The sequence below is a fragment of the Vibrio sp. VP6 genome (genome assembly GCF_028823755.1).
Classification (GTDB): Bacteria; Pseudomonadota; Gammaproteobacteria; order Enterobacterales; family Vibrionaceae; genus Vibrio; species Vibrio parahaemolyticus.
The window spans coordinates 1-57,671 of record NZ_JAPEID010000028.1 but is presented as its reverse complement, the minus strand read 5'-3'; the positions used below and the strand labels follow the sequence as shown (position 1 = coordinate 57,671).

46 protein-coding genes, 1 tRNA gene and 1 pseudogene (1 of these 48 running past the window's edge) are annotated in these 57,671 nt (G+C 45.8%); 26 read left to right on the top strand and 22 right to left on the bottom strand.

From position 1 onward, the window contains the following. Positions 1 to 311, top strand: partial view of an energy transducer TonB gene (locus OU793_RS17035; RefSeq protein WP_005484262.1) — the 3' portion only. Its footprint begins 310 nt before the window's first position; 311 of the gene's 621 nt are visible here — the last part of the coding sequence; its start codon lies beyond the left edge, outside the window; the stop codon is at positions 309 to 311. Further along, positions 308 to 1,476: pseudogene (locus OU793_RS17030) on the top strand (hypothetical protein). The gene OU793_RS17035 and the pseudogene OU793_RS17030 overlap by 4 nt, the downstream one beginning before the upstream one ends. 73 nt (positions 1,477 to 1,549) lie before the next feature. Here OU793_RS17030 and OU793_RS17025 read toward each other — a convergent pair. Continuing rightward, entirely contained in the window at positions 1,550 to 2,041 is a 492-nt protein-coding gene (locus tag OU793_RS17025) for a hypothetical protein (RefSeq protein WP_025442458.1), read from the bottom strand. 309 nt (positions 2,042 to 2,350) lie between these two features. On the opposite strand from OU793_RS17025, the gene OU793_RS17020 reads away from it, so the two are divergent. The 10 genes from OU793_RS17020 to OU793_RS16975 all read left to right on the top strand — a co-directional run bounded on the left by OU793_RS17020 (position 2,351) and on the right by OU793_RS16975 (position 10,031). Beyond that, the gene (locus tag OU793_RS17020) at positions 2,351 to 2,980 is read left to right on the top strand and encodes a PepSY-associated TM helix domain-containing protein (RefSeq protein ID WP_025504827.1); all 630 of its coding nucleotides are present in this window, start codon (positions 2,351 to 2,353) and stop codon (positions 2,978 to 2,980) included. A 23-nt stretch (positions 2,981 to 3,003) separates the two neighbouring features. Continuing rightward, the gene (locus tag OU793_RS17015) at positions 3,004 to 3,543 is read left to right on the top strand and encodes a DUF2271 domain-containing protein (protein WP_159404264.1); all 540 of its coding nucleotides are present in this window, start codon (positions 3,004 to 3,006) and stop codon (positions 3,541 to 3,543) included. A 15-nt stretch (positions 3,544 to 3,558) separates the two neighbouring features. After that, complete coding sequence (locus tag OU793_RS17010; RefSeq protein WP_140103182.1) at positions 3,559 to 4,389, top strand: DUF4198 domain-containing protein; 831 nt, start codon at positions 3,559 to 3,561, stop codon at positions 4,387 to 4,389. A 42-nt stretch (positions 4,390 to 4,431) separates the two neighbouring features. Then, complete coding sequence (locus OU793_RS17005) at positions 4,432 to 4,752, top strand: hypothetical protein (protein WP_005459329.1); 321 nt, start codon at positions 4,432 to 4,434, stop codon at positions 4,750 to 4,752. After that, on the top strand, positions 4,749 to 5,303 hold the full coding sequence (locus tag OU793_RS17000; RefSeq protein WP_159404265.1) for a hypothetical protein: 555 nt from the start codon (positions 4,749 to 4,751) through the stop codon (positions 5,301 to 5,303). Before OU793_RS17005 ends, OU793_RS17000 begins: the two co-directional genes overlap by 4 nt. A 22-nt stretch (positions 5,304 to 5,325) precedes the next feature. Further along, on the top strand, positions 5,326 to 6,252 hold the full coding sequence (locus OU793_RS16995) for a metal ABC transporter substrate-binding protein (protein ID WP_140103180.1): 927 nt from the start codon (positions 5,326 to 5,328) through the stop codon (positions 6,250 to 6,252). Continuing rightward, positions 6,252 to 6,986 (top strand): metal ABC transporter ATP-binding protein, encoded by a 735-nt coding sequence (locus OU793_RS16990; protein WP_005459358.1) that lies wholly within the window; start codon positions 6,252 to 6,254, stop codon positions 6,984 to 6,986. The genes OU793_RS16995 and OU793_RS16990 overlap by 1 nt, the downstream gene beginning before the upstream one ends. After that, complete coding sequence (locus OU793_RS16985) at positions 6,986 to 7,861, top strand: metal ABC transporter permease (protein WP_005479618.1); 876 nt, start codon at positions 6,986 to 6,988, stop codon at positions 7,859 to 7,861. Before OU793_RS16990 ends, OU793_RS16985 begins: the two co-directional genes overlap by 1 nt. A gap of 35 nt (positions 7,862 to 7,896) precedes the next feature. Next, positions 7,897 to 8,766: an ABC transporter substrate-binding protein gene (locus OU793_RS16980; RefSeq protein ID WP_031381866.1), complete on the top strand. Its 870-nt coding sequence runs from the start codon at positions 7,897 to 7,899 to the stop codon at positions 8,764 to 8,766. Between the two features lie 215 nt (positions 8,767 to 8,981). After that, entirely contained in the window at positions 8,982 to 10,031 is a 1,050-nt protein-coding gene (locus OU793_RS16975; RefSeq protein WP_005459338.1) for a porin, read from the top strand. Positions 10,032 to 10,239: 208 nt separating this feature from the next. Here the strand turns inward: OU793_RS16975 and OU793_RS16970 are convergent, their stop codons facing one another. From OU793_RS16970 to speA, 4 genes are all read right to left on the bottom strand, one after another. Further along, positions 10,240 to 12,405 carry a S9 family peptidase gene (locus OU793_RS16970; RefSeq protein ID WP_140103178.1) on the bottom strand — a complete coding sequence of 722 codons (2,166 nt, stop codon included), beginning with the start codon at positions 12,403 to 12,405 and terminating at the stop codon, positions 10,240 to 10,242. Positions 12,406 to 12,731: 326 nt separating this feature from the next. Further along, entirely contained in the window at positions 12,732 to 13,937 is a 1,206-nt protein-coding gene (gene emrD / locus OU793_RS16965) for a multidrug efflux MFS transporter EmrD (protein ID WP_069501696.1), read from the bottom strand. Positions 13,938 to 14,348: 411 nt separating this feature from the next. Continuing rightward, on the bottom strand, positions 14,349 to 15,269 hold the full coding sequence (gene speB / locus OU793_RS16960) for an agmatinase (protein WP_005393578.1): 921 nt from the start codon (positions 15,267 to 15,269) through the stop codon (positions 14,349 to 14,351). A gap of 1 nt (position 15,270) precedes the next feature. Continuing rightward, positions 15,271 to 17,193: an arginine decarboxylase gene (speA, locus tag OU793_RS16955; protein ID WP_005459323.1), complete on the bottom strand. Its 1,923-nt coding sequence runs from the start codon at positions 17,191 to 17,193 to the stop codon at positions 15,271 to 15,273. 311 nt (positions 17,194 to 17,504) lie between these two features. Here speA and OU793_RS16950 point away from each other — a divergent pair, with 311 nt between their 5' ends. Beyond that, the gene (locus OU793_RS16950) at positions 17,505 to 18,230 is read left to right on the top strand and encodes an MBL fold metallo-hydrolase (protein ID WP_180793857.1); all 726 of its coding nucleotides are present in this window, start codon (positions 17,505 to 17,507) and stop codon (positions 18,228 to 18,230) included. Positions 18,231 to 18,296: 66 nt separating this feature from the next. On the opposite strand, the gene OU793_RS16945 is transcribed toward OU793_RS16950, so the two are convergent. From OU793_RS16945 to OU793_RS16930, 4 genes are all read right to left on the bottom strand, one after another. Continuing rightward, a complete protein-coding gene (locus OU793_RS16945) occupies positions 18,297 to 18,725 on the bottom strand; it encodes a RimK/LysX family protein (protein ID WP_005459284.1) in 429 nt (142 codons plus the stop codon). A gap of 65 nt (positions 18,726 to 18,790) precedes the next feature. Continuing rightward, on the bottom strand, positions 18,791 to 19,696 hold the full coding sequence (gene rimK / locus OU793_RS16940) for a 30S ribosomal protein S6--L-glutamate ligase (RefSeq protein WP_005459235.1): 906 nt from the start codon (positions 19,694 to 19,696) through the stop codon (positions 18,791 to 18,793). A 458-nt stretch (positions 19,697 to 20,154) separates the two neighbouring features. Continuing rightward, positions 20,155 to 21,045, bottom strand: a complete 891-nt coding sequence (locus OU793_RS16935; protein WP_140103176.1) for a LysR family transcriptional regulator — start codon at positions 21,043 to 21,045, stop codon at positions 20,155 to 20,157. 535 nt (positions 21,046 to 21,580) lie between these two features. Beyond that, the gene (locus OU793_RS16930; RefSeq protein WP_025507391.1) at positions 21,581 to 21,826 is read right to left on the bottom strand and encodes a hypothetical protein; all 246 of its coding nucleotides are present in this window, start codon (positions 21,824 to 21,826) and stop codon (positions 21,581 to 21,583) included. Positions 21,827 to 21,994: 168 nt separating this feature from the next. On the opposite strand from OU793_RS16930, the gene OU793_RS16925 reads away from it, so the two are divergent. Then, on the top strand, positions 21,995 to 22,861 hold the full coding sequence (locus OU793_RS16925) for a helix-turn-helix domain-containing protein (protein WP_021484466.1): 867 nt from the start codon (positions 21,995 to 21,997) through the stop codon (positions 22,859 to 22,861). A 615-nt stretch (positions 22,862 to 23,476) separates the two neighbouring features. Here the strand turns inward: OU793_RS16925 and OU793_RS16920 are convergent. After that, a complete protein-coding gene (locus OU793_RS16920; RefSeq protein WP_005459294.1) occupies positions 23,477 to 23,815 on the bottom strand; it encodes a YggL family protein in 339 nt (112 codons plus the stop codon). 357 nt (positions 23,816 to 24,172) lie between these two features. Here OU793_RS16920 and OU793_RS16915 point away from each other — a divergent pair, with 357 nt between their 5' ends. Beyond that, a complete protein-coding gene (locus OU793_RS16915) occupies positions 24,173 to 26,209 on the top strand; it encodes a PhoX family phosphatase (RefSeq protein ID WP_140103175.1) in 2,037 nt (678 codons plus the stop codon). A gap of 92 nt (positions 26,210 to 26,301) precedes the next feature. Here the strand turns inward: OU793_RS16915 and OU793_RS16910 are convergent, their stop codons facing one another. Further along, on the bottom strand, positions 26,302 to 27,693 hold the full coding sequence (locus tag OU793_RS16910; RefSeq protein ID WP_025507394.1) for a glycoside hydrolase family 1 protein: 1,392 nt from the start codon (positions 27,691 to 27,693) through the stop codon (positions 26,302 to 26,304). Positions 27,694 to 27,926: 233 nt separating this feature from the next. Continuing rightward, entirely contained in the window at positions 27,927 to 29,999 is a 2,073-nt protein-coding gene (locus tag OU793_RS16905) for a sensor histidine kinase (RefSeq protein ID WP_159404266.1), read from the bottom strand. A 268-nt stretch (positions 30,000 to 30,267) separates the two neighbouring features. Between OU793_RS16905 and OU793_RS16900 the strand changes: the two genes are divergently transcribed. After that, positions 30,268 to 31,623 carry a sigma-54 dependent transcriptional regulator gene (locus OU793_RS16900; protein WP_140287895.1) on the top strand — a complete coding sequence of 452 codons (1,356 nt, stop codon included), beginning with the start codon at positions 30,268 to 30,270 and terminating at the stop codon, positions 31,621 to 31,623. A 36-nt stretch (positions 31,624 to 31,659) separates the two neighbouring features. Here OU793_RS16900 and OU793_RS16895 read toward each other — a convergent pair whose 3' ends face one another. Together OU793_RS16895 and brnQ are read right to left on the bottom strand one after the other, a co-directional pair. Then, positions 31,660 to 32,868 (bottom strand): GGDEF domain-containing protein, encoded by a 1,209-nt coding sequence (locus tag OU793_RS16895; RefSeq protein ID WP_180793856.1) that lies wholly within the window; start codon positions 32,866 to 32,868, stop codon positions 31,660 to 31,662. Between the two features lie 103 nt (positions 32,869 to 32,971). Then, the gene (brnQ, locus tag OU793_RS16890; protein ID WP_140103171.1) at positions 32,972 to 34,282 is read right to left on the bottom strand and encodes a branched-chain amino acid transport system II carrier protein; all 1,311 of its coding nucleotides are present in this window, start codon (positions 34,280 to 34,282) and stop codon (positions 32,972 to 32,974) included. Positions 34,283 to 35,165: 883 nt separating this feature from the next. Here brnQ and OU793_RS16885 point away from each other — a divergent pair. The 3 genes from OU793_RS16885 to lhgO all read left to right on the top strand — a co-directional run bounded on the left by OU793_RS16885 (position 35,166) and on the right by lhgO (position 39,616). Then, positions 35,166 to 36,176: a TAXI family TRAP transporter solute-binding subunit gene (locus OU793_RS16885; RefSeq protein ID WP_005484315.1), complete on the top strand. Its 1,011-nt coding sequence runs from the start codon at positions 35,166 to 35,168 to the stop codon at positions 36,174 to 36,176. 81 nt (positions 36,177 to 36,257) lie between these two features. Further along, positions 36,258 to 38,381 (top strand): TRAP transporter permease, encoded by a 2,124-nt coding sequence (locus OU793_RS16880; RefSeq protein WP_029835878.1) that lies wholly within the window; start codon positions 36,258 to 36,260, stop codon positions 38,379 to 38,381. Positions 38,382 to 38,389: 8 nt separating this feature from the next. Further along, positions 38,390 to 39,616 (top strand): L-2-hydroxyglutarate oxidase, encoded by a 1,227-nt coding sequence (gene lhgO, locus OU793_RS16875; RefSeq protein WP_159404267.1) that lies wholly within the window; start codon positions 38,390 to 38,392, stop codon positions 39,614 to 39,616. A gap of 66 nt (positions 39,617 to 39,682) precedes the next feature. Here lhgO and OU793_RS16870 read toward each other — a convergent pair whose 3' ends face one another. Next, on the bottom strand, positions 39,683 to 40,078 hold the full coding sequence (locus OU793_RS16870) for a cystatin domain-containing protein (protein WP_005459310.1): 396 nt from the start codon (positions 40,076 to 40,078) through the stop codon (positions 39,683 to 39,685). A 414-nt stretch (positions 40,079 to 40,492) separates the two neighbouring features. Here OU793_RS16870 and OU793_RS16865 point away from each other — a divergent pair, with 414 nt between their 5' ends. Further along, entirely contained in the window at positions 40,493 to 41,893 is a 1,401-nt protein-coding gene (locus OU793_RS16865) for a tryptophanase (RefSeq protein WP_005497894.1), read from the top strand. 118 nt (positions 41,894 to 42,011) lie between these two features. Here OU793_RS16865 and OU793_RS16860 read toward each other — a convergent pair whose 3' ends face one another. Both OU793_RS16860 and OU793_RS16855 read right to left on the bottom strand, forming a co-directional pair. Next, positions 42,012 to 42,623, bottom strand: coding sequence for a DUF2913 family protein (locus tag OU793_RS16860; protein ID WP_029853506.1), 612 nt, complete (start codon positions 42,621 to 42,623; stop codon positions 42,012 to 42,014). Between the two features lie 32 nt (positions 42,624 to 42,655). Next, positions 42,656 to 42,739: transfer RNA gene (locus OU793_RS16855), tRNA-Leu, on the bottom strand. Positions 42,740 to 43,302: 563 nt separating this feature from the next. Here OU793_RS16855 and OU793_RS16850 point away from each other — a divergent pair. Next, positions 43,303 to 44,511: a NupC/NupG family nucleoside CNT transporter gene (locus OU793_RS16850; protein ID WP_109884570.1), complete on the top strand. Its 1,209-nt coding sequence runs from the start codon at positions 43,303 to 43,305 to the stop codon at positions 44,509 to 44,511. Between the two features lie 109 nt (positions 44,512 to 44,620). Here the strand turns inward: OU793_RS16850 and OU793_RS16845 are convergent, their stop codons facing one another. After that, a complete protein-coding gene (locus OU793_RS16845; RefSeq protein WP_025605920.1) occupies positions 44,621 to 45,715 on the bottom strand; it encodes a DUF3541 domain-containing protein in 1,095 nt (364 codons plus the stop codon). Between the two features lie 69 nt (positions 45,716 to 45,784). Beyond that, a complete protein-coding gene (locus OU793_RS16840; RefSeq protein ID WP_159404268.1) occupies positions 45,785 to 46,390 on the bottom strand; it encodes an alpha-ketoglutarate-dependent dioxygenase AlkB in 606 nt (201 codons plus the stop codon). 137 nt (positions 46,391 to 46,527) lie between these two features. Here OU793_RS16840 and OU793_RS16835 point away from each other — a divergent pair, with 137 nt between their 5' ends. Beyond that, complete coding sequence (locus OU793_RS16835; RefSeq protein WP_140084980.1) at positions 46,528 to 47,883, top strand: diguanylate cyclase; 1,356 nt, start codon at positions 46,528 to 46,530, stop codon at positions 47,881 to 47,883. Between the two features lie 90 nt (positions 47,884 to 47,973). Here OU793_RS16835 and OU793_RS16830 read toward each other — a convergent pair whose 3' ends face one another. Beyond that, positions 47,974 to 49,971: a methyl-accepting chemotaxis protein gene (locus OU793_RS16830; RefSeq protein ID WP_025624672.1), complete on the bottom strand. Its 1,998-nt coding sequence runs from the start codon at positions 49,969 to 49,971 to the stop codon at positions 47,974 to 47,976. 397 nt (positions 49,972 to 50,368) lie between these two features. Next, complete coding sequence (locus OU793_RS16825) at positions 50,369 to 51,925, bottom strand: DUF3612 domain-containing protein (RefSeq protein WP_005479975.1); 1,557 nt, start codon at positions 51,923 to 51,925, stop codon at positions 50,369 to 50,371. Between the two features lie 174 nt (positions 51,926 to 52,099). Here OU793_RS16825 and OU793_RS16820 point away from each other — a divergent pair, with 174 nt between their 5' ends. Then, positions 52,100 to 52,678: a malate synthase gene (locus tag OU793_RS16820; RefSeq protein WP_005484284.1), complete on the top strand. Its 579-nt coding sequence runs from the start codon at positions 52,100 to 52,102 to the stop codon at positions 52,676 to 52,678. 125 nt (positions 52,679 to 52,803) lie between these two features. On the opposite strand, the gene OU793_RS16815 is transcribed toward OU793_RS16820, so the two are convergent. Further along, positions 52,804 to 53,817 (bottom strand): GGDEF domain-containing protein, encoded by a 1,014-nt coding sequence (locus tag OU793_RS16815; RefSeq protein ID WP_015312837.1) that lies wholly within the window; start codon positions 53,815 to 53,817, stop codon positions 52,804 to 52,806. A gap of 320 nt (positions 53,818 to 54,137) precedes the next feature. Between OU793_RS16815 and OU793_RS16810 the strand changes: the two genes are divergently transcribed. From OU793_RS16810 to OU793_RS16800, 3 genes are all read left to right on the top strand, one after another. Then, positions 54,138 to 55,457 (top strand): DASH family cryptochrome, encoded by a 1,320-nt coding sequence (locus tag OU793_RS16810; protein ID WP_140103167.1) that lies wholly within the window; start codon positions 54,138 to 54,140, stop codon positions 55,455 to 55,457. An 18-nt stretch (positions 55,458 to 55,475) separates the two neighbouring features. Further along, entirely contained in the window at positions 55,476 to 57,020 is a 1,545-nt protein-coding gene (locus OU793_RS16805; RefSeq protein ID WP_140103166.1) for a cryptochrome/photolyase family protein, read from the top strand. Continuing rightward, on the top strand, positions 57,020 to 57,671 hold a 652-nt coding region (locus OU793_RS16800), incomplete at its 3' end, for an SDR family oxidoreductase (protein WP_274647808.1). The genes OU793_RS16805 and OU793_RS16800, both read left to right, overlap by 1 nt.

Sequence of the window (57,671 nt, the reverse complement as noted above, 5' to 3'; positions counted from 1 at the left end):
CGATTAATGCGCCAAACCTAAAGGGAACCATGGGCAATCAACAAGCGTTACCGCTGTATAAAGTTGAACCTCGTTACCCAAGTAAAGCATTAAAACGCAAGGTTGAAGGCTATGTGATCATGCGCTTTACGATTGACACGACAGGTCGTCCAAAAGACATTGAAGTGATCGATGCAGAGCCAAAGCGTATGTTTGAAAAAGAAGCCATTAGCGCGTTGAAGAAGTGGAAATACCAACCCAAAGTTGAAAATGGTGTGTCGATTGAGCAGTTCGGACAAACCGCAAAAGTGGAGTTCAAATTAGGCAAATGATGAAGAAATTCTTAATCACAACGCTGCTTAGTTTGACCGCAGCCAGTGCGATAGCTCAAGAGCTTAGCCAGTACACCGCATCTAGAGTGCAGCGTGCGCACAGCCTAGCTCAAGAAGAGAAGCTTAAAGAAGCGATCTCAACTCTCGAATCGTTAGACCTATCGCGTGGTTACGATCAAGCGTTTGTTGCTCGTATGCTTGGTATTTTTTATTGGCAGAATGAGCAAGTTAAGCCAGCTATCAAGCAACTGGATTTCGCGGTAAGCAGTGGTTTATTGCAAGACGAGCAAGCGTGGCAAACACGTAAAATGCTAGCGGATATTTTGTTGAACGAACAACAGTTTGCTAAAGCCTTGCCTCACTATTACGAATTGAGTAAAGCCGTACCTAAAAACCAGAAAGCTCATGAAGTTTGGTTGCGCATCGCACAATCGCATTACCAGTTGAGCCAATGGAATAAAGTGTTATCAGCGATGGGTCGCTACGAGAAGTTTGGTCAGCCAGATGAACTCGGCCCATTGTCGATTAAGCTTTCGTCTGAACTGGAACTCAAAAAGTGGCAGCCTGCTATTGTCACCATCAAACGTTTGATTGCAATTGAGCCTGAACGAGTTGAGTGGTGGCGTCAGCTCGCTTGCATTTACGTGTCGATGACAGCAAACGCGCACTAGATGTAATGGCTTTAGCCAAGCTACAAGGTGTCGCGCTCAGTCAAGATGATCTTAAACTGCTGGCACAGCTTTATGCGAAACGTGGAATCCCAGAGCGTGCTGCTTTAATTATGGAGCAGTTGGAAGACCTTAACGTCGATAGCCAGTTAAAAGCTCAGCAGGCGACCTATTGGCAGATGGCAAAAGAGTGGGATAAATCCATCGATAGTTGGCGAATTGCCGCGAAGTTGGATTCTAAATACTACTGGAACTACTCTCAGCTACTTGTTCAACAAGGCTATTACCAACAAGCATTGGCTGCTTTGGATAAGGTAAAAGGTCGTAATGCTGACGTCGCGCTCATCAAAACCAGAGCCTACTACAAGTTGAATCGATTGGATGACGCATTGGCGAATGCGAAACGTGCGAATGAAATCAAACCATCGAATCAAGCCAAGAGTTGGGTGAAATACTTAACCCAACGGCGTAAAGCGGAAGCAACACAAAGCTCTTAGCGCAGAACAAATGAAAAGACCCGAAGTCATTCTCGGGTCTTTTACTATATGTAGAATCTGATTTTAAACAGAATTACCCATCAACTAGTTGTTCGTAAAAACGCAAAGCATTAAATGGTTTTGAAAAGAATGGGTTGTTTAAAATGTACTCTTGATCTTGTCTGCGTAGGGCTTCAAATTTTTCTATTGAGTTAGGTATGATAGAAAACGTTAACTTTTCTGTGACTTGGACTAGCTTTAGCGTCGATGCTCTCGTCGAATTATGCTTTGCAACCAATAGCTTATAGGCGAGCTGTTGTTTTTCTTGTAGGACGCAATCTTCGAAAGAACGTTGGCTCAGAAACGGTAAAATAGGGCGTAACAAATCATGATTGGTTTTAGCGAACGCCAGCGTTTCTGCATCAGGCTTGTTGTCTTTAGCTATCTGCTCGCATTGTTCTATTTTCTCTCCGTATGCACTTATCGATTGGTTAAGGCTGATAAATACTTGGTTTTCAAAGCTATCGCTTGCACAAGTACTTGACGAAACAATCAATAGAGTGAGAGCAGAATTTTTTAACTTCATAGTTAATCTCATCGCCTATACTATTTTGACTAAGTAAAACTCATTAGAACTTTGCCATCATTGCTTATAGCGAATGAAAAGTCGGTAATTTATGGTGAAATTGGGATGAGACTGGAAATTTAACCTTTCCAATTTGACTAGTTTGCCATCTAACCTATTTGTTTCCATTTCTTTTGGAGTAGATCTAAGTCGCTCGACTAGACCTCAACTACCCAGCAGTTTTTAAACGTAAACAATGTAAATTAAATGCCAATAAGAATGATTATCACCTAAATTATGCTCCACATTTATTGGTGATGATTGTTTTCTATGTTGCTTAAAAGCAAAGGTGTTCAAACGTGGGCGCGCCGTCTACATATCTATATTTCGATGGCTCTTTTATTGGTGACGCTGTTTTTTGCGCTCACTGGCATCACGCTAAATCGTCCTGAGCTGTTTGAGCGAAAAGAACCCATCATTCAACAGCACACCATCATCATCCCGCCGCAGACCTTGTTTTTGAACGGCGAAAGCTTCCAGCCAAACCGCGTTGCACTCATTGACTTTTTGACCCAAGAAGTGGCTTTACGTGGCACTCCATCTGCTTTGGACGTTTACACCGAAGTGGATCAAGGTGAATTGGTGCTTGGCGAGCTCTCTCTGGATTTCAAAGGGCCCGGTTATAACGCCACGGTTTTCGTTGATATGACCACTGGCGACGCCGATATTGAAACCACCAATTATGGTGCGATCGCACTGCTGAATGATCTGCATAAAGGTCGTAACAGTGGTGATGTTTGGAAGTGGTTTATCGACATCACTGCACTACTGATGGTGTTTTTCGTCCTGACCGGTGTATGCCTGTTATTGCCGAAGAAAAAGACGTTCAGAACATCACTACAGTGGATGAGCTTTGGCTCGTTGCTGTCGCTCGTCATTTATTTTGTTGCTGTGCCTTAACAGCCAGTTGTAGAGAAAAGCTTATGTTGAACACAGGCAAGTTACTTCGCCAAAACCTAGTTTGCAAAGCGGCGTTGGTAGCGGCTTTAGCACCATGGCCAGTTTTGGCTGCGCCTTTACCTGATGCTGCCAAAATCGACTTTGAATTTGAATTGCCGAAGATCGATACCTCAATGTACGCCCGTCCTTACGTCGCAGTGTGGGTTGAAAATGAACAACGTCAATCCGTTAAAACCATTCAGCTTTGGGTCGGTAAGGATGAGTGGCTCAAAGACATGCGCAGCTGGTGGCGAAAAGTGGGTCGTTATGATCGCGATCTGATTGACGCTGTGACGTCTGCGACTCGCCCTGCTGGGCATTATCGATTTGTTTGGGATGGTACTAACGACGCAGGCGAACGCCTTGAGCAAGGTGATTATACCTTACATGTTGAGGTCGTTCGTGAACACGGTGGTCGCAACTACTTGCGCCAAAAAATGACATTAGCGGACAGTGAGGTGCGCTACCAACTCAAACCAACTCAAGAGACGGGGGTCATCACCGTCAATTACCAAGTTAAGTGATAGAAGGACACAACAATGAAAACCAAAATGAAAGCAGTGGCGTTAGCAAGCGTAATGGCAATGGGATTAGCTGCAGCGACAACGGCACAAGCGCATCCTCGTTGGGTTTTGCCTTCACACTTTACCGTTTCTAAAGAAGGTGGTGATTGGCTCACGTTCGATGTGACTGCTTCTCATGGCACATTTGTATTCGATAAGCCAGCAGGTAGCGAACAAGCTTTTGTCATCATGCCGGATGGCCGCTCTGAGCGTCCGAACTTTGTAATACGCGGTAAGCGTCGTTCGATGTTCGATTTCTTCTTTGTTGAAGAGGGCACGCATAAGGTTGCGATCAACAATGAGCCGGGCTACTACACCCAGTACAAAGCAGGTCGCCGCGATACTGTGAAGTGGGTTAGAGCCAATAAAGCTGAGCGCGCTGATGTGCTACCAGAAAAAACGCGTGATGTGGTCACTCAGCTAAGCTACACCCGCGCAGAAAGCTACATCACGGTCGGTAAACCAACAGAAAAAGCGTTAGAAATTGAAGGCAAATTGCTAGAGCTAAAACCGCTGACTCACCCATCTGACATCATTGAAGGGGAAGCGGTGACGTTCCAGTTCTTCTTCAATGGCAAACCTCAACAAGGTGTGACGGCAGAGATCACGCGTGAAGGAACGTTGTATCGCAACCATCAAGAGCAAATTGACGTGGTGAGTGATAAAGACGGAAAAATTACTTTTACGCCAGACGTGGCAGGGCGCTACCTAATGAAAGCGAACTACAAAGGGGTGCTGAACAATCATCCGCTAGCTGACAAAACCAGCGCGAATGTACATCTAACGTTTGAAACTCTACTCAACTAATCGAATTAGGCTCAGCAAGCTCTGAGCCATTTTGGAATCAACATGAACAACACTTCTATTCTTAAAGCTGCTCTGCTACTGGCTGGATTTTCTTCCTTTCACGCTTCTGCTCACTTTCCTCTAATGAGTTGTCATTTATCTCAAGATAAAGTGATTTGTGAAACTGGCTACTCTGATGGCTCAACCGCGATCGATTACGATGTCGAAATGTACGACTACGAAGATAACCTCATCGCCAAAGTCAGAACAGACAAGCGTTCTATTGCCGAGTTTTCTCATCCAAAGACTGATTTCTACTTGGTTTTCGATGCCGGTCATGAAAGCCCAGTTGAAGTGGATGTGGTTGAGCTGAAAGAGAAATGATCACACAAAAAGTTCGTCCCGATAACGGTAGCCGAGAAGGAAAATGGGTGGCACTTACCATCGCTGGTATTCTTGCTTGCGCCAGTGTTTTGATGCCTCTGCACCAAGTTGATTCTCCCTATTCTGAAGTGCTTTCTCATCAAATTCGAATCACGGACTTGCACCAAGAAGAGCTCGGTTTGATTGCCGAGCTAAAACTGGCGCATGAAGAACTGCGCGATTTACACGCAGAGTCCGGTACTTGGCCAGATACGGAAGAGATGGCGTCACTGTGGATTGCCCCCTTTGTTCAAGATCAAAACTGGAAGCGTAAAGGTTCGCATCAATGGCAGAGCATTGGTGACGGGATCTATCTGGGCATCAGACAGAGTGAGCAAGGGGCGGCTTCAATGATTCTAGATAGTCGTCAAAGCCACGCCGACATTTGGCTAATCGATGCCCATGGTTTTGCGCCAACCCCAACATTGAGCGAAGAAAGCCATCGCCATCAACAGGGGTGGCAACAGCTAATTCTCTCTTCTCCATCTTCTGCTCACCTTTCGCACACTTAACTCAATTCAAAGAATACATATTATGATCACACGTTCGCTTTTACGTTCCATGTTTGCATCTTGCGCTTTATTGGTCGCTAGCACGTCCAGTTTCGCGAGTGACAAAATGAAAATTGGTATCACGCTTCAGCCTTATTTCAGCTATGTGCACGCTGTTGTTGGTGACAAAGCGGAAATCTTGCCGCTGGTGGATGCTGGCTTTAATCCTCATAACTACTTACCGCAACCGAATGATCTAAAACGTCTTAATGAAATGGATGTCATTGTGGTGAATGGTATTGGCCATGATGATTTTGCATTGAAGGTGATCAACGCGTCGCAACGCGATGATCTCGTTGTCATTGAAGCCAACAAAGAAGTTCCGCTATTGCCAGCAATGGGACAATCAGTTGGGCAAGGCGCGGTGAATCCACATACGTTCGTTGGGCTCTCAACAACGATTCAAAAGGTTTATACCATCGCGAGCGAGTTGAGCAAACTCGACCCTGACAATGCCGATTTCTACCGTAAAAACGCGCGTCAATACGCCAAAACTTTTCGCATGATGAAACGTGATGCCATGTTGTCGTTGGGCGAGTTGGACACGACGGGTATGAAGGTTGCGACAACGCACAACGCATACGGCTACATTCTGCAAGAGTTTGGTGTGGATGTTGCCGCAGTGATTGAGCCAGCTCATGGCGTGGAGCCGAGCGCGAGCCAACTGCAAGAGACGATCGAGAAGATCAAACGATCTGGCATTGATGTGTTGTTTTACGAGCTGAATATGCCAAATCGCTTTGTTGATACCATCGAAGAAGCGACAGGAGTTAAGCTCTACCGTTTTTCTCACATGACGCATGGGGAATACGAAGCGAACAAAGTGGAAGTTGAGATGCGCGAAAATGTTGAGACCTTGATTGAAGCGATGAAGTTCGTGGCAAGCAAACACGCACAGGAGAAAGCGTAATGCTTGGTCCTTCTATCTCGATAGATAATTTAAGTCTCCAATACGGTGACAACGTGATATTGCAAAATGTCACGACAACCTTCGAGCCGGGCAAGTGCCATGTGATCATGGGTCCAAATGGTGGAGGAAAAACCTCGTTGTTGCGCTCCGTACTTGGACTTACGCCTTTTACTGGCGACATTTCCGTTCACTGGCCGAATAAGACTCACAATAAGCTTGGCGGAAACGTTGGTTATGTTCCTCAAAAAGCGATGTTTGAAGCCAGCTTACCGCTAACGGTGATGGATTTTGTGTTGCTGAACCAAACACGAATCCCACTATTCTGGCGCCGTAAAACCAAACAAACACAACGTGCGTTGGTGCAATTAGATCGCGTCGGCATGGCCGCTCGCTCAGATCGTCGTATGGGGCAACTTTCTGGTGGTGAGCAACAGCGTGTGTTGTTCGCTCAGGCTTTGTTAGATGACCCAAGCTTATTGGTGTTGGATGAGCCTACAACAGGGATGGACGAGCAAGGTGTGCGTTACCTTGAAGGGTTGATTCATGAAGTTGTCGCGCAGGGCAAAACGGTGTTAGCGGTTCATCATGATGTCACTGCGGTGCGTCGCTTAGATGCAGAAGTGCACGTTGTTAACCGTCAGATTGTGGCGTCCGGACACCACTCGGATGTTCTGAGCCCAGATCGTATTGAAACACTATTTAAGCACTACACAACCAAAGTGGAGGCGGCGTAATGGAGTGGTTACGAGCACTGGCGGTGAGTGGTGTAGACGCTGGATGGTTGAGCGACAGCTTTGCGTACGCTTTTATGGTGAACGCGATGGTCGCTGCGCTGATTTTGGGGCCGCTACTCGGCGGGCTGGGTACATTAGTGATTGCTAAGCGTTTGGCGTTTTTCTCCGAAGCAGTAGGCCACGCAGCACTGACGGGTATCGCTATTGGTGTTTTACTTGGTGAACCGCCAGAAAACCCAATCATAGGGTTGTTTAGCTTCTGCATGATCTTTGCGTTGCTGCTGCACTTCGTGAGAAATCGCACCAATGTACCTTATGACACGTTGGTCGGTGTATTTCTGGCGTTAGCTCTGGCGGTCGGGGCGGCGTTGCTGATGTACGTCGCACGTAAGATCAACATACACATGCTAGAAAACGTACTGTTCGGTTCGATTTTGACGGTGACTGATAGAGACATCACGTTGCTTGCAGTGAGCTGCTTGATCATCCTGCTGCTGCTGATTCCGACATTTAATCGCATTTTGCTCACGTGTATCAGCCCAGATATTGCTCGCGTGCGTGGCTTCAATACCAGCTTTTACGATTACCTATTCGTCATGATGATCACTTTAGTGACGATCGCCGCAGTGAAGATCATTGGTGCCGTGTTAGTAGGTGCTCTGCTGTTGATCCCTGGTGCGACAGCTAGGTTGCTCACCAAGCGAATGGGAAGCTTTGTATTGCTTTCTTCTCTGCTTGCGACGGTTGCTTGCTTGGTTGGCACCATATTGCCAATGGAGCTCGACTTACCGGTGCCATCGGGCGCGTCGATCATCATTGTTTCCGCTGCTTTCTTCTTAACTGCAACGGTATATCGAATTATTCGTAAGGCGTGACCACGCTTTTACATACCCAACTTAAGTATCTCGACATGAAAATGAAAACTCTTACTTTAGGTTTAGGATTGATGGCGGTGAGTACATTGTCATCATTGGCGATCGCCAAAGATATTTTAACCAGCATCCCTGTGACTTACATGCTGTCGGAGCAACTGATGAAAGGAACGGGCGTGGAAACCACATATCTGCCTCCCAAACGCTATGGCATTGAACGCGTGGCGAATTGGTTTGCCACTAAAGGTGCAAACCAAGTTTCAGAGGCAGGAAAGAGCGCAACCGTGGCCATCACCATGAGAGCCATTTGGGACCAGGACCCGACGTATGTCTACGCACGACAAGGCAACATTCGTTTGATCGAAATTGATGCGTCACAAGCGATTTCCCCTAGAGCTCAAGGCGTTGCGGCCTTAAAGCTGGAAGATGGAGCCACATCTAAATACGTTTGGTTGAACCCAAGTAATTTAATTCGTATGACAGCGATTGTCGGTGACGATCTGCAAAAGTTGTATCCGCAGTTCCAAGAGCAAATCCAAAGTAATCAACAAGCATTAATGCTTAGCGTGCGTGAGTTGATTAACCAACAACAAGCAGTGATATTTGAAAAAGAGATCGATTCAATCGTGTTGATGAGTGAATCACTAGAAGATTTTGCTTCAGGAAACCAACTTTTTGTCGTCAAACGTCAGTTCAAACCAGAGTTAGAATGGAGTGAAAAAGACAAACTATCTTTAAAAGCTCAGTTTGAACAAGATAAAACACTATGGTTGGTGACGGATAAAAAACCATCAAAAATCTTAACTTCTTTGGTATCACCGGATCGCATACTGCAAATTGATAATATTGACCGCTGGGGCAGTAAGGGTATCAAAACTGAGAAGCCACTCGCACGGTGGAAGATGTAACACGTAAAATGCCACAGAAGTAATGATAGGGAATGAAAAGTTCCCTATTTTTTTGTGGCGTAGTTCAAGAATTGAGTACAAATAATACCAGTTGCATAAGAAAGTGTTTGTTTCATTTATATTTCATTACTACTTTGTTATCTGTTCGTTGCGAACGATTCAGTTTTATTCTGTTTTGAAACGAACCGGTACAAACAACTATACGGATGTTAACAATGAAAATGAAAACTCTAGCCGTTGCAGTGGCGGCACTAGCATGTGGTTCACAGGCCTTCGCAGCAGAAGTTTATAACAGCGATGGTACATCTTTATCGATTGGCGGTCACGTTTCTGTTGGCGTGGGTGAGTATTTCGAAGATGAAGTGAAAGTTCACCAAGTGTCTCCGCGTATCAACGTGGCGGGTAAAAAGGACATTGGCAACGGTGTTACTGTAGATGCGAAAGGTGAGTGGGCTCTTAACTACCTTAAAGGCGGAGAGCAATCTTTCTCTACTCGTTTGGGTTACATTGGTGCAACCCATGAGCAGCTTGGTCGTGTTGTTGCTGGTACTCAGTGGGCACCTTATTACGATGTTGCGGGCGTAGCGGATTTGCCAATCGCGTTTGCTAACGATTTCTTATACGACAATCATAATAATCTGGGTACTGGTCGTGCTGAGAAAATGATCAGCTATCGTAAAAGTTTCCAATTCGGTGAAGGTTTTGCTTTCAACCTTGGCCTAGGTTGGCAGGGTGAAAACGATGACACAGGGTTGTCACTTGTACAAAACCCGAGCACTGGCCTTCCTGAGTATGTTTCTAAGGGAAACAAGTATGACCAACGTGGTCAAATCGCACTAAGTGGCTCTGTTGCGGGCTTCGGCATTGGTTACGTATACAGCGGCGGTGATGTTGAGATCTCTTCTTTAGGTACTAAGTCAGCTGAATCACACCTATTCTCTGTAAATTACGGTGAGTACGGTTCTGGTCTATACGCAGCTGTTGTTTACGGCATGAACGATTACTTCTACGAGATGCGTGAAGAGACATCTCAGCTTGAAGGTCTATTGGCGTACGGCGTAAATAACTGGACGTTCAGCGTTAACTACGAAGGCGTAGAAGACGACAAAGACAACAAGACAGTTAAGAGCGAAACAGCACTACAAGCTGAGTACTCAGTGACTCCTTCGTTCGTTACTTTCGTTGGTTACCAATTCGACCTAGGTAATGACTACAACAACGAAGAGAACGATTACTGGACTCTAGGCGCTCGTTACTACTTCTAATAAATAGGACAGTTTCTACTGCCTAAACACATTTATTGTGTTAACGCCTACTCGTTGTGAGTAGGCGTTTTTCTTTCCGCTTTGGTGGTGATTTCCCCCTAAGCAGGTGGAATGAGGTTTAGGCTTAAATTGCTTCTCTGCTTCGAGAATATGTCCAAACAAAAATGCCCGCAGTGTGCGGGCATTTTTATGAGTGGCGTGTATACGCTTATTTTTTATCGAGCAAGTCGAGGAAGAACGCGTATTCCAGTGCATCTTCTTTCAAACGTTTGAATCGGCCAGATGCGCCGCCGTGTCCTGCTTCCATATCGGTTTTGAACAACAAGACGTTATCGTCGGTTTTCATTTCACGAAGCTTGGCTACCCACTTCATCGGTTCAAAGTACTGCACTTGAGAGTCGTGTAAGCCTGTTGTCACCAACATGTTCGGGTAGTTTTGCGCTTTGACATTGTCGTAAGGCGAATAACTCAACATGTAGTCATAGTATGTTTTGTTGTTCGGGTTACCCCATTCATCATACTCATTCGTGGTGAGTGGAATCGATTCATCAAGCATCGTTGTAACAACATCGACAAATGGAACATGTGCGCCAATACCGCGATACAACTCAGGGGCTTGATTAATAATGGCACCCATCAATAAACCGCCAGCAGACCCACCAACGGCGAAGACTTTGTCTTTCGCGCCGTAGCCTTGCTCAACCAAACCTTTAGTCACATCAATAAAGTCGTTGAAGGTATTCTGTTTGGTGAGTTTTTTACCATCTTCATACCAAGGTCGGCCTAGCATTTCAGAACCGCGAATGTGAGCGATTGCAAATACAAACCCACGGTCTAGCAGACTTAGTCGTGTAGAGCCGAACGTCGGTTCGATGGTCGCACCGTAAGAGCCGTAACCGTATTGGTAAAGCGGATTTGTACCATCTTTCTTAAACAAGTCCTTACGATACACCAGTGACACAGGGACCTCTTTTCCATCACGTGCTTTGATCATGATGCGCTCTGATTGGTAGTTATCCGCATCAAAGTCACCCAATACAGGTGTCTGCTTCATGATTTCAGATTCGCCCGTTTTCAGATCGAAGTCGTAGTAGGTTCCTGGAGTAGTCAAGCTACTGTAGTAAATGCGAACTTTTTTGTTATCCAGTTCGAAGTTGCCTGTTAAGTATGCCGCGAACGCATCGTCATTAAATGTGAGCGGGAATTCTTTTCCTGTTGAAAGCTGACGCACAGTGACGCTCGCTAGACCGTTAGAGCGCTGCTCATAGACGAGGTGGTCATCGAATAGCTCGAAGTCGACAAGTTGAGTATTGTCGTCTGCGGCAATCACGTCTTGCCATTTAGAACGATCGTGTATCTCCTCTTGCTTAACTTTCATCAAACGGAAGTTGACGGCTTGATAGTTGGTATAAATGTAATACCAATTGTCTAGCTTGGAAATGCTGTATTCAATGCCATCTTCACGAGGGTAGAACGGTTCCGCCTTCGCTTTAGGATTGTTCGCATCGATGATGGAGACGCCGCTGGTCTCTGTACTCGAATGCCAAATGTAAACGTCGTCACCATCTTTGCTTTTGCTTAGTGAGGTGTAATAGGCGCTGTCGGTTTCTTCAAAAATCAGCTCATCACTGCTTTGTGGTGTGCCTAATACGTGACGATAAACTTGATAGCCTAGCAAGGTTTGTGGATCTTTTTTGATGTAATAGAAAGCGTTGTTGTCGTTCTGCCATGCGACAGCGCTTGACGCCCCTTCAATTTCATCTTGTAAGTAATTACCTGTGGTCAGATCTTTAATCTTAATGGTGTAAACACGGCGGCTTAATGTGTCTTCGCCATACGCCAATAAGTTTTCATTCGGGCTGACGTACAGGCCACCAATACTAAAAAATTCATGCTCTTTCGCAAGTTCATTGACATCTAAGATGACTTGTTTGTCTTTACCAGCAAAATCTTTCGCTCGAAGATGAACTTCGTACTCGTTATCTCCGGTAACTTCACTTGAGTAGAAGTAGTTTCCTTTACGCACAGGAACGGAATTGTCGTCTTTTGCTATGCGACCTTTAATTTCTTCAAATAGCTCATTTTGAAGAGCTTCAGTGTACTTGAGAACGGTTTCCGCATACTGATTTTCTTGCTCTAGGTGCTGCAAAATTTCTGGATCTTTACGCTCGTCGTCACGCATCCAGTAGTAGTTATCAACGCGAGTATCACCATGAATGGTCATCGCGTGAGGGATTTTTTTTGCAACCGGGGCTTGAGTTTGCTGAGCAACGATCTGTGATTGGGAATATTGAGTCATGGTTGGAGTTCCTTGATTGCTGCATCCGGCGATAAGCGCGACCGATACGGCCAACGTAGTTAAAGTGAAACGCATCTGTTTATCCTTATATTTTATACCTAAGTTGCCTCATCCTGAGGGTATGGACTTTGGTTTCATTGAGAGTTTTCAGGCTGGTCACGCTTTTGTTTTAGAGAGCAGAAATGTGGTTCGAGAAGTGAATACTCTCACCATTTCTGAACGGCTCATTGTTGTGACCTGTTGGCTTGAAAACGCATTGTGTAAGCAACTGTTATTTTTAACAAATATCACTTCTAAAGTTAAATCATTCTCATCAATAAATAGAGGGAGTGTGATATGAAAAAAGGGACACACTATTTCGTGTGTCCCTTTTCAATGTTTTGGTCAGATTGAAATGGCGGTTAAATGACTTGTGGCATTTCGTTTGAGTGATCGTGCGCTCTGTGTACCCACAATAGGCCAAGCATCGCGACAATTGACATTGCCATCATCAAAACTCCAAGCGGCATTTGGTTATGCGCTGGGAATAGCGATGCAAGCAAGGTTGCAATACCGGCGCCCAAGTTCTGCATGCCACCCAGAGTCGCACCAGCTGTCCCCGCGTGGTAAGGGAACGGAGCAATTGCGCCTGTTGTTGCTGCAGGGAACAGGATGCCCGCACCTAGGAAATAAATAGTTGCACCACCAATTAACGTCAGTGCAGTTGTTACGCCAAACAAGCCTGGGATTAATACGATGGCTGAACCGATAAAGATCGACACCAAGCCAATATTTAACGCACGACGCTCAGAGCGACGCTGCGCGATATAGCTAGACAAACCTGCCCCCACTAAGTAGCCCGGGATCGGCAAGATAAACAGCAAACTTACGGTAGTGGCTGGTAATGCCAATACACCACCTAGTAATACCCCAGCAGCTGCTTCGAACACACCTACGCCAGCAAACGTCGCAACTAGGCAGATTAAAAAGCCTTGGAAGCGGCGGTCAGACAAAACGTGCTTGTAGCTTTTTGCCACTGGTTCGAACTTGCGTTTCTCTTTTGGCAGAGTCTCCATCATGCTGGTCATCATGGTAATCACCACCGCGATGCCGAACAGGGCTAGAAATAGGTAGCTAGAGCGCCAACCAAATGCTTCTGTTAGGTAGCCGCCAAGTACTGGTGCCATTAGTGGTGAGAAAATCACGCACATGCTGATCAAGCTGTTTGCACGATGCAGCTCAGCACCTTCAAAGCAGTCGCGAGTTAGAGTTCGTGACATCGCGCCGCCACAACCGATCCCCAAACCTTGAATGAAGCTACCAGCCAAGAACCACTCAAATTGGTGTGCAAATAGCGCCACCAAAGTACCTAGGATGTAGATAAGTAGACCGACGATGATGATCGGTTTACGACCTAAGCGGTCTGATAGCGTGCCGTACGCAAATTGAGACAAGCCATATGGGATCAGGTAACAAGCCATCACTGCTTGAAGTGATGACGCAGATACCAAAAACTCACCCGCCATATGACCGATTGAAGGCACGTACATTGTCTGGGTCATTTGACCCACGGCAGTCAATATTGCGATTAAAAAGGTAAGTTTCGCTAATGGAAACGAGGCAGACATTTGCGTATCTCTCCAAAAAATTTAAGACGTAAAAACCCTTAGCTCTCCAAGTCGAAGTGCCAATTTATTGCTGGTGTTACGGGGTTATTTGCGCGAGATATTAGTGCTTGCCTATACAATTAGCAATCTAAAAGTGTGAACTTGAGCAAGATAAAAATCTATGATTTGGATTAGAAAAACTAATCATTATTTTGTGGGAGTAAACGCATGATGCTATTTTCTCAATTCAGGGGAGGTTTCTATGTCGATTCGACATATGGTTATTGCTAGATCATTGGTTCTACTGATAAAAACAGTAGATGAGAAAGTACCAATCTTTAGTGTGGGAAAAAGCGATTTTAGGTGAGGAAAAGGCTTAACAAGCCGCGATAAAGAAAAAGGGAGCCGAAGCTCCCTTAGAAATGATTATGTCTATTCGCGGCCAGATGCGTATGCGTAAAGCATTTCTAGTGCGATGGTTGCTCCCGCTAGTGCGGTAACATCGCTGTGGTCGTATGGAGGCGATACTTCTACAACATCCATACCCACGATATTCATGCCGGCTAAGCCACGAATAATTTTCAGCGCTTTGTCTGAGTTCAAGCCACCACAAACTGGTGTACCTGTTCCTGGTGCAAAGGCTGGATCCAAGCAGTCGATGTCAAAAGTAACATACACAGGCTTGTCTGCGACGGTGCGACGAATCTCTTCTAAGATCTCGTTCACCGACATGTCATTCGCTTGCATCGCATTAATCACATTGAAGCCGTGATCTTGCTGTTTGTACTCAGTACGAATACCGATTTGTACTGAGTTCTTCGCTGAGATCAAACCTTCTTTCGGCGCATGGTAGAACATCGTACCGTGGTCGTATGAACTGCCATTTGCGTAGGTATCCGTATGAGCGTCAAAGTGTATCAAAGCCATTTGACCATGATGCTTTGCGTAAGCACGTAGGATAGGCAGTGTGATGAAGTGGTCACCGCCCAATCCCAACATGGTTTTGCCGCTTTTTAGAATTTCACTGGTTGCCGCCTCTAGACGGTAAGTGAAATCTTCCGCATCACCGCAATCGAACACAAGGTCGCCCGCGTCGATCACTTTCAGTTTATCCAATACGTTGAAGTCCCAAGGGAACTTCTTACCTTCCCATGCCAAGTTGACTGAGGCACGGCGAATTGCATCTGGACCCATGCGTGCGCCTGGACGACCAGATGTAGCCATGTCCAGAGGAACCCCTAGCACCACAACGTCTGCGTCTGCCGATACCGGATTACGAATGTACGGTAGACGTAAAAACGACATAGAGTTGGAGTAAAGCGAATAATCGGTTTTAGTAAACAAATCATTCATATCAGAAGTCCTCTAAATAGGTGTATCCCGCTAGACCTTGTTCTAGTTCTGCTAGGATTTGTGCTTGTTCATTGGCTTCAACTCGTTGGGAAACCAATTGTTTGTAATTGTCACGAATCGCATCCACGTCGATATGAACGTAGCGCATCATGTCTTCTACACTATCACCTTCATTGATGTAACTGATCTCAAATTGACCGTGTTCATCAACATTGACTACTGCACTGTGGGTATCACCAAATAGGTTGTGCATATCACCAAGGATTTCTTGGTATGCGCCTACTAGGAAAAAGCCCATTAGGTACGGTTTGTCTTTGCTCCAAGCTGGTACAGGTAGCGTGCTCTCGATGCCTTGACCATCAACGTAGTGATCGATCGCGCCATCAGAGTCACATGTGATGTCCAACATCACCGCACGACGCTCTTCCGCATCGCCAAGACCAGAAAGTGGCAGAACAGGGAACACCTGATCAATACCCCAAGCATCTGGTAGAGATTGGAAGAGAGAAAAGTTCACGAAGAACTTATCTGCAAGACGTTCGCTCAGCTCGTCCAGAATCGGACGGTGGAAGCGATTCTTAGTGCTCATCTTGCGGCTTAGTTCGAAGTAAATACGCAGTGACAGTTGTTCTGCCCACGCACGTTGCTCCAAGTTAAGCACGCCAGTTGCGAATTGAGAGTGTACCTCTGCCAAATCACTTTGGGTATCGTTGTAGATCTCAATTAACGCACGAGCGTCTGTACCATCTTGTAAGTTTTCCCAGTTTCGCCACATGTTTTGCAGCAAAAGTGGAGCATCTACGCCCAGTTCATGCACTTCTTCCGGTTGGTATGTTTCGGTACCAATTACATTCGAAATCAATACAGCGTGGTGTGCTGTCAGTGAACGCCCGGATTCAGAAATGATCACTGGCATTGGTTGTTCGTATTGCTGACACACATCGCCCACTGTGTTGACGATATTACGCGCGTACTCTGCAAGGCCGTAGTTCATCGAGTTCGATGATTGGCTGCGTGTACCGTCGTAGTCGACAGCCAAACCGCCGCCCACATCGAAGTATTCGATGTTTGCACCCAGTGCGCGTAGTTCGCAGTAGAAACGAGCAGATTCGTTCACACCATTACGTACGTCACGGATGTTTGCCATCTGTGAGCCAAGGTGGAAGTGAACCAATTGCATCGCATCTAGGCTGCCTTCGCGTTTCAGACGTTCAATAACGCTGAGCACTTGCGATGCAGACAAACCAAACTTCGATTTTTCACCGCCACTTGCTTGCCATTTCCCTGCACCTTGAGATGCGAGGCGAATGCGCAAACCAAGGCGCGGTTTTACGCCCAAGCTTTTCGCTTCTTCTAGCACCAGATCCAGCTCAGATAGCTTCTCTAGTACGATGAATACTTTGTGGCCTAGCTTTTCACCGATCAGTGCAAGACGCACATACTCACGGTCTTTGTAGCCGTTACACACGATCACGGAGCTGCCTTGTTGAGCCAATGCAAGTACTGCCAACAATTCTGGCTTGCTACCCGCTTCAAGACCAAGCTGTTTGGTTTCTAGTTGAGCTTGGCTCGCTAGAATTTCATCCACCACTTCACGTTGTTGGTTTACTTTAATTGGGTACACCAACAGGTATTTGTTTGGATATTGGTATTCTTCAATTGCTTGGTTGAAAGCGTGGCAAATTCCATGCACACGTTGGTGCACGATTTGCGGGAAGCGCACTAATACAGGCAGATTTAACTGCTGCGCTTCTAGCTCATTTACAATGGCACTGAAAGGGATTTGATGTGCACGATCACTACGAGGTGATACGTAAACCTCGCCTTGGTCATCAATACCGTAGAAACCTTGGCTCCAGTAGTGAACGTTGTAGTCCGCGCGGATGCGGTCTAATTTAGTTGCTTTTTCCAACTCGATTCTCACAAAAATGTACTTAAGTCCTTAATTAATTAGAAGGAAAAGTACAAAAAAGCAAATCATGAGGTATTAACCTCATACCCTGACACGAACTCCGTGTGCGCGCATTAACGGATAAAAGTGCCTCTGAGTCTAATGATTAAAATCTATCATCTCGATTATGATTTGTTGTCGTAGTTGGGTGTGAACATTTGTTTACCGGAGCGTCGATTCTGCTGTTATAGTTGGTCTGACCAGCAAGGAAGCGGTCATGAAAAATCTCACTCAAATAAGGACATATTTTGCAGCTGCACAGAATTCAGGGATACATTCAGACCATGTATCTCGCCGAATATCCCGATAAATTAATGTTGCTTGATGGTGCAAGTCGAGCAGACATTCCTCACCTTAAAGATTTTATTGAACATCAACTCCATCGCCCTTTTTCTGACCTAAAGTTGGTCGTTGTGACTCATATGCATCCAGACCACGCTGGTGGCGCGCACAAGCTGCGTGATTTGACCGGATGCAAAGTGTTAGCCGCAAAGCGAGAAAGCCAGTGGTATGACGGTGTAGATGGTTGGTTAATGCATTTAATCGATTTGATGTTGGCGCGCTGGATGGCGAACCGGATGCGCAAACCAAAGCGAAACCTGTGGTATTCACGCAAGTTAAAGCCCGATATCGAACTCATCGATGGTGAGTGTATTCCGGGGTTTGATGATTGGCAGGTACTAGAAACGCAAGGACATACCGATAGAGATCTGTCGGTTTATCATTCTGAACAAGATGTATTGTATGTGGCGGATTTGATGGTGCAGGTTAAGAAGCATCTTATTGCGCCGTTTCCCATATTTCATCCAAACCAATATCGCCAATCATTAAAGCGCGTGTTTGAAATGAATCCGCAATGTTTGCTTTTGGCACATGGGGGAGAGGTGACTTTTGATGAGAAAGCGTATCAGCACATTCTACATACTGCGCCGACTAAGCCGATGACCCATTGGCGAGTGACAAAAGTTAAAGCTAGGGGATTGTTGTTTGCGATATTTCGTAGGAAGTAGACGAAGGTAAAGCCAGACGAGTGATGCTCAACAAAAACGTTCGATCACTCATCTGAAGCTACGGGGTTAAGACGCCAATAAGTGAGATTGGCTAGGGTCTACCAGCACTTTGTCTGCCATACCCTGACGACCTAACAACATCATGTAAGTCATTTTTTCACGGTTAGTCAGCGTAATGTCGATTGGCCATTCTTGGTCGCCCAAGCGCAGCATTGTGGTGATGACGCAGCGGTGCTCAAAAGTACCGTTCGAAGACTTAACCTTGCGGTTTGCCTTTAGCTTCGCTGTGCAGCGAACCACTTGTTCTAAGTGATAAACATCCGGGTGTAGATCGAATGCAACGTAAGACTGACCATCTTTTTCAAAGCAATCAATGTTATCTACATGCAATGAAGATGTTTGTGCGCCCGTATCAATACGCGCTTCAAGGTGAGTAATCCCTAACTCTGGCAAGCAAATAGCTTCGGCATTCCCAATGATCATTTTCTGATTCATAGTGTCATCCTAGCGACGAGTAACAAGAGAGCCGGATTTTGGCTCTCTTGTGCGTTAAACAAAAATCAACCTTTACCGCGAGTACGGTTTGAATTTGGCTTAGCGTTTTTCTCGATAAAATCGAAGATCATACCAGCAACGTCTTTACCTGTTGCTAGTTCGATGCCTTCTAGGCCAGGTGAAGAGTTCACTTCCATCACCACTGGACCATTTTTAGATTGAAGGATATCCACACCACAAAGGTTCAAGCCCATCACTTTCGCTGCATTTACAGCGGTTGCGCGTTCTTCTTTGCTTAAGCGTACGAGTTGCGCAGAACCACCACGGTGAAGGTTCGAACGGAATTCGCCTTCTTTTGCTTGGCGCTTCATTGCAGCAATAACTTTGTTACCGACAACAAAACAGCGGATGTCCGCGCCTTTTGCTTCTTCGATAAACTCTTGCACCATGATGTTTGCTTTCAAACCCATGAATGCTTCGATCACACTTTCTGCCGCTTTATTTGTTTCAGCAAGTACAACACCGATGCCTTGAGTACCTTCTAGCAATTTAATGACTAGAGGTGCGCCACCAACGTTTTTGATCACGTCCTGAATGTTGTCAGGGTGGTGAGCAAAGCCCGTGCGCGGCAAACCGATGCCTTTACGTGATAGCAATTGCAATGAACGCAATTTGTCACGAGAGCGGCTGATCGCTACAGATTCGTTGACACAAAATGTGCCCATCATTTCAAACTGACGCACAACAGCAGTGCCGTAGAAAGTAATGGATGCACCGATACGTGGAATAACAGCATCGTATTGCGGCAATTCTTCACCCTTATAGCGGATCATAGGGTTGTTGCTCGTAATGTCCATATAACAGTGTAGAGTGTCGATAACATCGATTTGATGCCCACGCTCTTCACCCGCCTGTTTTAGGCGCATGGTTGAATATAAATTCTCATTACGAGAGAGAATAGCAATACGCATGGCAATTCCTTAGTAAGTCAGTACCAAATTAAAATATAAGTATAGAGTATAGAATGTAGTAGGCAGGTGATCATGGTATGACATAACCTACTTACTTCAACGATTTAGAAGTGTGGTTGAACAACCACGTCGTCAGAGGTGCGCACCTTAGGTTTTTTTGTTACAAGTTTAAAACGAAAAAAAGCATTCGTTACGACAAAAATTATTTGTCGATTTATCGCGCCTTACAGTGATTGTGTGTCAATAGTTTAGCGAAGAAAACCAGTGAAAAAATCATGGGCATTGAGTTTGAAATTCGCGCAAAAAACGCCCGGATTTACTTGCGCAAGGCCATGCATATTGGCGTTATTGGAACAAAAATCACAACAGAAAAGATTTTTTAGCCGCTATAAATTTTACGAAACTTATACAAAAGGTGGTTTAAACCAATGCACACCCACTTTATATATGAAAGACGCTTATTTCCCAATGATGCTTGATAACACCTCTTTTATCGTGGTGTAGCGCAGCGGTAATGTGCGTCCCCGTTTTTTGACTAAATACAAATCTTCATAAACGGTTTGTTTTAGCTGCGCGACGTGCAATTCTTCTCTATTTGGAAAGCTTTCTACTGCACTTTGAGGCAACACCGTAAATCCCAATCCTTTGCTAACTGGCAATAATATTTGGCTTAATTGATTGACAAAGCCCGAAAGCGGCATGTCACTCATTTTTATCTCTTTTAATTGTGGCTCTGCACATTGGTCAAAAAACAACGTCATATAGTGCTCGGCATCGGGATGGCCAATAACACCGCATTTTTGCAAGATCTCAGGCGTTAAGGGCTCGGCTTTATATGCGTGGGGAAGGATCAAGCACAGCTCTTCTCGACCGATTCGTTCGCTTTGGAAGAGGCTTTTGTTTGGAGCGTCAGTCACGATGCCGATATCAATGCGGCCTTCAGAGATACCATTAAGAATAGATTGGTTTGGCGCGGCTTCTAAGTGGATGGACAAACTAGGATGTTGCGTTTGTTGCTCTAATAGAGGGCCGTAAAGCATGAGGGCCAACGCACCGGAACAAGCGAGTTTACAATGACCAGAATAGGCATCATCAAAGCTGAGTTCTTCTAGTAAGCTTTTTTCGCGCTCCTCTAGCTCCAACGCATAGGCGTAAACCATACGACCTTGTTCGGTGAGCTCGAAACTTTTGTTCTCACGTTTGATCAAGGCATGCTGACAACTTTGCTCTAACTTCTTGATGTGTTGGCTAACACCGGGTTGAGTCATGTAGAGCTTTTCTGCGGTTTGCGTAAAGTGGCCGACTTCGACCAGAGTCTTAAACGTGTGTAACCAAACGGGATTAAGCATAGTGCGTGATGTGCTGTGAGCTTGCTAAGAGACGTTGAGAAAATAATAGCATGGCACTGCCCGAAATAAATCGGCTGAAGTGAATTGGGTGGTTCGCGAATGCTAAATAGCAGACAAAATAAAACCCCGCCTGGTTTCCCAGACGGGGCTTATTCTCTTTCGCAGCAATCCAGCTACTAATAGGTGCTCCCTGCATCTATCCTTGATTGTGGCTAAGTCCTTTAACCGAGTTCCTTGTTCATCGCCTTCCTAGCGGTGTCCATTCTTGCCTATCATCCTGACGGGCGAACTCTATCCTAGAGCTTAACTACATCCTTGCTGATAACTCATCCTAAGCTACCAAATCTTCATCCTGAAGATACCTAGTCCATTAGGCTTTTTTCCTGTTCCCGCCAACATCCTGTCGACACAATCAGTATTGATGTTTTGCTGATTACTCTCAATCAGCTAGGTAAAAAAACTTTGGCAGCGAATATTATGAAAAATACTATAAGTTTTAATTTTCAAATATTTATATGCATTTTTTGATTTTATCTTAGTCAAAGATGGTCGTTTTGCTTACATCGCTTGTGAGAGATCTCGCACAAGGTGTCGAGCAAATGTCCGAATTGGCGTCGTTTTCATCTTGTTTAAGAACTTGCTCAAGATCACAACTCGATTTGTAACCATAAAATTTGGTGATGGTGTTAGGTGAGATTTCCATTTCTCTGATAGCGAATTTTGCCCATTCATCGCGAGTTTTGTGCAGGATTTGGCGTAGCTTGATAGTGAAGTGGCTCATAAAAGCTTCCTTAGTTATCTTGTCTTTACAAGGCAAGAATAAGGAGAGGGACAACACCAAGTTGATAGTATGCCGTTTAATATCAATACTATTTCGGCGTGATGAAGATTATGCCGGCAATACTGATATTATTTGAGCGTGAAACAATACTATCTTGTGGAGTAGCCAATGGCGCACATCGAAAAAGTACCGCAGAGACCAGGTTTTTCTTGGCGCTATCGTCGCATTGATGAGGTAGAGAAAGAGTACGACCTCCATTTTCACGATGATGTGTTTGAGTTGGTCATCCATCGACACTTCACTGGCAGTTTGCATATTGGTCATCACGAATTAGAAGTGACTCACAACCAAATGCTATTGATCGCGCCTGGTGTGCCTCATTCAATTCACTCCACATTGGTCGAAAGCAAGTGCGAGACTCATGTGATTTGGTTTAAGCGTGAGTGGATTGCCAATTTGATGTTCTATTGCGCAGAGCTTAGAAAGCTTGACCCGCTTTTAAAGGCGGCCAATAAAGGTGTGGTGTTTTCTGAACGGACAGCTCAGCACGTTGTGGATCTTCTGCATGAGCTCATGACGTTTCCTGCAATGGAGCAACTATCGAGATTTCTCCATGTCTTGTCTCTGATTGCTCACGATGAAGGAGCGAAAACACTGATGACTCACTCGTACTTATCGATGAGTGAACACGAGCTACAGGAAAGAGAGCGCGTGGCAAGTGTTAACGCGTATCTCGAACAGCACTTTGCAACTAAGGTGACGCTCGCAGACTTGGCGAACTACTTATCGCTGAGTGAAAGTGCGGTCACAAGATTGTTTCAAAAGCACTTTAAAGAGCCGTTTAGCCAACGTCTAATGAAATTGCGGATCAATCATGCCGCAGATTTGCTGCAATCTACGTCGTTGCCGATTGGGATTGTGTTTGAGCGAGTCGGATATCGTAATCAAGCTCTGTTTAATCGCCATTTTAAAACGTACAAAGGACTTACACCACGCGAGTACCGCCAGCATTATCAGCAGCGAATTCAGCCTTAATGGGAATGGTATGCAACTGCTAGTAAGAACGTGAAAAGAGTTACTCGACGGAAAGTGATGTGCAATTGGTATATTACTTGCAAAGTTTTTCAGGAATCATTGTTAAGATTCAATGACAGTTAATTTAGGGAACTTGATTGCCATTTTTCTGTCATATCTCGTGAGTAATTTGACCGTGTCAGGAAGGTAATAATCGGTTTTAGGTGTCAAAAATGGCTGCAATAGAACCGTTTTTATCATTATGTTGTGAAATGAGTCACGGTTAAATAATTGGTTCCCTTATAGATTGAAGGGGATAAAAAACCTTAGACAATAAGCTCATAAAGAGCGTTACTTATAGAAGATGAGGGAGATTACTATGAAAAAAATGAGAAGAGCTCAGCTACATCGTGTTCGCATCCAGTACTGGAAAGATACGAAAGAAGCAACAGCTAAGAAATCATAGTTAACCATACTCGAAGTCCTTGAGCTGGCAATAGAATTCAAACGTTCTCTACGCATTGCCAGCTCCAAACACCACCAACACTTCAAATCTAATTTTAAATTCAGTTTCATCACCCATAAAAAAAGCCAGTCCGAAGACCAGCTTTCTCTAACGTATTTGCTTGTCTGCTATTACAGGTAGTTTGCGTCAAGCAAGTCGCCAGCTTTCGCGCTTTTCACTTCTGGACGAGCTTCTAACCAAGCAACGACTTGTGCTTTTTGCTCTTCTGTCGCGCTACCGTAACGTTCTGTAGAACATAGGAAGCCTTCAAATAGCTCCAGACCGCCGCCGCCAAAGCATAGACCTAGAGTATCAATGTAGTCGATAAAGTCATCAACGAATGCATCGTAACGGTCGAAGTCGTTGATGTCTGTTTCACAGCTGATTTCGAAACCTAGGATTGCGAACTCACCTAAGAACAGCTTTTTACGGATACGACGGTTCTTGTTATCGATTTTGTCTAATTTCATGATTCTCTCTCGTAGATGATTTGAGTACGTACACCTTATACCTTCTATCAGACTTTAGCCCAAGAAAAATCAGAATGAAGCGATACAGTTGGCGATTATGTAATCAAACCTAAGGATAGGTTGGCGTTGTGCACGATTTTTGAGCTCTGGAGTGTTGCATTGCTCGCTGTGGGAAGTGAGAGAGGAGGAATATATGAAGAGTCGATAGGGATACGGAGTTGCCGTGTCTCGTTTATTGAGTGATCACATCATTGAAATACAAGTTTCATATAGATTGAGCATTTCTGTCATTTTTCTTCTCCAAACTTCTTGCCGTTCAACAATTTATTCACTAACTATAAGATCGGGAAAGTAAAAATGAGCAAGGAAACCTTCGACGCAACGCGTTATAACCAAAGCGATAACAAGCCTTTTGAAGAAGTACTAGAAGCGAGTCTATCTCGTCGTAGCATCTTAAAAGGTGGCCTTGGTATCAGCGCAATGACTGCGTTTGGTGCTTTTGGATTGGCGGGCTGTAACTCTTCGAGCTCTGGCACGTCGGCAAGTAACGGTTCTGGCGTTTCGAAAGCGGTACTTAACTTTGACTCAATTCCTGGCTCGTTGACTGATGCCGTTTCTATTCCACAGGGTTATACCGCTCAGGTACTGGTACCTTGGGGTACACCGCTGAATGCTCAAGGCAGCGCGTGGAAAAATGATGGCAGCAATACCAGCTCAGACCAACTTAACGCGTTGGGCATGCACCATGATGGCATGCACTTTTTCCCATTAAATGACAGTACGACCGACGGCCTGCTTTGCATCAACCATGAATACATTGATACATCAGCACTGCATCCAAACGGTCCAACAGTTGCGAATGGCGTTCGCACAATAGTTGATGAAGTTCGCAAAGAGATTAACGCTCACGGCGTTTCCGTTGTTCGTATTCAGCTAGAAGACAATATGTGGAAATTGGTGGATACCGATCCGCTTAACCGCCGATACACTGGTGCGACAGTGATGGATTTATCTGGCCCAGTCGCTCACACGGCGCTTACTGTGACGCGTTTTTCGCCTGATGGCAGCCAAGCTCGTGGTACGTTAAACAACTGTGGCAACGGCTATACGCCGTGGGGTACTTACCTCACGTGTGAAGAGAACTGGCCTGGCTACTTCGTTAATGCGGGGACTCGTACAGAAGAACAAGATCGTATTGGTGTGGATGATAAGAGCACGCGTTACTTGTGGGAAACATTGGCAGGTAACTCAGAAGAGCGTTTAGATGAGTTCACGCGTTTTAATGTTGCACCAACAGGCACCAGCTCTGCAGACGATTACCGCAACGAAGCGAACGGCCATGGCTACATTGTAGAAATTGACCCATATACCCAAAACTCTCGTGCGAAAAAGCGTACCGCGCTTGGTCGTTTCCGCCACGAAGGTTGTGCTTTCGGTAAGCTAGAAGCAGGCAAACCCGTAGTATTTTACTCAGGTCATGATTCTCGTTTTGAATACCTTTACAAGTTCGAGTCTGCAGCGGCTTGGGATCCTGCTGATGCAAATCCTGCGAATCGCTTGGCGACGGGCGACAAGTACATGGACGAAGGCACACTTTACGTTGCGCGTTTCAATGAAGACAGCACAGGTACTTGGTTGCCACTAACGCTTGATAGTGTGACGACATCTGGTGGCACGCTTGCTGATCATTTTAACTCGTTAGCGGAAATTATCATTAATACGGCTGGCGCGGCTGACCTTGTTGGCGCAACGCCAATGGATCGTCCTGAATGGTGTTCTGTTGACCCGTTCACAGGCTCTGTATACCTCACGCTAACCAATAACACGCGCCGCACAGACGAAACGAATCCAGCAAATCCACGCTTAAACAACAAGTTTGGTCACGTTATTCGTTGGGATGAAGGCACTTCTGCGACAGACTTTACTTGGGATATCTTTGTCTTTGGTTCGCCTGCAAATGGTAATGCAGACACAAACCGTTCTGGCTTGAATGAGCTTAACCAGTTTGCAAGTCCAGATGGCTTGGCATTTGATGGTCGCGGTATTCTTTGGATTCAGACTGATAACGGCGCAGATGAAGTCACGTCTTACACCAACGACCAAATGCTGGCGGTTGTACCATCTAAACTCACGAATGAAAATGGCGATCAAGCAGTGATCGGTGCAGACAACCAAGCAGAGCTGAAACGCTTCTTTGTTGGTCCAAACGGTTGCGAAGTGACAGGCTTTACCATTAGCCCAGATTACAAATCACTATTTGTAAACATTCAACACCCTGGTAACTGGCCATACAGTGATGATGCCGCGCAAGAAACTCCGGCTGGAACTACAGTTCGTCCTCGTGCTGCAACCGTTGTGATTCGTCGTGAAGATGGTGGCGAAATAGCGGTTTAATCTCATAGTGTATTAAGACCTTAAAACTCAAGCCCTGCAATTGCAGGGCTTGATGTTTAGGCTTATGTCTCGCTGTCATTCACATATGTGCGTTAGCGTTTTAACGAACCACCTGCGGTACGAATCACATCCTGATACCAGTAGAAGCTCTTTTTGCGTTTACGTTCTAAAGTGCCTTGTCCATCATCGTGACGATCAACGTAGATATATCCGTAACGTTTGCTCATTTCTGCCGTTGAGTTGGCTACTAAATCAATCGGCCCCCAACTGGTGAAACCCATTAATTCAACGCCATCAAGAATGGCTTCGTGCGCTTGCACTAGGTGATCGTTGAGGTAGGCTATGCGGTAGTCATCTTGAATTTCGCCATTTTCGTCAAATTCATCTCTCGCTCCCAAACCATTTTCCACGATAAAGAGCGGCTTTTGGTAGCGATCGTGCAAGAAGTTCAGCAAAATACGCAGACCTTTGGGATCGATCAACCAGCCCCATTGGCTCTTTTCCAAATATGGATTTGGCACGCTCTCAACAATATTGCCGACTTCCTTCTGTTTCGGATCTGCGCTCGCACAGCCACTGGCGTAGTAGCTAAAGGAGATAAAGTCGACACTGGCCGAGGCGATGTCTTCTAAATCGCCGTCTTGCATCTGAATTTCGATGCCATTTTCACGGAAATAGCGCTTCATATAGCCAGGGTACTGACCACGAGTTTGCACGTCACCGAAGAACAACCACTTGTTGTTTTCATGCATGGCGGCTAACACATCATCAGGGTTACAAGTGTATGGGTAATTCATGGCACCCAGTAACATGTTGCCGATTTTGCCATTCGGTACAATTTCCTGGCACAGCTTCACTGCTTTAGCATTCGCCACCAATTGATGGTGAATCGCTTGGTAAATCTGTTGCTCTGTTGCGTCTTCTGGCAAACCAACCCCAGTAAATGGTGCATGCAGAGACATGTTGATTTCGTTGAAGGTAAGCCACAGTTTGACCTTATCTTTGTAGCGTTCTAACACGGTTTTAGCGTAACGCTCGAAAAACTCGATCACTCGACGATCGCCCCAACCACCATAATTCTCAACCAAGGCGTAAGGCATCTCGTAATGAGAAAGCGTCACAAATGGTTGCATGTCGTGTTTGGCTAGTTCATCAAAAATGTTGTCGTAAAACGCCAGTCCTTCTTCGTTTGGCTCCAGTTCATCACCATTAGGAAAAATACGACTCCAAGCGATGGACAAGCGTAGGCAGGTGAATCCCATCTCTTTAAATAGAGCAATATCTTCTGGATAGCGATTGTAGAAATCGATCGCAAGATCTTTGATACCTGGTGTTCGTTCTTCACGCGTTTGATGCGGGCTCAGAATGCCGTTTGGCAACATATCTGATGTTGATAAACCTTTACCCCCAAGGTTGTATGCCCCCTCTACTTGGTTTGCAGCAATGGCACCACCCCAAAGGAAATTATCTGGAAACTTAATCATGTTTCTCACTCTTTTATCGTTAGAAAATTGCAGTTACTTGGATTTTTCTTTGCTTGAGAATAGTGCAGGTCACATCACGATTCTTGTAGCCAGATCGACTTTCTGAAGGGCGATTTGTTCGGTTTTAGAAAAGACGCCAACCGAAGCCAGATCCGATAGCCGCTTGGGGGTTGAGTTGCGAGTATAACTGCTGATTTTTGAATAAATATCTGTGTAAGTCACTTTTAGTTGGCTCAATCAATCGTATTGGCGAGCTGAAATCGCAAGAGGAACGACATACCGGAACCAGGGTTGCGTTGTGCTGTGACTTGTCCATTCATGTCTCGCATGTTGTTCGCGGTGATTGACAGTCCTAAACCCAAGCCTTCGCCGATCTTTTTGCTGGTTTGGAATGGCTCGAAAATGGTGTCGAGTTGTTCTAGTGCCACGCCACAACCGTTGTCACTGACCACCACTTCAACGTGGCTGTTAGTTGGTGTTACAACGATTGAAAGTTGGGGATTGTCCCTAGATTGCATGGCATCAAGCGCATTGGATATCAGGTTGCCAAGCACTTGTTGTAGGCGTTGTTCTTCCCCCTGAATTTGCGGCAGATCGCTAGGTATTCGAACGCGAACATCCACATTCGCCAGCTGAGATTGATAGACACGCAGCGTCTCTTCCAACGCGCTGGTTAACGACAGCGCTTGTAGCTTTTCAGGTTTGTTGTACGCGAACGTTTTGAGCTGGCTCGTCATGCTTGCCATGCGGTCAATCAGCTTTTGCACGAGCACATTATTGGCCTTCATCATGGCGGTTTCGCCGCGTTCTGCCAATAACTCGTTGGTGGTGAGAAGGGTGCGCAATCCGGTAAGAGGTTGATTCAACTCGTGGGTAATCGCGCTCGACATGCGGCCCAACGCCGCCATTTTGCTCGATTCAATCAATTGCTCCTGAGCTTGACGTAGCGCTTGCGTGCGCTCTTCTACCCGCTGCGCTAGCTCTTGGTTGACGAGTTGTAGCGATTGTTCAGCCTTTTTGCGTTTACTGATATCGATGAGGGTGGCAAGAAAATACAGCTCTCCGTGCCAAGGAAAAGTCGTTAATGAGAACAGCACCGGGAAAACGCTCCCATCACTTCGCCTTGCCATCGTTTCAACGGCACTGATTTCTGCCAGCTCCTTATGTTTTGGTAGATCTCTGAGCAGTGTGAGCGTGGTTGAGTTGGGATTACCTGCATCAAACAACTCCCAAGCAAAAGTTTGACGATTGACATTTTCTGGCAAACAAAACAGCCGCTTAGCCATTGGATTGAGATCGAATAGCTGTCCTTGCTCATTAATCAACAGCAACCCAACGTGAGTTTTGTTGATCATCTGCTTAAGTCGCCTTTGGGATTCCTCCAGTAGAGCCTGAATACGCTGCTGGTTCTGGTTTTTCTGGTGCCGTTGCAAACCGATAATGACCAACAAAATGATCAATAACAGCAACGCAGCGACACTCCAACCAATGACATTAATGGCTTGTTGAACTGGCTTGGTCGGGATGAGATAACTGACATACCAATTGAGGTCATCCAATTTAACGGTATGGGCAAAATAGCGTTGTTGATCCAGCGTCCAAAAATGGATCACGGTGTTGTCGTAGAGCTTTTGTGTTTCCTCATCTACTGCATGGTTTGGCTCATTGAACCAGTCCGCGTTGTAAGTGGTACTGCTCGACAGGAAGAAACGCTGATGGCGGTTTTGCAGTGTAATAATGTCTTGGCTGGTGATGGTTTGTTCCGTCAGAAGGCTCAAGTTAATTTGTACGACGACAATACCCGCGATGTTAAGGCCATCAAAAATCGGTGCCGATAAATAATACAGAGGGCTCGAGCCTTTGGTTTTATTTACCAGAGAGACGCCTTCACCTTGGTGATGAATCTGTTCAACAATGGCACGTCGATCTGAACGGCTAAATCGTTCATCGATGAGGCTGGAAACCAACACTTCACCAGAGGTGGAGAGGATCAACCAACCTTCGGTGTTCGCGGCTTTGTCGAGTTGGGTTAACTGGGCTTGCAGCGATTCATAGTAAGTCAAATTGCCTTTCACAAACGCAATAGTTTCGGGATTGTTGGTGACTAAATAAGGCAGGTGATAAAAGCGTTTCAGTGCTCGGCGGACTTCGCCGATGTAATCCAGTAGTTTTTGTTGCGCTTCGGTTTGCGTTTGTGCGCTGAGCAATTGGTGGGCGATTTCACGACTAGCACTGTAAGAAAATAGCACCATCGCGCTTGCAAAAATCACAAGCAACCACATTTTCCCTTTTCCGCTGAGCGTCATACCGACTCCATCCAAGTACTCGTTTTCTTAAGATAAGTTATTGATTGTCAGTGCTGCCTCGTCCTGATTGATGACCCAATCCACATGTAGGTTTGCCGATTTAGATTTTTCCTGTGCGGTTCACAGTGATTACTTATCCAGATTGAGACAGAGTGCGCCTAACTGATTGGATGTTAAAGAGTTGTAATTAAGAAGTGAGATCTAGCTCCTTTTCTCCCTCGTGGTTTTTGCTACCGTTACGAAAGACGTTTTAAACAGGCAGTAATTCATGGCTTTTGAAAGCACCCCCAACATCGCACTTATTGAAGATGATGACATTGTTCGTCAGGCAACTAGCCAATGGCTGCAACTGGCCGGATTTAACGTTGAGGCATTCAGTACCGGTGACGCTGGAAAGGCGGCGATACTACGTCAAGACTTTGATGCTGTTGTCAGTGATGTTCGCTTGCCTGATAGCGATGGCCTCTCGATTTTAGAAAGCCTTATTGACCATCATATCCAAACGCCCGTTATTCTGATCACCGGACATGGGGATGTGGATATGGCGGTGAGTGCGTTGCAAAAGGGCGCATTTGACTTTATTGAGAAACCATTTCAGCCAGAGCGACTCTCGCAACGTGTGACGGAAGCGGTCGAGACTTATCGAGCGCAGACGTCAACGCAAGATCGTCAAGAATATCTCGCGAGCGTAAGTGGGCTCGAGGAAGTGCTGATTGGCCGAAGCCGAGTCATGCAGCAATTGCGTGAACAAGTTGCAAAGCTAGCGCGTATTGATACTAACGTCATTATTTATGGTGAAACGGGCTGTGGTAAAGAGCTGGTGGCTACCAGCCTGCATAAAGAAAGCCAACGAAAATTACATCGTTTCGTACCGATAAACTGTGGAGCGATTCCCGAAAATCTGTTCGAAAGTGAGCTGTTTGGTCACGAGCCCGGCGCTTTTACCGGAGCAAGTAAACGACGGATTGGCAAACTCGAATACGCCGATAAAGGCACATTGTTTTTCGATGAAATTGAGAGCATGCCGCTTTCAATGCAAGTGAAAGTGCTGCGCTCATTGCAAGAACATACTGTCGAACGAGTTGGTGGCAACCAGCAGATCAATGTGGATTTGCGAGTGATCGCTGCCGCGAAAGAAGATCTCAACGATCATGAAGAGTTCCGCCAAGATTTGTATTACCGACTTAATGTTGCACAGATCTACTTACCGCCGCTTAGGGAGCGAGAAGAAGACGCGTTGATTCTGTTTGAGCACTTTGCATTGCAAACAAATCCAGACAGTCGACCGTTGAGTGATGCCGACAGAAATGCCGTGCTTTCTTACGCTTGGCCAGGAAATGTGCGCGAATTACGTAACGTTGCAATGCGTTTCGCGCTGGATGATACGGTTTCTGTGATGGAAATTCTTTCTAGCCGCCCGTCGTCAACTACGGAAGAAACTCAAGCGGGTGTGCCGTTGATGATTCAGCTGCACAACTTTGAGCGCAAAGTGTTGCATGATTCATTAGTGAGGCACCAAGGACGGATTAATGAAGTGATGCAAGAGCTCGATTTACCACGTCGCACCTTAAATCAGAAAATGCAAAAATTTGGTCTGAATCGTTCCGATTACACCGATTCGTGAATGGAGTAATAGGAGCGATGTCGTTTTACCTTTCCGTTATGCGCTTTTAGTCGGTGTTTGGATGAACTTACCACCCACCTCGCTTTCATCTTGGAATGTCGTGACTTGATTTCGCCCGGTATGCTTCGAACAATACAGTGCTTCGTCGGCTCGGGTGAGTGCATCTTGTAAGCTGTCATTGGGCATTAGCTCGCTGATGCCGAAGCTCATCGTGACTTGGTTTTTAAAAGCAAGCAGCGACGTTTCACGTTCAATGCTGCGACGTACTAACTCGGCATAGGCTTTCGCGTTTTCGGCATTGGCAAGCAACACAATCATAAACTCGTCACCACCAAAGCGAACGGTACATGCTGACTCTGGTAACGTTTGTTTAAAAATCGTGGCGATGGTTGCCATGACTGAGTCGCCAGTGGTGTGTCCGTATTGGTCATTAATGGTTTTAAAATCGTCCACGTCAGTCATAACGATGCTGATAGGCGTATTTTTTTCGCGTGCTTGATTCACAAGGTTAGGCACAATGACTTCCATTGCACGTCGATTGTATAACCCAGTTAATGCATCCAAATGAGAAAGATCGTTGATGGATTTCACCAATCTTGCGTTGATCAACCACAACATACTAAAGCTTAAAGCAACAATGAGGCAGATACTAAATAGAAACGTCAGCTGGTGGATGATACCTGCATTCATAAAACTGGTGACTTCTGGTGCCCAAAAGCTCCAAACGGTTCTGCCCGCCATAAAAGCACTAAACCCAAAGAAGGCGTACGCCATCACTTGAACGGGCAGTTTTAGATCGTCTCTTTTTCCCTTGAACATCGCAACGCCACTGCAGAAGGTGACTAAGCTCAAGTAGATACTAAGAAAAATGATTCGGCTACGAATAGATGGCGAATAAAAGGTGAAGTAATAAAAAAGGCCACTGAATACCGGTACCAGAAACGTGAGTACATGAGCACACTTGAGGGGGAATTTACGGAAAATGCTTACGCCATATAACGTGAGCAAAAAGCCGATGATAATGATGGTATTGGAAAGAATGATCGTCAGCCAATCTGGGGCTGAGTCACGAAATCCCAATAAAAAAGGGCCTAAGCCAATAAACAACAGAGAAATGGCGAACGTTTTTAATCCTTTAATTTTGCTCTGAGTATATTGATAGCAAAGCAGGCTAATAGCATAGATACAAGAAAACAAAATGATAATAAAGTTGAGGGTTCTTATATCTAAATAGTGACTCTCCATATGTGCTCCACAACGAACCATTACTCGGGCAACTCCTTTGCCCGTCATCAATAAACGTCCAGTATGTTAGCGTAATTATAGAATGATGTCTTAAGTTAAACGGCTATTCGTTGACCAGCTCGAATTCTTTGATTTCTTCTGCTTTTTTAGTGAACAAAAGTCCGATCGTTGCCATGATGACACTAGGTACAATCCAGCTCGCGAACTCATTGTACAAAGGCATGTTGTGGCTCATCCATTGATCTGCAGCTTCCGGCATGTAGCCCAAAATGTGCAGAGCATCGACACAACCAAATGCTAGTGCGGTGAACGCGGTAAGCACCAACATGAACTGAGACATTTTGTTACGAACGGGCGCCATCATCATCAAAGCAATCGCCACAGGATGAAGTGCCACAACCGCAGGTAAAGTGATTGCCAATAGCTGCTCTAAACCGATGTTGGCGATAAAGCCTGACAGTACCATGGTGATGACGACACAGCTTTTGTAGTTCACTTTGCTAAAGGTGTTGTCATAGAACTCGCTGCCTGCGGTTGTTACGCCAATCGCTGTGGTTAAACAGGCCAATACCATGACTGCACCCAACAACACCGAGCCAAACGCACCAAAGTGGTTGAAGGTGAACGCCGTTAAAATATCGCCACCATTGCTAAATTCTGAACCTAAGTAAGAGCTAGTGGAACCGATGTAAGACAACGAAATGTAAACAAACGCCATCGCGACAGCGTACATTAAGGCTGCAATTAGAGTGTATTTCGCCGTTGCTTTCGGGCAGTCCACTCCCATGCTGCGAATGGCACGGAAAATGATCCAACCAAAGCCAATTGAGCCTAACGCATCCATCGTCATGTACCCTTGCGTCAAACCTTCTTCAAACGCACCACTCACGTATGGGCCACTGGCTTGTGTCAACTCACCTGCTGGGTAAATCAAGGCAGTGACAGACATGATGATCAAAATCGCCATTAACGCCGGTGTTAGGATTTTGCCTAAGTTATCAACCAACTTACCTGGGTAAAGCGCAAACCAAATGGTTGCTACACAAAAGGCAATCGTAAACGGCACTAATGCCGCCTCACCAAAGATTGGGGCGAAGCTAAATTGATAGGCGACGGTAATGGCTCGCGGAATCACAAATGCTGGCCCGATGACGATGAAGACCATCACCCAAAAACTGGTTGCTAGCGGTTTTGGTAGCGCAGCGGTTAGCTTGTCTGAGCCATTAACGATCGCCACCATTACCAGTGCTAAAGCAGGTAGACCCACGCCGGTCAAAAGGAATCCAGACATTCCACTCAAAAAGTTTTCACCCGCTTGGTAACCCAAAAATGGAGGGAAGATAAGGTTACCTGCGCCCAAATACATGGCGAAAGTCATAAAGCCTAAGGCGGCGATATTGCGTGCGCTTAACATTGTTATTCCTCTTACACGTTTCGCTTGGAAGAAACTGAAAGGAATGGGAGAGAGTATGTGGTTGTTCCCGTCAGCTTCTTCTCAAGCTGACAGAAATTTTAGATGTAGCCTGTCAGCTCTGAATCAGTTCCAGAGAGAGCAGGAGGATCGCTGCAGCAACGCCGGATGGGCGTTTTAATGCGAATGGAGATTGCGCAGTTGCTGACATGAGAGATCCTTAATGACGAAAAAATACCAAGGAATACGTTTGCCTTGGTGTTCATTTACCCTAACGAACTTAAGGGGATCGGCACAACCCCAAAGGAGAAAATAAGTCGATCTGGTTAATCTTCATCAGCAATTTAGTGGTTTAAACTGGAATTTAAATCTTGAAATGGAATAAATGACTTTTCAGTTCGTTAACATGCCCGTGTTTGTTGGAATTTTGTTCATCATTTGGAGTTTTTATCTAAGCTGCATTGCTCAATAAGTGAACACTACTTTAGAGTGGTGCTCATACTTGGTATGAACTAGATACGTTTTTAGACCTATTTCGCTAAGAGATGTTGCGTTGGGACACTCCGCGACAGAGTTGAATGCTTGTTTGTTATCGGCAAAAACTTGCTCATGGCTAAAAAGGGCAAATCTTTTGTATCGATCACAATTCATTAACGTTTTGCGAGGTTGTACCGCTTAGTCTCATTCTATTGTCGGCAATATCTTGCTTATTGGTTTACGGGCAAATGAGCGAGTTTTTGCTCATTTTTGGCTGGGAGATTATATTTATTAAATAAAAACAATGAGTTGAAAATTGGCATTTAAGTTGCTCTTAGCGTTTTGTTGTTAATAAAGATTTAACATGATGTAAATCCATAATCGTGAAACGACTACACGGAGAGTAATAATGAAAATGAATAAGCTCGTAAAAGCACTGGCTATTGCTGTGACATCTTTTGGTATCGCGACAAATGCAGCAGCGGAAGAGCGCAGCTACATCCTTGCAACCGCTTCTACTGGTGGCACTTACTACCCAGTTGGGGTAGCTTTGGCGACATTAAGTAAAGTGAAACTCGCACCAAAGCACCACTTCTCCCTTTCTGCTATCAGCTCTGCTGGCTCTGGTGAAAACGTCAAACTACTGAATGAAAACGAAGCACAATTTGCGATTTTGCAAGGTTTGTACGGTGCGTGGGCTTGGTCGGGGGAAGGTCCTTACGAGAAAAGCGGTCGCCAAGAAAAGCTGCGTTCAGTCTCAATGCTATGGCAAAACGTTGAACACTTCATTGTTCGTAGCGACTTAGCAAAAACCGGTACGGTTAGTGATCTGAAAAACCTCGAAGGGAAAAAGTTCTCTATCGGTAAAAAGAACTCCGGTACTGAGAACTCAGGCCGTCAGATCATGAAAGGCCTGAGTGTTGACCCAGATAAGTTCAACCTTGCCTTTATGGGGTACGGCGGCAGTGCAAGTGCGCTACAAAATGGCACCATCGATGGTATGAATACGCCAGCTGGTGTTCCTGTTGGGGCGGTGACGCAAGCATTTGCGGCGCTAGGCAAAGATATCTCGATTCTTTCGTTCACTGACGAGCAAATCAAGCAAGCCAACGGCAACTACAAGTTGTGGACCAAGTACGATATTCCTGCCAACACTTACCCAGGTTTAGATAAACCAATCACGACGATTGCTCAGCCGAACTTCCTTGCGGTTCGAGACGATATCTCGGAAGAGGACGTTTACCAACTGACCAAAGCCATTTACGAGAACCTTCCGTTCCTACAAGGCATCCACAAAGCAACCAAAGCGATGGCGATCGAAAAAGCGATTTCGGGACTTCCTTTACCGCTGCATCCGGGTGCGGTTCGTTACTACAAAGAAATGGGAATCGAAATCCCATCTGAACTGATGGCGCAATAACGCCAACTTCGCCCCGAGAGCATCTCGGGGTCTTTATTTTGTTTTGAACATTGAAAAAGCCGTTAGAGCTTGGAGTAGGATATGAGCGACTCTATGGAAAAGGAATTGCAGAAATTTGAGCTGCCCACGCGCACCGATTTCCCGTGGGTAACCATCACCATCACGGTGTTCGGCGTGGTACTTTCTGCATTGCATATTTGGTTTAACACCTTATCGACGTTACCGGAACTCTGGATATCCGCGACGCACTTTGCTGGCTTTGCGGTAATTTGTGCACTTTGGTATCCGGCTCATATCTCTTTGAAGCAGAGCAAAATGGCTCTTGCGGTCGATGTGCTCATCGCAGCAGGGGCTATCGCCTGTTTGCTTTACATTCCTTATGCCGAAGATGCCTTGTATGAGCGTGGTGTTAAGTTTGTCACTAGCGATTGGGTCTTTGCCATTATGGCGATATTGATCGTCATCGAACTGATTCGCCGCACCATGGGGTGGTTTATTCCTGTGTTGATTGTGATCTGTTTGAGCTACGTTGTTCTGTGGGGAAAATGGGCGACGGGTATTTTTCATTTTCCGGGGTTGAGCATGGAAACGCTGCTTTATCGCAGTTTCTACTCTTCTGAAGGCATGTTCGGTTCTATTTCTCGCATCAGTTGGACATTCGTTTTTATGTTCATCCTCTTTGGTGCGTTTTTAGTACGCTCTGGCGTTGGGGATTACATCATCAATGTCGCTCGTGCAGCCGCAGGAAAAATCATCGGAGGGCCGGGTTTCATTGCCGTGCTTGGCTCGGGTTTAATGGGCTCTGTGTCGGGATCTAGCGTGGCGAATACCGTGTCGACAGGGGTGATCAGTATTCCGTTGATGCAAAAAGCAGGTTTCCCTTCGCGCTTTGCTGCAGGGGTTGAGGCTGCGGCTTCTACTGGTGGTCAGTTGATGCCTCCGGTGATGGGCGCGGGCGCGTTCATTATGGCGTCTTACACTCAAATTCCTTATGTGGATATCATTGCTGTATCGTTTGTCCCTGCGTTGATTTATTTCTTGTCGGTCGCGTTTTTTGTGCGTATCGAAGCGAAGCGTAGCGGCGTGCAGAAAATTACAACCAGTGACGAATCGCTTATCAAAGTTCTGGTGAGTGGTTGGCACAACCTCATTCCTTTGGTGGTTCTGGTGACGTTGCTCGTGAAAGGTTTTACACCCACTTATGCGGCAGGCCTTTCCATCATTTCTGTTGTTGTCTCTTCGTGGTTTTCGAAAGAGCACAAAATGGGACCAAAAGCGATCATTGAGGCGATGTCTCAAGGCGCGAAGAACATGGCAACCACCGCTGTCTTGCTGGTGGGTATTGGTTTAGTGATCAACGTAATCAGTACCACAGGCATCGGCAACACTTTCTCTTTGATGATCAATGGTTGGGCGAATGGTGACTTGTTCATCATGCTCGTGTTGATTGCTTTGGCATCGTTGGTTTTAGGTATGGGCTTACCTGTGACAGCGGCGTATATTGTTCTGGGCACTTTGTCTGCACCGGCCTTGTATAAGTTGATTGCCGAGAACCAACTTTTAGAGTTGATGGTTTCAGGGCAGTTGCCTGAGCAAGCGAAAGCGATCTTCATGCTAGCGGCACCAGATAAGCTCGATCTTCTCAATGCGCCAATGGCGCTGGAAACGGCGAAAGAAATGCTGTCACTGGTTCCTGCTGATTTTGTTGAAACGCTACTAGAGCAAAGTCTGGGTTTAGAGGCGGTTGGCTTGGCATTGTTGGCTGCGCATTTGATCATATTCTGGCTCTCACAAGACAGTAACGTTACGCCACCAGTGTGTTTAACCGCATTCGCTGCGGCGACCATTGCGAAAACGCCACCAATGCGAACAGGCTTAATGGCTTGGAAAATTGCGAAGGGGCTGTACTTGGTTCCATTGTTAATTGCCTATACCGGATTGGTCAGTTGGGATGTGACATCAGTAATTACGGTCGGCTTCTTTGCGATAGTGGGTACTTACGCGCTCATTGGTGCCATTGAAGGTTATTTAGAAGGACCATTGAATATATTGATGAGACTGATTCTGCTTACTATCGGTGCGCTTTTGGTTTGGCACGATATTCCAATCTTAATTCGTGTGGTGTGCTGCGCGGTATTCGTTGCCGTGTTTGTTTACAGTGGGCGCAAGTTCAAATTGCAACAGTCTCAACTTTCGGTTTTATAAGAGGTCGTATGAAATCAGTCTATGACTACATTGTTGTGGGTGGTGGTATCGTTGGCGTGTCCACGGCTTGGCAGCTCCAACAACGCCATCCAGAGTGTTCTATTTTATTGGTTGAGAAAGAGTCTGGTTTTGCTAAGCATCAAACCGGGCATAACAGCGGCGTTATCCACGCGGGTGTGTATTATGCGCCGGGCAGCTTAAAAGCCGACTTTTGCAAACGCGGCGTAGAAAAAACGCTCTCGTTTTGCTCTCAGCATAATATTTCGGTCGAAAACTGCGGCAAGTTGTTGGTTGCAACTAACGAGCAAGAAGTCGAACGAATGAACGCCCTTTATGAACGCTGCCACGTCAACGGGATTGATGTGGAATTGCTTGATGAAGCGCAGCTCAAGTTGGCGGAGCCGAATATCACAGGGTTGGGCGCGATTTACGTGAAAACCACCAGTATTGTTGATTACCGCTTGGTAACAGAGCATATGGCACAGGAGTTCCAAGGTTTAGGTGGTCATATTAGCTTGAGAACCAAGGTGGTTGCCGCCGATGAGAAAGATGAAGAAGTACAACTGACTTGCGTTTCCGATGGACAATCTATGCAGTTGAACTGCAAGTTTCTAGTCACTTGCAGTGGATTGATGGCCGATCGGATGACAAAAATGATGGGCATTCCGACCGATTTTCAAATCGTGCCTTATCGTGGTGAATACTACCGATTAGACAGTAAGCATAACCAAGTGGTGAATCACTTAATCTACCCAATTCCAGATCCAGATTTGCCATTTTTGGGGGTGCACTTGACTCGTATGATTGATGGTTCTGTGACGGTTGGTCCAAATGCCGTTCAGGGTTGGAAGCGAGAAGGGTATGGGAAAGTGAACTTTAACCTGCAAGATACACTGCAAATGCTGAGTTTTTCTGGCTTTTGGAAAGTCACACAAAAGCACTTAAAAACGGGCTTGGAAGAGTTTAAAAACTCGTGGTGGAAGTCTGGGTATTTAAAACTGGTCAATAAATATTGTCCGAGTATTCGTGTTGAGGATCTCCAGCCTTACCCTGCAGGGATTCGCGCGCAAGCGGTGTTGTCGGACGGCACTCTAGTGCACGATTTCCTATTTGCAGAGAGCGCAAGAAGCCTTCACGTGTGTAATGCGCCTTCCCCAGCGGCCACATCTGCCATGCCTATCGGAGAGTACATTTGCGATAAGGTCGATGATAAAGTGGTAGCTAAAGTCGTCTAGTCAGACATAAAGAGCCAGTTTTGAACACTGGCTCTTTCGTTTCATCAGGTTTTTGTTGGTGGCATTCTACTTCGGGCAAAGTTCGCCTTTTTTGGCGTGTCTTTCGATCATGTAATCGCCTCTTGCACTGCGTAAGACCATTGCGTTCCACACTTCACCGTCTTGAAGCTCGAACTCAAACGCATAGTGAGTACCCGCTACCACTTGAGTGCGTACTTCGTTGATGTTTTTTAATTTATCTTCTGCGTTCATCTGGTACAAAACCATACTCAACGAGCGCTGCGCTTCTGGAGTAACTTGAGAAACTTGCCATCCACCGGGTTGACTCTTTTCTGCCGAACAAATTGCCTGCATTTTCTTTTTCATCGCGGGTGAAACTTGCTTGTCCACGGCGTAGACATTGTTGGTGATCGTGAGGATTGCAAGAGTGGCTGCGGCTCCCCAATATTTCCTAACACTCATAAAGACACTCCGTTATTTGTCCTTGATTGAGTATAAGCACGGCTGTGTTGCTTTACATAATGAGAAGAAGTTGGAACGGAAAGTCGTACAAAATAGTGGTGAGTCCTTTCGATACATAAATGAGCGCCGCTTCACTGAAATTTGTCCGAAAAGTGCACTATATTGAAAGAGTCAGAGACATGGGGTTTCTGGCTTTTCTTTTATCAGGAGGACGAAGACGATGAGAATTAAGGATATTCTCGATAGCCGTTTGGTGCTGTCGTTCTGGTACAACCTAGACTACTGCTTGTCTCTTCTTAGCAAAATCTCTTCTCGTTAATTTCCTCAATGCTCTCGCATTGAAAAGCATCTGATCTATCTGTTTTCTATTCTTACGCTTTAACGCGTAGGGCCATGCGTACAAGGAAATTAACAATGAAACGTATTCCAGAACCTTTCCGTATCAAAATGGTTGAGCCAATCAAAATGACCACGTTGGCTGACCGAGAAATCGCTCTCAAAGAAGCGGGTTACAACCCATTTTTATTGCGCAGTGATGACGTGTATATCGATTTGCTTACCGATTCCGGCACAGGTGCCATGAGCGATAACCAGTGGGCTGGCATTATGTTGGGGGATGAGTCTTACGCGGGTAGTCGTAACTACTACAACTTATGCAGCGCAGTGGAGCATTTTTTCGGCTACAAACTGACCGTGCCTGCACACCAAGGCCGAGGGGCGGAGCAGATATTGTTCCCTGCTCTGATTGAACGTATGCGCCAAGTACGTGGCGGTGAAACGCCGGTGTTCATCTCGAACTATCACTTTGATACCACTGCGGGGCATATTGAGCTCAACGGCGGTAAGGCTATCAACGTTGTGACGGAAGAAGCGTTCGATACCACGACGCCTTACGATTGGAAAGGTAACTTCGACCTCAACAAACTGGTAGAAACGATTGAAGAGCATGGCTCGCAGAACATCTGTGCCATCATCACGACAGTGACGTGTAACAGTTCGGGTGGCCAACCGGTATCGATGGAAAACATGCGCAGCGTGTACGAAATTGCCACCAAATACGATATCCCAGTGGTGATTGACTCGGCTCGCTATTGTGAGAATGCTTATTTCATCAAACAGCGTGAAGAAGGCTACGCTGACAAATCGATTTTGGAAATCATTCGTGAAATGTATCAATACGGCGATATGCTCACGATGTCTGCCAAGAAAGATCCAATGGTGAACATTGGTGGCATGTGTTGTATTCGTGATCATCAAGAGTTGTTCCAAGCGGTGCAAACGCGCTGCGTTCCTATGGAAGGTTTTGTCACTTATGGCGGCATGGCTGGGCGCGATATGGAGGCTTTAGCCCGTGGCTTGTATGAGGGCGCGGATGAAGACTTCCTGCATTATCGAATCAGTCAGGTGCAATACTTGGGCGAGCGTCTGCGGGAGGGGGGAATTCCAATCCAATATCCAACTGGTGGCCATGCGGTGTTTGTTGATGCGGCGAAAATATTGCCGCACATTCCAGCCGATCAGTTCCCAGCACAAGCCTTGTGCAATGCGTTGTATCTGGAGGCTGGGATTCGAGCTGTTGAGATTGGCTCATTGTTGCTCGGACGTGACCCTGAAACGGGTGAACAGAAAGCCTCTGAGCTTGAATTAATGCGCTTAACGATTCCACGTCGAGTCTATACTAACGACCACATGGACTATATCGCGGATGCGTTGATCGAGTTGAAGAACCGAGCTCATGAATTGAAAGGTTTGACGTTCGAATATGAGCCTCCGGTTTTACGTCACTTTACGGCTCGCTTCCGTGAAATTGATTAACCTGAAGTAGGTTTGACACTTAGATAATTAGGTATCTAGGTACTTTAGTAAAGAGCAAAAGGCCGCGAGTGTCGCGGCCTTTTTTGATTTTGTCTGTTCAGTTCATTCCGAGCGGATATTACGCTAGCTCTAACGTGATGCGCACGAACTGTTCGTCTTGATATTGCACTTCATAATTGAATGTGCCACTGGCATAAATACTGCCAAGGAACAATGAGCGCTGACTCATTGGGCCACGGAAAAGCATCGAAATTGGTGCAATCATGGCGTTATTGTCGTCGAAATGTTGGTTTAAGTTATTTGATAACACACACAGCAAACAGCCATGCTGGTCATGCGATAGGTCGACATCTTCAGGACGAGAAAGCAGTACAGTGGTACCGAGTTTTTTCTCAATTTCGTTAATTAGTAGCAGGTAGCTATCTAAGTGAGGTTGCGGATTACTTGGTTTGTTCGCGTCAATGCAGCGTTCAAGTAAGGCTTCAAGGTCGCCATTTTCCCCTTTCGCCTGTTGAGTCAGAGACTTTAACGGCTTTTTAATCAGTTTGTAGCGATTGCTTTTCAGTTTAGGCTTTAGCCATTTTTGCAGCAGATCATTACGCTCTGTTGTAGGGAGAGGGCGTGAAGACGCATGGATTTTGAAGTGCAGGTGCAATAAGGCGTGCACTGCAAGCTCGCTCAGAAGTTGGTTAGCATCTGCGGATTGTCTTGCCTGCTTAGAACTTTGCATTACACTCAAACGAAATTTAAGAAGAAGGATAATGGTGCCGAGAGAGGGACTCGAACCCTCACACCTAAGGCACTAGCACCTCATGCTAGCGTGTCTACCAATTTCACCATCTCGGCATCATGATGCTCTGCATACACAGAGGCCTCAAAAAGAAGCACTCCAAATTGTATAACCAAACTCCATCTGTTGGCGAGAGTAAAATTGCTCATTTTTGGTGTTTCACGTTTGATTGCGTATTTATTGGCCGTTTTTGATCTTTTTACCATAAAGAACCGTCCCAATGCCCTTACTTTCCCTACCAGTATGGCTGCAAAATAGCAGGTTTGCATAAATTTTGAACGCTTGAACGTTTGCGTCAATAAATGTGATGAATATCTCGTTCGCTTGGCTATACTTGCGTCCCGTTTAAGCGGGAATTAGGGTTTAGTTGTTCAGGACCCTTACCCATACAAGCCGTCACAAGGAGCAGGTTGAGTTATAAACTCACCAGCAGTGAATGACCCCACGGACCGGACCAGCTAAGTTCAATTGCTTGTATAAGGTAAAAATTAAGATGTCGAACTATCCGTTCAGTCTACATTCTGGATCTACGAGTGCTTTACCACTCGATACGTTGTCCCTTTCTTCTGCCAATTCCTTTGGTTCTCTTTTCTTTTTCAACGTTCAGTAGGTCCGACTCATGAGTGTTCTATTTAGTTTATTTGGTATTGTTGCACTACTAGGTTGTGCTTTCCTACTGTCTGAGAGCCGTTCATCCATCAATTGGAAAACTGTGTCTCGCGCTTTGTTACTTCAGTTGGGCTTTGCCGCTCTGGTGCTTTATTTCCCTATGGGACAAGCCGCACTAGCGAGTTTAAGTAATGGCGTTGCCGGGTTATTAAGCTTTGCTGATGAAGGGATTCGATTCCTTTTTGGTGATCTCGCTTCTACTGGTTTCATCTTCGCTGTTCGCGTCCTTCCTATCATCATTTTCTTCAGCGCTCTTATCTCTGCCCTTTACTACTTGGGCATCATGCAAAAAGTAATTCAATTTATCGGCGGCGCTATCCAGAAATTCTTGGGTACCAGTAAAGCGGAATCACTCGTTGCAACGGGTAATATCTTCCTATCTCAAGGTGAGTCACCACTTCTTATTCGTCCGTTCCTATCAAACATGACTCGTTCTGAGCTATTTGCAGTAATGGCAGGTGGTATGGCATCGGTAGCGGGCAGTGTGCTTGGCGGCTATGCCGGCTTGGGTGTAGAGCTGAAATACCTTATCGCTGCGAGCTTCATGGCAGCGCCTGGTAGTTTGCTAATGGCGAAAATCATCGTTCCTGAGCGTCAGACGCCAAGCGATTACATCAACATTGAGCTAGACAAATCAGAAGAAAGTAACGTTATCGATGCACTAGCAAGCGGTGCGATGGGCGGTATGAAAGTCGCAGTGGCTGTCGGTACTATGCTGATTGCTTTTGTGAGTGTGATTGCGATGGTGAACACAGGCCTAGAAAACCTAGGTGAAATGTTTGGTTTTGCTGGTGTAACACTGCAAGCGATTTTGGGTTACCTATTTGCACCACTAGCATGGTTGATTGGTGTGCCAAGCCACGAGATCCTAGCGGCTGGTTCTTACATTGGTCAGAAAGTTGTAATGAACGAATTTGTGGCGTTCATTGACTTCGTACAGCACAAAGCGACACTGTCTGAGCACACTCAAGTGATCATCACATTCGCTCTATGTGGTTTCGCGAACATCGGTTCGATTGCGATTCAGCTAGGTTCTATCGGTGTGATGGCACCTGAACGTCGTAAAGATGTAGCAAGCATGGGTCTTAAAGCGGTAGCTGCTGGTACGCTAGCGAACCTAATGAGCGCATGTCTAGCAGGTATCTTTATCTCGCTTTAATATGATTGAGCAATAAATGAAAACCCGCCGATGTGGCGGGTTTTTTTATGGTGTTGGGAAAGCTGTGTGAGTCAGTGCAAGAGCATTCCCGAACCATGTTTATTCGATGTTATTTGGGGGATTTAGGTACTAACCCATAAGGGATCGATTTGAACGCTTTCGGGTGCGCTTGATATGTTGGTGCCTTGTGCACACCTTTCCAATCTAAAAGCATAATCGCGAGCACATTGCGATGTTCCCCATACTTTAGATCAAAGTCACCATCAACGGATGGAATCATCCCTTGTTCGGTGCTGATGGCATCTCGAATCGCTTGGCGTGTTTTCTCAACGACGGGATCGTGGTCAAGGCCAGCCAGCAAAAATGAAATACCTACTTCGGCAATGATGTCTTCTTTTGCTCGCAATAAAATCGTGTCGATGTTGTCGCGGAAGTAATCATAAATCCATTGATGATCCGCTTCATTCACGCGCTTTTGATAATACTGAGAGTCGGCAAAGATGATGTGCGTCATGCCATAGATTTTGTTGCCGTATTGCTGAGCAGAGAGCTTTTTATCATTGTCGTCGGGGTAGGTCGATCGGAATGCTTCAATGAACGCGTTCACCACATCTTGTTCACCCAGTTGACGCAGCCAATAGACCTGATTTGCCAACTGCGCTGCCCATGCCTCAATCATCTCTTTATCGGTGGCGTAGCGAGTAAAATCGTAACGACGAATGATTTCTCGCAGTGTTTTATCTTGTTGGTGCTTTAAGCCGTACTCATCTGCTCTCGCCATCGCGCCCAGTAAATCGACGCCAAGATACAAATATTCAGGGTGATGTTTTGTTACGGTATAACGACGTTGACTGCGCTCGTCCTCTTTTTCTTGGTAGCGAGTAAGCCGCTCAGAGGAGTACAAAATGATGTCTTCTGGTTTGACGACGTCATTCGCGAAGCGATTCAATCGGCTTGCGACTTGAGCCATGTCTGTCCAAATGGTTGCGTAGTATTTTTCATCTAAGGTTTGGCGGAACATACGCAGCCCAAAGTGGCCTTCCTTAAAGGGAGGAAGCGTGAATAACTCACGTTCGTATGTGTCGCGAATCAGCTGTGCTGATTGAGAGTAATTAAGTGCAGGTATCTCTTCTTGAGATGCCTGAACATTCAAGATGAGTGAGCAAGAGAGCAAGACCGCCAAGCTGATAGGTTTGATACGCATAAATCCATTCCCTGATATAACCTGGATGTAAACTTATCATCAATGTTTGTTAAGAATGTAAAACCTGAGTCAATAGTTCAAAATATGTCTAAAAGTCAGGTTGATACGTTCTCCTTTTGGTTTGGCTGTTTTGGGAACGCAGTGTCTCCAATGGTGCTGAAGCTCCCCAGCCATGATCAATAATGCGCCGTGGCCGAGCTCATATTCTATTTGAGTTTTACAATGTAAATTTCGTAGCACAAATCGGCGCGTATCACCTAAGTTCAACGAGGCGATCACCGGGTTTCTGCCCAGCTCTGGTTCATTATCTTGGTGCCACCCCATCGAATCCTGACCGTCGCGATACAGATTCGCCAATACAGAGTTGAACGCGGTGTTGGCAAGGCTTTCACAGCGAGCCTTGAGTGATAAAAGCTCAGACGTCCAAGGGTGAGGTGCCATGGTTAAACCCGAATAGGTGTAAGGCGCATCGCCATGCCAAGTCTGCAAACGAGGTTGAAGTACCGATTTCCCGAAAATGGTTATGCGTTCTTGTTGCCAAGGCAAGGTACTCATAAGCGTTGAAAAGTACGTATCCGCTTCTTGCTGAGAAAGAAAGTTTGGCTGATAAAAGAGCTTACCTTGGCGTACCTCTTGCCAATCCGTACTTTCAAATAAATCGCCTTGTCCTTGCATCCCGTTGCCTATTTAAACCATAAAAATTTCAGATAATTATTACCTTTGCAAAGGCTATTGGTTATTCTTGTAGATAATAAGAATTTTAACAATAAAAGAATAATTCTCGTAGTAACGGACGAGCTAGTGGGGAGCTAATGCGTTATTCACCCAGAAAGCAGTGCTATTTTGCGCTGTTCTTTTTCGCTTTTGTTGCCTTGTGTGTTGGTGTTATTGAGCTGTTGCATCAGAATCAGCAAGACCTTCAGCAAGAGCGCGTGCAAGTTGAAGCCAAAGAACAACTCTCTATCCTCCGCTCCAATTTGGAAGCGGTACTCATGGCTGATATTTACAAAGCCAGCACATTAGCGACGCTAATCACTTTGCTGCCAAATAGCGAAGAAGAGGAGCTAAGCATTGCCGCCGATCGTATTCTTAACAAAAGTAAGCACATCACGGTCATCGGTATTGCGGAAAATGATGTAATTAGCCATATATTCCCAACTCAAGGCAACGAGCGCGTCCTTGGTCTGGATTACCGTAAAGTACCAGCGCAATGGGTACAAGTTCAAAAAGCGAAAGATATTCAAGAGATTTTCATCGCGGGGCCGGTGTCGCTTGTTCAAGGTGGGCGAGGGCTTATTGTACGCGTGCCAGTATTTCGAGACCCACCAATCAACAAAGAGTATTGGGGTGTGATCAGCGCTGTGGTGGATTTTGATGGTTTAATGCGAGAGACCGGCGTATTCGACTTCTCATACCATTATCCTTTGACGATACGCGGTTATGACAGCGGCGGCGAATATGGGGATATGTTCTTTGGTGATCCTAATCAAACGGGCAAATTGTACGCCAAAGAGCATGTGCACTTCCCTTATGGTGGCTGGAGCATGGCGGCCTACGCGGGTGGTCAGCTTGAGCAACAAATTTCGTGGTTTGAGCTGAACATCGTTAGAATCATTGGCTATCCCATTCTTATTGCTCTGAGTATTGCGTTGATCGTGATTTACCGTTTGTACATCATCGCCGACGACCGTGCGCTGCATGATGAACTGACGCATTTGCCCAATCGCCGTTACTTTATGCAGTCATACAAGCAGCAGTTTGAAATCGCTAAGCGCTATAAAAAACGTTACAGCTTTGCGTTGATCAATATAGATCTAGACCGATTCAAACACATCAATGATACCTTCGGCCATGACGCGGGTGACAAGGTGTTGATTGCCACCGCAGAGCGCATCAAAAGCAGCTTGAGACGTTCAGACATGGTCGCGCGAATGGGCGGTGACGAGTTTTTAGTGGTCGTACACAATTTGGGAATGGAAGAGCACGTGCGGAAGTTACTGCAAAAGCTCAGGTTGGCGTTGTGTTCGACGCCCGTTATTTATGACGAAGAGCTGATTTACCTACGCGTGAGCATTGGTTACGCCATCTTCGATCCGCAAATGACTTCTCCAGAACAAATGATGAAAATCGCCGACGAACGGATGTATCAACAAAAACACGGCGGATAAAAAACAAAGCCCAGATTGATTCTGGGCTTTGTTGTATTTACAGAGTGAGAAAGATAGGGAAGGCAGAAAACTGCGTCCCCCAAGAATTCTCTATGCCAATTTGAAAGCACTTAGCTGGTGTTTTAGCTCCTTCGCTTCAGCTTGGTAACCGGAAACAATCTGGTTCAAGTCATCAGCGTGCTGACCCGTTTTGTGCGCGATGCTCGCCAATACGTCGATATCTTGGTCGATGGCTTCACATGCTTTAGATTGCTCAATGGTCGAGTGCGTAATGGTGCTGATGTGATTGTTCACGTGTTCGATGCTGCTTTCGAGTAAAGACACACTCTCATTCACTTGTTGCACGGATTCAAACGTGTCGTCACTGGCTTGTTTGCTCTTTGCCATGCTTTCTACTGAGAAACGGGTTTTTTCGCCAATTTGGTCCAACAGTTTGCTGATGTTCTCGGTAGCTTCTTGGCTGCGCTGCGCCAAATCACGCACTTCAGAAGAGACAACCGCGAAGCCGCGACCATGTTCGCCCGCACGAGCGGCTTCAATTGCTGCGTTAAGGGCTAATAAGTTGGTTTGTTCAGAAACGCTGTTGATGGTCTCGACTATTTGGCCAATGCTCTGCGTGTCGTTCGCCAATTCTGCCATGCATTGTTCAGTGGCGTTGATTTGCTCCAACAAGCTTTGCACGGAGCGGTAAGACAATTCACTTTGGGTCTGGCAGTCGACCACTTTGTTATTCATGGTTGTGGTGTCACCCATTGCGCGCTCTGCGGACTGAGCGATTTCCACACTCGATTGTGCGAGTTCAGTCATCGCGGTTGCGATGTTGTCGCACTTAGCGATGGTAGAGCGGCTACTGCTATCAAGATCCTGCGCAGATTCAACAATGTTTTGTAGTCGATTTGAGCTCTCGTTATTGGTCTTAGTGACGTCAAACAGCAGCTTTCTGAAGTTAGAGATCAAGGCATTAATGCTGTTCGAGATGGAAGCGATTTCATCTTTGCCGCGAGAATCGAGTTCAACCGTCATATCGTGGTGCTCAGACATACTGCGCAGGGTTTGTTTCAGGCGACCAACGCGGCTTCGTAGGCTTGCAACCAACCCCCACACCATCATGATCATAAGCAGAGAAATCACAGCAGTCGAAGCCATCAACAAGTTGCGATTTAACGTGGCTTGCTGCGCGGAATGTTCTGCTGCACTGAGCATCTGATCAACCATTTGGTTACGCAACTGGTTCATGAGACCGATGCGCTCGGTTGCCATAGGAAACCATTCCGTTGCTTGAGGCCCCTGAATGTTGTCTAGGTTGGCACTCTGGTTAAGGAAGGATTGCTGTACTTGTTCAACCTTCTTCCACACAGGATTGCTTTGGTGCGATTGCAATGACTGTCGATATTGTTCTGGGAACGCAATTTGCGCTTTTCTTGATGCGTAATCCCCCGATTGGATGTATCCCTCAATGTTGGAGAACAAAACAGATGTGGCGCTTCCTTTCGCAAATACCCCATTAAGTGCGCCGCGTGCTTGGCCTGCACGCTCTTTCATCACGATTACAGAGATCAACGCATCGCCAAGTGTACCTAGCTCTCGGCTTTGAGTCTGTGCAATCAAAATGTCGATGTTGTCGATGATGAGCTGATTCAGGTTGGAGTAATAACCAAAAGGTGCAATTTGAGGCGAAAGGCGATCAACCCCTTGTCGAACCTGATTGAGTCGATTGAGCTGCACTTGGACATCTTGGAGTAAGTCGTAGCTATCGCTGCTGCTAATTAATGGCGTGTTAAGTTGAACCAATGAATTGACCGCGTCATCGACTTTTTTTCTTTGCTGAGTCAGCTTTTGCACGATTTCAGTTTTGCCTTGGCTACCCAGCACGCCGGCTGTTAGTCCACGCTCGACAGCGAGATTATGCGCAAGGTTGTCGTAGTGGGTGATTAAGGTCACTAGCTGCTGATCTTTCAGGGCTTGGTGGGACTGAGTGTTTAAATTGATGGTGTGCTGAACCGCAAGAAAAATAGCAAGTAATAATGGGACGCCTGCAACAACACTGACCATGATATAGAGGGGAAACTGACGAACGAACGCAAACATAGAGCTCTCCTAGGTACCAACCGTGAAATCCATTTACTGAGGTATTTTTCCTCATTAATTAGCAGTATAGGGTAAAAATATGAAAGCTAATGGATAATCATAAAGTAGTAGTTGGTTTTTTGCTGAGAAAGTGATTAGTAGCAATGTAACAAGTGGTATATTTGCATGTTATTGCATTTTGCAAATGCAATTTGCGAAAGTGCTGGTTAATAATGCGTCGATATGCACCTGGATCTATTAAAAAACGGCTTTTTTAAAGTTGGCACGCATCGTGCTTTATCTAGAGTGACCCTTATTAAGCCGAGGGTCACCTAGCCAACTGACGTTGTTAGTGAATACACATTGTTCACAAGTATATACCGCCAATCACCTTTCTTGTGATTGGCGTTTTTTCTTTCTAGAGACCGATAATATTCACATTGTCACCCGTCTCGTCCGCTTCCCCGCATTTGCTGTAACAGCTTGGTTGTCTTGGACATACCGCCCCTCTTGAACAAATCAATCTTGCTTGGCTTTGAATGCCGCGTTCTATCCAATTGATATTTAAGATTTTAGCGATCGTAGTTAAGTCTTTTTTGATATGAGGCGGAATAACACTGCTTCCGCCGGAAGCGACACAGAGAGACTTCAACTCTTCCGCTATGGAAACCGCATCACCGCCTTGTGCTGAAATCGCAGGGTTTAAATCTATCCCCGCACACAACACTCGGTTGTTCCCCGCCGGGTCAAATACGTTGACCGATTCGCAGCAATAAATGCGTGGCTCGTCACCCACATTCAAAATCGAGATTTGCGCAGAGCTCGTATCTAAAGGTTGGGATAGGCGTCTGAATACCGCCCAGTGTTGGCATGGGTCATTCACTTTGCGCATGTTGCCCCAAGGAAGTGGGATGCCATTCCCTCGATACACGGCTTTAAGCTTGCCCGGCCCGTACGCGTCGAAATAGTGCCAATGGGGATATGGTGACACAACGGTCATGCGGCGCATCGCAACGGATGGCGAAACGCCTGCTTTTTTATGAACATCAATTTCGTAACCGGAGCGGTCGAGCAACTGACGAAATGGCACTTTAGGGCAAAGCAGAGCTCCTGCAAAAAAGCTGGACTCAAAGTCTCGCCAAGCTTGCAGAATGTCTTGCGAATTTAGCTCAGAGTTCGAAACGGGGCTGTCCATTTGTTCCCAGTTATTCTGATGTCCGATGGAGAGCACGTTATTCATCGCGTCGCTGCTGTGCAATACGCGGTGGCCAATGTATACCGATAAGTCGTATTTTAAACGGGTAGGGTAGTCGCGCATCCGTTTGTTGAGATAAATGGTGCCCGGAGGTTCCATGAATGACGTAATCAATTGCTTGGCGTTTACGCCCAATTCATCGATGACATCTTGAGGTGCTCGGTCAACCCAGCGGATATCCAAGCCCATACTTTTGGCAATGTCGATCAAATCCTCAACCGACAAATTAAGGCGCTTCAATCCCACTTCTTCGGCGGCACGTTCTAAATCAGGAAAATGGTTTTGATGGTTCTCTTGGTGCGCGCGGATCAGCAAGTGAGCAAATTGACGACCTGTGATCCCGGTTTGAGACAGCATTTCTGGAATAGCAATCTGAAGAATGTCATTGGAAAACAGGAAGCTCGGTTCTAGCGCCATGCCATTAATCCCGCCTCGATTCCCTTTGTTGGGGGTAATGGCTTCTAATTCGGGCTCATCATCTAAAAACCACGCCGGATCTTTTTGAAAAACTTCTGCGATTACCTCGAGCATATCGATACTCGGGACGCGTTTTCCGCGCTCAATCATCGAAAGGTAAGAAACCGACGGCGCGTACTCAGGATTAATCCTTACACAACGGGCAGACAAATCTTCCATCGTTAAATGGTTGTTTTTTCTTAGGTTACGAATTTTCGTACCAAGAAAATGGGACTGACGAATAAGACTTTTTGACACAGACATTTTGTAAAATTCACATTGTAAAATTTTTGTTGTGAAATTGTAGTCAATATTTCGCTAGTCTACATAATGAGCAGGCAAGGAAATTAACCATAAACTTCACAGAATTGCCTGAAACTTAAATAAAGGATTTAAGTTTTTACTCTAGGACGAGTTTTTAAGTGCGAGGATATGACGATGAATATGCTGAACTTCGATAAAAAAGAGATGCAACAACAACAACGCCCATTTATCGCTGAAGCCGTATTTGCCGTCGAAGCGGTAAGTGCTGAGCAGCAGAGTGAGAAACAAGTAAAAGCGAAGCAACTACTAGACCGCATGTTCCCATTGGAGAACGGGTCGCACCAAGATGTATCAAGTTACGTGATTGATTACCGCCATGTTTTGGCTTATTTCAAAGACGGTACACACAGCGGCCTGAAAAGCCCAAAACACTTCGTGGCGTATACTGGTGAAAAGGAAGACCCAAAATCGATCTTGTTCAAAGATGATTCAGGCAACCACGTAGAAGTGCTGTTTGGTTGCCATAAAGGCACAGGTTGTGTGGAGTTGATGGACATCGATGACATCCAATTGGAAACTCGCATTACGTTCAATCCAGAGCTTACAGGCAATGCGCCAACCGCGATGCGTCATTGGATTAGTCTTATTAAAGGCGACAAGAAAGGCAAGCCGATGGCGTGTAGCGAAGACAAAGAGTACACCGCAAAAAATGGTGACGACTATGTTCTTAGCTACTGCTACAGCATTGATTAATCAAATATAAGCCCAAGTAGCCTGCTTTGGGTATGTAGGACGAGAAAGTAGAAACCCCGCGCTAAACAGTGCGGGGTTTCTTTATTTGTTCTAACCGTCTTTACTGTGTTGCCAGAGAGGTTAGCTTAGATAGGCATCACTCGGTTTCGACCGAGTTGTTTTGCTTCATAAAGCTGTTTATCGGCTTTGTTGACCAATGAATCTACGGTGTCACCAACTTCGAACTCTGCCACACCAAAAGAAGCGGTAATGCTATGAACTTGTGTGCCCGAGCGTTTATCACGTACGCGTAGCTTTTCAATCATGCGGCGCAGGGTATCGGCATATTGGCGGGCGATTCGTAGGGATTTGTTTGGCACAATTAACGCAAATTCTTCGCCGCCGAAGCGGTACGCACTCACACCATCGCGACAGCTTTGTTGCAGTCGACGCGCGATCGCTTTCAATACTGTGTCACCAAATAGGTGCCCATAGTTATCGTTGAACGCTTTAAAGTGGTCGATATCCAGCAAGATGAGAGTCATCGCCTGATTAGCGTTAATCAGCATGCTCAAATCAGTATCAAAGGCGCGACGATTGTAAAGATTAGAGAGTCCATCAAACAGCGCATCTTTTTGTACTTCGGCTAATTGATTCTTCAAACGAGAAATTTCTTCACTCGCATTGGTGAGTTGACGGTTTAAGAATTTAGTTGAGTGGCGAATCTCATGAGATTCAGCAACGAGTTGGCGGATCACCACCATCACTTCTTCGATGCTCAAGCTGTTGTCTTCAACTTTTTCTAATTTGTTGAAGCTCTTATCGACCATCGCAGAGAAAGAAGAGGTATCTGACAAAGTATCACTCATGGAGCTCGACACTTCATGTAATAGTACTTCTACGTTGGTTTTGAGATCTTCTAAACTGGTTTCTGCTCTACTGGCCACGTAGTTGTTGTAAAGCTGTTTGTTCGCTGCTGGTGGACAAATACCGTAGTGTTCTAACACTTCGTCCATCTCAAAATTGAGTTCTGGAATGGTTTTGTCTACGTAGGTATACCAAAGCGCGTAGTTTGCGGGGGTGGCAGCTACATGATTTTTGATCATTAGTGGCACCGCTTTTTTTAAGTTAGCGGTCGATTTCTTAAACTCGTCAGTCATTTCTGCGATGTTACTAGCAAAATGGAATTGGATTTAGATTACCGGATATTAACTAATATCGCTTTAATTTTTATCATTTTTGCTTGGTTTATATAAAAAAATGAGCAAATAGCGGTGATATTCATAAATCTGAAATTTGATTTTATAAAATCGCGGTTTAAAAAGTGAACGATTGAGGATGGAAATACGATTTGTCTCTTATGTTCACTATTCATGTAAAGAGCATGGAAAGCGCTGTAGTTAGTGAGAACGGATGATCCGCTTGCGATGCCGAGCGTAAAACAAATCAGTACATTTAGCTCCTCGCCTAAGGACGTTTTTTGAAAAAGAAAATAGGGCTTTACTGGTTTACGTTTGACCTAAGACTTCACGATAACTCGCTATTGGTTGATGCCTCATCTTTTCTGGATGAATTGGTTTGCTTGTATTGTCGCCCTTCAGTAACTCCTTTTCTCCATCATTTTGCTCAGGAGGCAGCGCTCGGACGAGCAAGGCAGAAATTTATCGATGCGTCTTTGTGCGAACTGAATGACGCACTCGGCCAATTAGGCCAGCGACTTTGGACGCTAGATTTACCCCCGTATCAAGCCCTCAAATATGCCATTCAATATTTGAGTGTCACTCATCTTTATGCAGACGAAATGGCTGGCTCGGATGAACAGAGCATATTGCACAAGCTGCAAGATGAATACCCACACCTTGTCATTGTTCAGCACTCTGTACGCAGTTTGTTCGACGAAAGCAAGCTGCCGTTTACGTTGCCTGATCTACCTGAGACTTTTACTCAGTTTAGAAAGTGCGTTGAAGGGATAGACATCGCCCACCCAGTAGATGCGCCGAGCCGCCTACCACCAATGCCAAAAGGCGCTCAACTGCCAACTTTATCCTCTTTTTACTTTGATGAGTCTGCGCTGTTTTCTGGCGGAGAATGGAGTGGTCTTGCGCATTGTCGGCGTTACTTTTCTTCTGGCTTGGCAAGCTCATATAAAGAGACGCGCAACGGACTCGACGGGATGGCGTATTCCACCAAATTTTCACCTTGGCTTGCGCTTGGTTGTGTGTCGCCAAGAATGATTTATGCCATGCTCAAACAGTATGAACAAACCCAGGGGGCGAATGATTCGACTTACTGGATTTACTTTGAATTGTTGTGGCGCGAATATTTTTATTGGTATGCAAGGTGTTATCAACAAAGGCTGTTTCGGTTTGGTGGCATTCGCAATCAACCGCCGTTAACCAGCTTTTATGCGCATCGTTTTCAGCAGTGGAAAAACGGCACCACACCGTATCCCATTGTCAACGCGTGTATGCACCAACTGAATCACACTGGTTATATGTCTAACCGTGGTCGCCAGTTGGTTGCAAGTTGCCTTGTTCATGAACTGGGGTTGGACTGGCGGTATGGCGCAGCCTACTTTGAAACGCAATTGATTGACTACGATGTCGGCTCGAATTGGGGAAACTGGCAATATTTAGCGGGAGTAGGGGCAGATCCGAGAGGCTCTCGTCAGTTTAATTTGGAGAAGCAGACACAAATGTACGACCCAAATCATGAGTTCATTGAACGATGGCAAGGGCGTGACAGCCGAGCGCAGCAAGACGTTGTCGATATGGTCGACTGGCCAATCGCAACGCAGTAAGAAAATGGAGATAAATAAATGCGTTATGACACGGTGCGATTGATTCTCGGCGACCAACTCAACAGCGAGCATTCTTGGTTTCAGCAAGCGGATGATACCGTGCTTTACTTGATTGCTGAGCTCAAGCAAGAAAACACTTACGTTACGCATCACATTCAAAAGGTGTGCGCTTTCTTCTCCGCGATGGCTATTTTTGCTCAAGAGAAGCAAGAACAAGGGCATCATGTTCTGCATCTAACTTTGGATGACACTGCCGCTTTTGACGATCTTGACCAAGTATTGCAGCACTACGTTCGTGAAGTAGGGGCAAGCAAATTTGAGTATCAACGGCCTGATGAATATCGACTGTTGGAACAACTGACCAAGTTGAAATTAGAAGGTGTTGTCAAACGTAGCGTCGATACCGAGCATTTTTTACTGCCTTTTGCAGAAATAGAACAGCAGTTCCCGCAAGGTAAACACATCATGATGGAGCACTTTTACCGACGGATGCGCAAGCGCTTTGATATTTTGATGCAAGACGGTAAGCCAGTGGGTGAAAAGTGGAATTACGATGCCAACAACCGTAATAAACTGAAAGCGAAAGATATCGAGCAATTACCCAAACCGCTGATGTTTAGCCTGAATGTTGACGAGATTGTAGAGCGATTAACGCGACACAAGATCTCGACCATTGGTTCACTCAATGGTGATTTGTTATGGCCAGTGAATCGCGCTCAAAGCCTATCTTTGCTCGCGCATTTTTGTCAGGTTTGTCTCCCTCACTTTGGTCGGTTTCAAGATGCGATGACGGCGGAGCACGAATCCAAATGGAGTTTGTACCACAGTCGTTTGTCGTTCTCGATGAACAGCAAGTTACTGCACCCCAAAGAGGTAATCGATGCTGCACTTAGTGCATACCAATCTAACAAACACATCGATATTGCGCAGGTAGAAGGATTCATTCGTCAGATCTTAGGTTGGCGGGAATTCATTCGGGGTGTGTACTGGGCGAATATGCCGCAGTATCCGCAGATAAATGAGCTCGAAGCATCACGTGATTTACCCGACTACTTTTGGACAGGAAAAACCAAGATGGCTTGTATGCGCAATGCAATAGGTCAGTCTCTCGATTATGCCTACGCCCATCATATTCAGCGTTTGATGGTGACGGGCAACTTTTGTTTGCTCACCGAGATGAATCCTGACCAAGTAGATGCTTGGTATCTAGGCATTTATGTCGATGCGATTGAGTGGGTAGAAATGCCCAATACACGTGGTATGGCATTGTTTGCCGATGGTGGCATTGTTGGCACCAAGCCTTATGCCGCAAGCGGGTCGTACATCAACAAAATGAGCGATTACTGTAAAGGTTGCCACTATGACAACAAGGCGCGCAGTGGTGAAGGCTCTTGTCCGTTTAATAGTCTTTATTGGCGATTTATGGACAAGCATGAAAAGCGACTCGCTACCAATCCACGCATCGGCATGATTTTCCGGTCTTGGGACAATATGGAAGCTTCGCAGCGCCAAGCGATTCTTGAGACGGCTGAACGCTATATCGCGGATTTGGAGCATTTGTGATGAACATTTTGATCGTCGGTGGAAACGGAGGGATTGGTTTGGCGATGGTCAAAGAAGCACTAGTGCGCTTTCCGCAGGCTCAAATTCACGCGACCTATCGGCGCACAAAATCCGATTATGAACATTCAGCCTTGATTTGGCACCAGGTCGATGTCACGGATGAAACGCAGGTCAAAAATTTGAGTCAAGCGGTTAATAGTATCGATTGGGTGATCAACTGTGTCGGTATGCTGCATACGCCAAACAAAGGTCCGGAGAAAAATCTCAGAATGGTGGAGCCTGACTTTTTCCTGCAAAACATCGCCGTTAACACCTTGTCAAGCATGTTACTCGCTAAGTATTTCACGCCACTTTTAAAGTGCAGTGGTGCACCGAAATTTGCGGTTGTATCGGCCAAAGTTGGCAGCATTAGCGACAATCATCTTGGCGGTTGGTACAGTTATCGAGCCTCGAAAGCCGCGCTGAATATGTTTCTCAAAACCATGTCGATTGAATGGCAACGCACGCTTAAAAATGGCGTGGTCTTGGCATTGCATCCGGGCACGACGGATACCGCGTTGTCTGAACCGTTTCAAGCTAATGTTCCTGAGGGTAAGTTGTTTACACCAGAGCGCGTTGCCAGTGATTTAATGGGGCAGATAGTAAAAGCCG

What these genes read in the sequence shown, in the direction of transcription:
- OU793_RS16860 (WP_029853506.1), bottom strand. Translation starts at nt 42,623, where the DNA reads ATGCAAAGTTCTAAGCAGGCAAGACAATCCGCAGATGCTAACCAACTT.
- OU793_RS16900 (WP_140287895.1), top strand. Translation starts at nt 30,268, where the DNA reads ATGGCTTTTGAAAGCACCCCCAACATCGCACTTATTGAAGATGATGAC.
- OU793_RS17010 (WP_140103182.1), top strand. Translation starts at nt 3,559, where the DNA reads ATGAAAACCAAAATGAAAGCAGTGGCGTTAGCAAGCGTAATGGCAATG.
- OU793_RS16925 (WP_021484466.1), top strand. Translation starts at nt 21,995, where the DNA reads ATGGCGCACATCGAAAAAGTACCGCAGAGACCAGGTTTTTCTTGGCGC.
- OU793_RS16905 (WP_159404266.1), bottom strand. Translation starts at nt 29,999, where the DNA reads ATGACGCTCAGCGGAAAAGGGAAAATGTGGTTGCTTGTGATTTTTGCA.
- OU793_RS16805 (WP_140103166.1), top strand. Translation starts at nt 55,476, where the DNA reads ATGCGTTATGACACGGTGCGATTGATTCTCGGCGACCAACTCAACAGC.
- OU793_RS16880 (WP_029835878.1), top strand. Translation starts at nt 36,258, where the DNA reads ATGAGCGACTCTATGGAAAAGGAATTGCAGAAATTTGAGCTGCCCACG.
- emrD (WP_069501696.1), bottom strand. Translation starts at nt 13,937, where the DNA reads ATGTCTGCCTCGTTTCCATTAGCGAAACTTACCTTTTTAATCGCAATA.
- OU793_RS17020 (WP_025504827.1), top strand. Translation starts at nt 2,351, where the DNA reads ATGTTGCTTAAAAGCAAAGGTGTTCAAACGTGGGCGCGCCGTCTACAT.
- OU793_RS16850 (WP_109884570.1), top strand. Translation starts at nt 43,303, where the DNA reads ATGAGTGTTCTATTTAGTTTATTTGGTATTGTTGCACTACTAGGTTGT.
- rimK (WP_005459235.1), bottom strand. Translation starts at nt 19,696, where the DNA reads ATGCGTATTGCTATTCTCTCTCGTAATGAGAATTTATATTCAACCATG.
- OU793_RS16950 (WP_180793857.1), top strand. Translation starts at nt 17,505, where the DNA reads ATGTATCTCGCCGAATATCCCGATAAATTAATGTTGCTTGATGGTGCA.
- OU793_RS17025 (WP_025442458.1), bottom strand. Translation starts at nt 2,041, where the DNA reads ATGAAGTTAAAAAATTCTGCTCTCACTCTATTGATTGTTTCGTCAAGT.
- OU793_RS16970 (WP_140103178.1), bottom strand. Translation starts at nt 12,405, where the DNA reads ATGCGTTTCACTTTAACTACGTTGGCCGTATCGGTCGCGCTTATCGCC.
- OU793_RS16895 (WP_180793856.1), bottom strand. Translation starts at nt 32,868, where the DNA reads ATGGAGAGTCACTATTTAGATATAAGAACCCTCAACTTTATTATCATT.
- OU793_RS16830 (WP_025624672.1), bottom strand. Translation starts at nt 49,971, where the DNA reads ATGTTTGCGTTCGTTCGTCAGTTTCCCCTCTATATCATGGTCAGTGTT.
- OU793_RS16910 (WP_025507394.1), bottom strand. Translation starts at nt 27,693, where the DNA reads ATGATTAAGTTTCCAGATAATTTCCTTTGGGGTGGTGCCATTGCTGCA.
- speB (WP_005393578.1), bottom strand. Translation starts at nt 15,269, where the DNA reads ATGAATGATTTGTTTACTAAAACCGATTATTCGCTTTACTCCAACTCT.
- OU793_RS16930 (WP_025507391.1), bottom strand. Translation starts at nt 21,826, where the DNA reads ATGAGCCACTTCACTATCAAGCTACGCCAAATCCTGCACAAAACTCGC.
- OU793_RS16915 (WP_140103175.1), top strand. Translation starts at nt 24,173, where the DNA reads ATGAGCAAGGAAACCTTCGACGCAACGCGTTATAACCAAAGCGATAAC.
- OU793_RS16990 (WP_005459358.1), top strand. Translation starts at nt 6,252, where the DNA reads ATGCTTGGTCCTTCTATCTCGATAGATAATTTAAGTCTCCAATACGGT.
- OU793_RS17000 (WP_159404265.1), top strand. Translation starts at nt 4,749, where the DNA reads ATGATCACACAAAAAGTTCGTCCCGATAACGGTAGCCGAGAAGGAAAA.
- OU793_RS17015 (WP_159404264.1), top strand. Translation starts at nt 3,004, where the DNA reads ATGTTGAACACAGGCAAGTTACTTCGCCAAAACCTAGTTTGCAAAGCG.
- OU793_RS16995 (WP_140103180.1), top strand. Translation starts at nt 5,326, where the DNA reads ATGATCACACGTTCGCTTTTACGTTCCATGTTTGCATCTTGCGCTTTA.
- OU793_RS16885 (WP_005484315.1), top strand. Translation starts at nt 35,166, where the DNA reads ATGAAAATGAATAAGCTCGTAAAAGCACTGGCTATTGCTGTGACATCT.
- OU793_RS16945 (WP_005459284.1), bottom strand. Translation starts at nt 18,725, where the DNA reads ATGAATCAGAAAATGATCATTGGGAATGCCGAAGCTATTTGCTTGCCA.
- OU793_RS16985 (WP_005479618.1), top strand. Translation starts at nt 6,986, where the DNA reads ATGGAGTGGTTACGAGCACTGGCGGTGAGTGGTGTAGACGCTGGATGG.
- OU793_RS16865 (WP_005497894.1), top strand. Translation starts at nt 40,493, where the DNA reads ATGAAACGTATTCCAGAACCTTTCCGTATCAAAATGGTTGAGCCAATC.
- OU793_RS16845 (WP_025605920.1), bottom strand. Translation starts at nt 45,715, where the DNA reads ATGCGTATCAAACCTATCAGCTTGGCGGTCTTGCTCTCTTGCTCACTC.
- lhgO (WP_159404267.1), top strand. Translation starts at nt 38,390, where the DNA reads ATGAAATCAGTCTATGACTACATTGTTGTGGGTGGTGGTATCGTTGGC.
- OU793_RS16835 (WP_140084980.1), top strand. Translation starts at nt 46,528, where the DNA reads ATGCGTTATTCACCCAGAAAGCAGTGCTATTTTGCGCTGTTCTTTTTC.
- OU793_RS16825 (WP_005479975.1), bottom strand. Translation starts at nt 51,925, where the DNA reads ATGTCTGTGTCAAAAAGTCTTATTCGTCAGTCCCATTTTCTTGGTACG.
- OU793_RS16820 (WP_005484284.1), top strand. Translation starts at nt 52,100, where the DNA reads ATGAATATGCTGAACTTCGATAAAAAAGAGATGCAACAACAACAACGC.
- OU793_RS16975 (WP_005459338.1), top strand. Translation starts at nt 8,982, where the DNA reads ATGAAAATGAAAACTCTAGCCGTTGCAGTGGCGGCACTAGCATGTGGT.
- OU793_RS16935 (WP_140103176.1), bottom strand. Translation starts at nt 21,045, where the DNA reads ATGCTTAATCCCGTTTGGTTACACACGTTTAAGACTCTGGTCGAAGTC.
- OU793_RS16870 (WP_005459310.1), bottom strand. Translation starts at nt 40,078, where the DNA reads ATGAGTGTTAGGAAATATTGGGGAGCCGCAGCCACTCTTGCAATCCTC.
- OU793_RS16920 (WP_005459294.1), bottom strand. Translation starts at nt 23,815, where the DNA reads ATGAAATTAGACAAAATCGATAACAAGAACCGTCGTATCCGTAAAAAG.
- OU793_RS17005 (WP_005459329.1), top strand. Translation starts at nt 4,432, where the DNA reads ATGAACAACACTTCTATTCTTAAAGCTGCTCTGCTACTGGCTGGATTT.
- OU793_RS16815 (WP_015312837.1), bottom strand. Translation starts at nt 53,817, where the DNA reads ATGACTGACGAGTTTAAGAAATCGACCGCTAACTTAAAAAAAGCGGTG.
- brnQ (WP_140103171.1), bottom strand. Translation starts at nt 34,282, where the DNA reads ATGTTAAGCGCACGCAATATCGCCGCCTTAGGCTTTATGACTTTCGCC.
- OU793_RS16840 (WP_159404268.1), bottom strand. Translation starts at nt 46,390, where the DNA reads ATGCAAGGACAAGGCGATTTATTTGAAAGTACGGATTGGCAAGAGGTA.
- OU793_RS16980 (WP_031381866.1), top strand. Translation starts at nt 7,897, where the DNA reads ATGAAAATGAAAACTCTTACTTTAGGTTTAGGATTGATGGCGGTGAGT.